Genomic DNA, 57,671 nt, shown 5'->3' on the forward strand with positions numbered 1-57,671 from the left:
CCATTACCGGTAATGCTATCTGAAGAAGCTACTCCATATGCCCATTTAGCATAATGATAGCCACGTTTGGCCAGTTGCTGATACACCGCGCCAACATCGGATAAATCTCCATTTTCAATCTGATTACGCCATGCTTGAATTTCACTTAGACTTACATTTTGTGCTTCTAACATAATTTTCACCCTTCAGTTTTAAATTAGATTGTAGACAACCTCTAAATAAAAATTATTTATATTTTGAGTAATATTTGATTTAAAAATATAATAAAAATTCATTAATATAGAATCAATATTCTATATTTAATTACAAGTTTATTGTTTAAATAAATTAATAAAAATTATATTCTCCTATAACTAATTATTAAAAATAAATTTGAAAATTTATTAATCTAAATACTTAATGCTAAGAAATAAGTTATCATCAAATTATTTTAGTAAACATATTTGGTAAGGAATAAATATAATAAAATCTAGTGTTTAAATACAATTTTTGTCTCCTTTTTGTAGCTGCAAAGGTATGTATAGTTAAATTAGCATAGAGTATATAATTATACAAGTTAAATATTTGATTAATTTAATGATATTTAACTTAAAAAAATGAAATTAATTTATTTTAAAATATAGAATGTAGAGATAAAATCGTTAGTTTTCTACATAAATTTTATAAACTACTTTTAAACCAGAACATAATTTTAAACAATATTTATATTTGTAAAATTTAATTTTATATAATATTTTATGAATTAGGTGGATTTTTGGTTTAAAAAAATTATTGAGAGTTATTCATTATGGTTTTATTTTAATTGCATTAATATTTATATTAAATATATTTTAATTGTGATTACTAATTTATTAATCTTAAATTTAATTAATTTAATTAAAAAGTAAGAAATATGTATTTTATTTATAAATTACCAGGATCAATGCTGGTTTTTAATTAATTGAAGAAAGGTATTTTTACTATTTCATCTAATCTGAACCTTGCTACAAAATGTAGGTGTTACTTTCGGATTTTCACAGAGAGAATCATAACCACTACCATCGTTAAGAATGTCGTTAAGATCTCCTACATGACAGAAATTCTTACCATTGTCACCAAAAGGATATGATTGCTATCCATTTCATAGGCTATAGCTCGGCTTAGCTAAGTTAAAGTTATATTGTGACAAACTGAAATAGTATCAGACAAATTATAAAAATATTTAATGTTATTAATAGTTTAATCTTACTGGAATACCAATAATGTATGAATAAATATTTTAATAAAAATTATTAAACTTAAATAATTATTCATTTTTAATTATAATTTTATTTTTTAATTAAGTATGTGTATTTATAAGTAATTTATTACTTTGTTATAATTAATTTTTGGGCTGAAATTATGAAATGATAATTAAAATTTAATTTATATATATCTGAGTTTAATTTTATATTTTTAGTATAAATTGATTTATTAGGTCAAATATATATTAATGCAAACAGAAATTTCTTTTACTTGATTTTTGGGCGGATGAGGTCATATTGTCTGATTATTTTGCCGAGATTGAAATGATGACAGAAAATAAGATGGTGCAAGCAGATCAGTTAACGAGGTTTATGTTTGATGACTGTCCTGTACGTGGTCTGCAAGTGAATTTGCAGCAGGTATGGCGGCATGTGGCAGAAAATAAAATCTATCCTAAGGCAATTCATCAGGCTCTGGGTGAGCTGACTGTGGCTGCGGTATTATTGGCTAGTAATCTGAAATTTGACGGTAATCTGATTGTGCAAGTGCAGGGTAAGGGCGTTTTGAAAATGCTGGTGGCGGAAGCTACATCGGCAGCAACCTGCCGAGCAACAGCACGCTGGGATGAATCTGCTGTCATTGATGACAATATGACACTGGTAGATTTGCTTGGTGAAGGAGGAATGTTTGTACTGACTTTGCAGCCCTCTCAGGGTGAATCCTGGCAGGGTATGGTGGAGCTTAATGGTAGCAGTATTGCTCAGATGCTGATGAATTATATGGCGCGTTCCGAACAGCTGGCTACGTATATTATGCTTGCTGCGGATGATGAACATGCCAGCGGTCTATTACTGCAAAAATTACCCGAACAGGATATAGATGAAGATAGCTGGACAGAGTTATCAGCTTTATCTGAGACGCTTACGGCAGATGAGTTGTTGCGGCTGGATGTGCAGACATTGTTATACAGGCTGTTTCATGAGCATGAGCTAAGGGTGTTTACACCTCAGAATGTTGAATTTTCCTGTACCTGCTCGCGCGCTAAGGTTGGTGATATGCTGCTATTGCTTGGCGGGCAGGAAGTAGGTGAGGCTGTAGCTGAGCAGGGCAGTATTGAGGTGAACTGTGATTTTTGTCATGCACGCTATGTATTTGATGAGGCAGATGTGAATTCTTTGTTTGGTACTGATATTGTGGCTACTGCGCAGGAGGAACTGGCTGCGCGTCAGCTTAATCATTAAAAGTGCATTTATAAAAAATAGCCGGATAAATGTTATCCGGCTATTTTAATGGCTAATACTGATTAAATTCTGATTTAATGCTGCATCAATGTTTCAATTTCTGCGGTAGTTTTAGGTACAGAAGCAGTGAGTACTTCATTACCGGTTTCTGTAATCAGAACGTTGTCTTCAATGCGGATGCCAATATTATGAAATGCCTGAGGTATATCATCTGCTGCGCTGATATATAAACCGGGCTCTATGGTCGTTACCATTCCCGCCTGAAGCAAAATAGGCTGTTCATTGCTGTCAAAACGGCCACCAACATCATGAACATCCAGTCCGAGCCAGTGTCCGAGCCCATGCATATAAAAACGCCGATAAGTCTGAGTTTCAATATTCTGCTCTAGGCTGCCACGGAGTATGCCCAGATCAATTAGCCCCTGGGTTAGCATGCTGATGGCTGTAGCACTGATATTCTGCCAGTTTGCCTGTTTTACAGTAGAGGTAATGCTCGCCTGGTTAACAGCCAGTACTATATCGTAGATATCTTTTTGTGCACTGCTGAAACGCCCGCTAACGGGAAAGGTGCGGCTAATATCACCAGCATACATCTGGTATTCGGCACCTGCATCAATCATGAGTAAATCATTTTGCTGCAACTGACAGTTATTGCTGACATAATGCAGACAACAGGCATTTTTGCCCCCGGCAACTATGCTGTTGTACGATGGATAGCGTGCTCCGCGTTGCATGAATTCATGCAGAATTTCTGCCTCTACCTGATATTCATACTGGCCGGTACGAGTAGTCTGCATGGCTCGAATATGAGCTTGTGCACTGATTTCTGCGGCAATGCGCATGATCGACTGTTCATGTTCATCTTTGATAAGACGCATCGGATCGAGGATGCTGGTCAGATTTACCAGACTGTCAGGTGCAATCGTACTGCCATTGGCACTGCGATAATTGGCTATACGGGCAACTTCATACCATAATTCAATGAGCTTAGGGTCATTTTCAGGATATAGTCCCCACAATGCGAAGAGTCGTCGGTGACCAGCCAGTGCACGTTTAAGCAAAACCGGCCACTGGTTGATATCATCGGCTGAGTCGAAAGCAAATTGCTCTCGTGCAGCTGTATAACCATAACGGAAACCGTTCCAGATTTCGTGTTCAGGGTCTTTATTGCGGCACAGAAGAGTGGAAGTGTGTTCACGTCCATTCAGTATCAATGCTGCTCCGGGCTCAGGAAAACCGGTCAGGTAATGAAAGTAGCTATCTTGTCTGAAAGGGTATTCTGTGTCATTACTGCGGCGTTGTTCCGGAGCGGCAAATATAATGGCAATGCCATCTTCGCCGATTTTATTCAGTACAGTCTGACGGCGTTGCTGATAAACAGTAATTTCCATTTTAATATTTCTCCCTGCTGATGTTGCGGCGAGCTGTTTGTATTTGACGAGCCAGCCAAAGTGCCAGTGCGGCACCGGTGAGATCGGCTATTGTATCCATTATATCGCCCTCACGTTTAGTGAACAGTGCCTGAATAATTTCGCTGGAAGCAGCCCAGATAATGGCAGTTATAATTAACAGGCGTAGCAGAATCGTGATGCCGGCACTGAAGCAGGCTTTGGACAGGAGCCAGAATTGGCCGAAAAATAGGCCAAAGTGACAGATTTTATCAAATTGCGGAATAGGTACCGGATTACCACTTGCTTTGAAGAATAAAAAATACAGGCTGGCCAGAAACCAGATGGCGGCAAGGAACAGCCATTTATTCATCCATGATGATTTCATAATGAGTCTGTTTCAATTAGCCATTGCTGACACAGGGTAGCCAGACGGTTAAATTTACTGCCGCGCTGTTGAAACAATTGTTGCCATAATTTTACTGTATGTACATCTGGTGCTTCATCAAGGCTGCATTCGTTGAGCCAGAAATCTAAAATTTCAGCGCATTCACCGGCAGAAGCTGTTTGAAAAAGTTCGGTTATAGCTTGCATGAATCAATGGTAATAATATGCTGTTAATGATAAAAACGGACTGAGTAACAGTCCGTTTTATGTTTATTCAGTTTCCAGTACGGCTGTAGTATAAACGTTCTGAACATCATCAAGATCTTCAAGTGCGTCTAATAAACGCTGCATTTTTTCAGCTTCTGCTCCTTGCAGAACGGTTTCATTAACTGCACGCATGGTTACTTCGCCATCGGCCGCGTGCAAACCCGCTGCTTCCAGTGCTTCTTTAATACTGCTGTACTGATAGGGTTCGGTGATGACTTCTTTAGAACCATCTTCCTGTACGATAACGTCTTCAGCACCTGCTTCGAGAGCAGCCTCCATCAGAGTATCTTCATCCACTTCCGGGCTGAAGAGTAAATAGCCCTGATGAACGAACTGAAAGGCTACTGAGCCGTCTGTACCAAGATTGCCGCCATGTTTGGTGAAGGCATGGCGTACATCGGCTACGGTACGGGTTTTATTGTCGGTCAGGCAGTCTACCATAACTGCCGCTCCGCCAATGCCATAACCTTCGTAACGCAGTTCTACATATTCAACACCTTCAAGATTACCTGTACCTTTATCTATTGCCCGCTGAATATTATCTTTGGGCATGTTGGCATCAGTAGCTTTATCCATTGCCAGACGCAGGCGGGGATTGGCATTCGGATCGCCACCGCCCAGACGGGCTGCAATGGTAATTTCTTTAATCAGGCGGGTGAAGATTTTGCCGCGTTTGGCATCCTGACGACCTTTACGATGCTGAATATTGGCCCACTTGCTATGTCCTGCCATTTTAAATTCCTTATTGCTGTGTTGATTTTACGTACCAAAACAATGCCAAAGCTGAGCGCTTTGGCAAGTTTTAATACCATCAAATAATTGAAATATGGTATTAATTTTACCATATTGCTCTTTTATTGAGTAGATTCTATCCGGATAGTATAAACGGCGGGTAATCTGGATTACTGTTTGCCTGCTGAGGTTTGCCAGTATTTGAGCCATGCCTCGCAGCCGGCATGGATAATGGTGCAGGTTTCTGTAAAATTACCGCTGAAATAAGGGTCTGGTACGTAGTCATATTCGCTGTCTGGTAATAAATCGGTAATTTTGTAGACTTTATCCGGACGGCTACACCCAAAAATACGGGATAAGTCTCGCAGGTTTTTATCATCCATAGCAATAATATGATCGTAAATGGCAATATCCTCCGGCTTTACTTCACTACTTTGAAAATCATTAGTACTGATTTGTTTTGCGTGCAGAATTTCTTTGGTTCCTGAGTGCATGTCTTCACCATTGTGCCAGCCGGAAGTACCGGCACTGGCAATTTCAATCTGTTCACTCAGACCTTTTTTTGTTACCAGGTCGCGCAGAATGTATTCTGCCATGGGAGAACGGCAGATATTACCCAGACAGACAAATAATACTTTAGTTGCAGCCATCAGTGACTCCGTGGAAAAAGTGGGTTATGCCCGACCATATTGATAGATTGGGCATAATTAGGCAATTGGGCCTGTACACTGATTGGTTCATGTAACAGGCGAATATTTTCAACATTGCACTCAGCCAGCAGATCAATGAAATTTTGTATTATGCTGTCAATGTTGTCTGCCTGTGTTAGCGGCCAGCGGAAAATTTGTGGCTGAAGTTCAAATACACTGTCGGTTGCGTTGAAACCAAATAATATATTCCCACCTTCCTGAGCAGCAATAACTACTCCAACCCGCGGACTTTGCAGGCGAATCGCCCGGATAGCATTAGTCGTAAAGACATCACAGGCCATTCGCAGACGCATGGCACTGCCAGAGCGTAAGGCGTTTAATGGTGATTGTGGCGCAAGCGGGTTGATAAACAGCGTAGCACCGGCTGTAGCCAGATGAGTTTGCCAGACTTGCATGAGCGGCAGGGCAGTATCTGCCAGATTGTAGTTAAGGGCAGACTGAATGTCTGGTCCGGAAAAACCAAGGGCATAAAAAACCTGTACTGATTGTCCGCTTTCAACTATCAGTGGTGTTTTAGGTAACTGACCGAGAAAATCTGCGGCCATTTGTTGATTTTGTTTAGCAGCATACCATTGACTGGCTTTGATATGGGTCAGGGTAGTATCACTCACAAGATGAGATGCCCATTGAATTTTATTCCATTCATCAGACCATGGACGGTTTTTGAAGATTTCAGCAATGGCATCTGCGGGCATGCTGTCTGGCAGAGAGATATTTTCTTTAGCACCACCTACTATTATCACGGGCAAGGCCAGCCATTGTACTTCTGTCTGATTACGTGCTTGTAATACAGTTTCCATACTGTTCCACAGTGCATTGTAAATATCACTATTGGCCGCCATAGCCAGTGCTACAGAAAGGTTGGTATAGTGATTTTGTGCCAGCATACGGCTGATTTCAGTTTGCAGGCTCTCACGGGCAAGGGTAGTTTGTGCTTTTGATGCAGGTGTTACCAGACTGGCTGCATGCAGCAGCAGTTCGTTTTTAACCTGATCGGTAGGAAATGCGCGGGTATCAGGCAAACAATGATGGGTGTTCATGATGTTTGATCGGTTTTATTTAGTAGGCTTAGTAAATATTCTATTGTAACAAATTAGTTTTGTCTGAAATGTATATACTGATATTTGTCTGATATTTTGTGCTTGCGGCAAAAGCTGTACAACAAGCAAACATATGACTATCCGGCTTGAAACTGAAATGTGCTGCCCATATTTTAAATTAACAACAATCATATATTTGGGCTTTTGAGAAAATTATGAAACAGACACACAGTTTTCAGACTGAAGTAAAACAGTTGTTACAGTTGATGATTCATTCTTTATACAGCAATAAAGAAATCTTTTTGCGGGAACTGATTTCCAATGCTGCCGATGCGTGCGATAAATTGCGCTTTGAGTCTCTGAATGATGCTTCTTTGCTGGGAGATGATACAGAATTCAGGATTAAAGTTACTGCTGATGCAGAAGCTAAAACCATTACAGTATCAGATAATGGTATCGGTATGACTGAAGCCGATATTATTGAACATCTGGGCACCATTGCTAAATCCGGTACCAAAGCATTTCTGGAAAAACTGACTGGCGACGATAAAAAAGATGCCAATCTTATTGGGCAGTTCGGTGTAGGTTTTTATTCTGCATTTATCGTGGCTGATAAGGTAACTGTTGAAAGCCGCAGGGCAGGTGCTGCTGAAAATCAAGCTGTACGCTGGGTGAGTGCTGGTGACGGCGAATTTACTGTTGAACCGATTAGTAAGTCTGCCCGTGGTACAGATGTAATTCTGCATCTTAAAGATGATGAAAAAGATTTGTTGTCTGACTGGACTTTGCGCCGGATTGTAACGACTTATAGTGATCATATTTCTGTGCCGATTTATATGAAGAAAGCGCCTGAATATGATGAAGAAGGTAATGTAAAAGTTTCAGATGAGCTGGAAGTGGTTAATCAGGCTCAGGCTTTATGGCAACGGCCGAAAAATGAAATTACCGATGAGCAGTACCAGACTTTCTATCGTCATGTATCACACGATTATGATGATGCTTTAGCGTGGACACATTTCCGTGTGGAAGGACGGCATGAATACACCGGATTGCTGTACATTCCGAAACATGCACCATTTGATTTATATGAGCGTGAACCTAAGCATGGTGTACAGTTATATGTAAAACGTGTATTCATTATGGATGATGCGAAAAAGCTGATGCCTTCTTATCTGCGTTTTATTCGCGGAGTGATCGACAGCAGCGATTTGCCTTTGAATGTATCCCGTGAAATTTTGCAGGAAAGCCGTGATCTGGATGCAATTCGCTCTGGCAGTGTTAAAAAAGTATTGTCTCTTTTAGAAGATCTGAAGAAAAATCAGCCGGAAAAATATGCTGAATTCTGGCAGGTGTTCGGTAATACACTGAAAGAAGGTATTGCTGAAGATTTCACTAATAAAGACAAAATAGCTGGTTTATGCCGGTTTGCCTCTACGCATAATGATAGTAGTGAGCAAAATGTTACTCTGGCTGATTATATTGGTCGGATGAAAGAGGGGCAGGAGAAAATTTACTATATTACTGCCGATAGTTATGCTGCTGCCAAAAATAGCCCGCATCTGGAAATTTTCCTGAAAAAAGGTGTTGAGGTACTGCTGCTGACTGACCGTGTGGATGAATGGGTGGTAAACAGCTTATCTGAATTTGACGGCAAGGGTTTGGTAAGTGTAGCCAAGGGTTCACTGGACTTAGGTAATCTGGCTGATGAGGAAGAAAAAGCAGCTCAGGCTAAAACAGAAGAAGACAATAAGGAACTGGTAGAGCAGATTAAAACTGCTCTGGGTGATAAAGTTGACGCTGTTCGTGCTACTGCCCGTTTGACAGAAAGTCCGGCATGTCTGGTTGTTGGTGAGCATGATATGAGCCAGCATCTGGCAAGAATGCTGGAAGCTTCCGGCGCAGCCGGTCAAATTCCGCAGACCAAACCAACACTGGAAATCAATCCGGATCATCCTTTGATTAAGAAAATTGCTTCTGAGCAGGACGAAGTACAGCGCAATGAACTGGCTGAGCTGGTATATGATCAGGCTTTGCTGGCTGAAGGCGGTAAACTGGAAAATCCGGCGGCATTTGTAAAACGCATGAATCATTTATTGCTGACACTAAATCAGTAATATTGTTTTTATCAGACCAAAAGAGCTGCTTTATCACAAGCAGCTCTTTTGTTTTACCTGTCGGTAATTTTTTGCTGAACAGATAAAAATGTAATTTATTAAATAAGAATAGTATTTCCGTAATTAAATAGTAGTATTACAGTTGAGAGAATATTAAATTTTCTGATTGTGATAGATGATAATCTATAGTTAATCACTGATATATCACAAAATATTGATAATTATAAATAATTAAATTATTAGATGAAAATTATCAGTAAATGAACTGTGATTATATTCAAATTAATCTCTAAAATTTAACGATAGTCAAACAATATTAAGGTAAATTCTGTAATATTATTTAAATAAAATTATTTATGTTAAACTTAATGAAGTTTTTTTGTATTTAATTAAAATTTTTAAATTAGTAATTAATATATCTATAGGTTATTTATGGACGAGAGTACTGAAAAAAAATGTGATTTTTCCGACATGGGGCTTAGTGATGCATGGCTGTTCAGATTCAAATTTTATGAAGAAAATGGTATACCAAAGGTTTTCAAACAAACAGATAAATATGTAAAAAATTTTAAAAGTTTACCATTTAAGTCACAAATGACGATGGCGATGAACTGGAAAGCATTCTTTTTTGGTCCTTTCTATTATTTTTATTTAGGTATGTGGCGTAAAGCGCTAACTATATTGTTATTTTTAACAGTACTAGATTTATTACTAATACTGCTTCTTTCTAAAGCGGCAGCAGGTTGTTGTTATGCAATCTTTTGGGCTGTTATGACTAATCCTATTTATTATGTACATAGAACTAAAAAATCCAAATCTTTTAATCCTTTTGAAGGAATGCAGATTTAATATAATAAATATATAATTTATATAAAAATTATATATTGAGTTTACTAAAATTCAATAAATATTATTTTATTTATTATTGATGAAAAATAGATATTTAATTTATTAATCCCATATTGTTTTCTATTAATTCAATAACAGCATCAATGCCAGTTGGCATTGATGCTGTTATGATATATACACTTTGTACATATTTATTTATTTATACTTTTTTTATGATATATCTGAATAATATATGCCAGAATTAAAAATGCCAGAAAAGGTAAACCAAATAATAAGGTAGCATGAAATATCGGGGTAAACCATGTGGTGATCATGATGCTGATGATTGCCAATAAACCGGCTATAGTGACAAATGGAAAACCGGGTACACGGAATTTTAGTTTTTGCTGTTGCCGCTGCATCCGGATGCGAAAACACAGATGTGTCAGAAATACTGCCCCCCAGCTGAATAATGCACCAAACATAGACAAAGCTATCATAACCGGAAAAGCCGTTTCCGGATTTAAAATATAAACCAGTGCGGCGACAGCGATACCGGCAGAGGATAAAGCCAGTGCATTCAGTGGTACGCCATTACTTTTTACTTTACCGAATATTTGTGGTGCTTCGTTAGCACGAGACAGGCTGAACATCATACGAGTGGCAATATAGAGCATACTGTTCATGGCTGAAAGTGCAGCAACAATGACAATAAAGTTCAGAATACTGTCGGCAAATGGTATACCTACATTTTTCATTACGCTGACAAACGGGCTGGTGCTTCCTTCTTTAATTAATTCCTGCCACGGTACCAGCATGACAATCAGACTGAGTGCAAGCAGATAAAATATCAATAGCCTTGCAAAAGTTCCTTTAAACGCGGTTTTAACTGCCTGTTCAGGATTGGTGGCTTCACCTGCGGCTATAGCGATCATTTCAATACCGAGATAGCTGAATATGGAAATAATCACACCGGTCCAGATACCGGAAAATCCATGCGGAGCAAACCCGCCGCTAAACATGTTTTGTTCAATTCTACTGATACTGCTTTGCGTTAGTAATACACTGATGGCCAGTACAATAAATACGATAATGGCAAAAATTTTAATGGTGGAAAACCAGTATTCAACTGAACCGAAAGCTTTGACACTATAGGCATTAACGCCGATCAGGCAGCATGAAAACAGTGCAATCCATATCCATGAATCAACCCGTGGAAACCAGAATTTCATGTATTCAGCAATGGCAGTGACTTCTGTACCCACAGCCAGAACAATACAGGCCCAGTAACTGTAACGAACCAGAAAACCAGCCAGAGGATGCAGATAAAATTCAGCATAAGCACCAAAAGAACCCGAAGTAGGGTGCTGCACAGTCATTTCTGCCAGACATCCCATTAAAGCCAGTGCAATCATGCCGCCCAGAGCATAACTGATGATAACAGCAGGGCCGGCAAAGCCAATGGCAAATTTGCTGCCCAGAAATAAGCCGGTTCCTATTGCTCCGCCAATGGCAATCATGCTCATCTGACCGGCGGATAGCTTTTTGTGTAATCCTGTTTCCCGAGACTGAATACGCTCGAAATTACCCATCGTTTTTCCTTAAGATGAGAAGCATAAGCCGAGCAGAATATTCATGCCCGGCCTGTACCTGTGTGGATTAAAGAAATGCAAATCAGGTTACCTGTCCGCGCGTGTGAAACTGTGGCTGAGCCCACTCCTCATTAATTAATACCTGTTTCAGATGCTGAACAGCATGCCAGATATCGGTATAGCTCAGATACAAAGGTGTAACTCCCAGGCGAATCACTTCCGGTTCGCGATAATCTCCGATTACACCGCGGGCAATCAGAGCCTGAACTATGGCATAACCATGAGGGTGACGCAGGCTGACATGGCTGCCACGGTGAGCATATTCACGCGGTGTAATCAGCGTTAAATTATGTCCGGCACATTCCTGCTCAGTAAGAGCAATCAGTAAATCAGTTAGTTGCAGAGATTTGTGCCGCAGTGACTGCATATCTGTTTGTAAAAAGATATCTACGCCGTTTTCTATTAAACTCATAGATACAATTGGCTGTGTACCGCATAAATAACGACGGATATTGTCTGCAGGTGTATAGCTTTCAGCCATATCAAACGGCCGCGCATGACCCCACCAGCCGGATAATGGCTGGCTGAATGCAGTCTGATAACGCTCATTTACCCACAGCATAGCAGGTGCTCCGGGACCGCCGTTCAAATATTTGTAAGTACAACCAATAGCAAAATCACTGTTACTGGCATTCAGATCAATAGGTACAGCACCGATTGAATGACACAAATCCCAGATAGTTAAAGCACCATGCGAATGTACCAGTGCATTGATTGCTGCCATGTCGTGCAGGTAGCCGGTACGATAGTTAACATGAGATAACACTACAACGGCAGTGTTTTCATTAATACAGGCGGGCAGATCTGCCGGTGTATCTATTAGATGAAGCTGATAACCCTGATTAATCAGAGCCATAAAACCTTCAATCATATAAATATCAGTAGGGAAAGAATCACGCTCAGCGATAATGATTTTACGATTATTGTCATTATTCTGCTGAATATGGATGGCTGCGGCCAATACTTTAAACAGATTCAGGCTGGTTGTATCGGTAACAACGGTTTCATTTTCCTGAGCACCAATCAGCTGACCGATTTTATTGCCTAGTCGTACCGGTAAATCCCACCAGCCAGCTTTATTCCAGCTATTAATCAGATCGGTACCCCATTGCTGATTAATCACTGCCTGAGCATTTTCTGCAGCTTTTCTGGGTTTCGCACCTAAAGAGTTACCATCCAGATATATAACCCCTTGTGGTAATTCAAACTGATTTTTTAGGGGAGCCAGAATATCGGCGGCATCCCATTGCTGACATTGTTCTAGTGTAATCATTTTGTGCCGGTTGAATTTCAAAATGAATAGTGTACTGAATTGTTGCCAGTTATGGCGAATAAAATTTAAATTAATTTATCCGAATATTTATCTTAATCAATCTGTGTCAAGATAGATAAATATTATTACTGCTCTAATCTGTATAAAACCAATATTAAATATTATTCTGTTTTATTCTGCTGGCTGCCGATTTTAAATATTTGTGCCACTATACCCATTATCAGGATGATGGCCGCCAGTATGCTGGTATATATTACTGCATATTTATAGGTTCCTTCGATAATCATAATAATAATCGAAGCAATAATCAGCCCGATAACCAGATAAGTCAGCCATGGAAAGCACCACATTTTAAATGTCAGTGTCTGCCCTTGTTTTTCCAGTTTTTTACGCAGAAATAATTGTGAGCAGCTGATAGCGAGATAAACATACAGGGCAATCGTACCGGTAGCAGTCATCAGTACATCGTAAACATCCATTTTGGCGGTAGCGGTGAGATACACTGCAAACAGGGTAAAGACACAGGAAATAAGCACGCCAATTTGCGGACTGCCATTTTTCGAGGTATAGGACATGATCCGATGAGCATCACCGCGTTTTGCCAATGAATATAACATGCGCGAACAGGTATACAGAGCTGAATTAAAACAGCTTAAAACTGAAGTAAGGACAACAAAGTTGACGATATGACGTGCCTGAGGAATTCCCAGTGAGGTTAATACTACACTGTATGTTCCCCATGTGGCATCATTCAGCCGCGGGTCGTTATACGGAATCAGACAAACGGTAATAAAAATCGAACCTACATAAAACAGGATGATGCGCCAGACGACAGATTTTGTGGCTTTACGAATTTCTGTAGCCGGATGGTTGGATTCTGCAGCAGCAACAGTAACGATTTCAGCACCAATATAGGCAAACATAACACCCAGCAATGCTGTTACCACAGATGATGATCCTTTAGGCATGAATCCCTGATCAGTTAAGTGTGTCCAGCCTTTTGCATCTGCCTGACCCCACGGCCATAAATAGATAATAGCCAGACTGCCTACAATCAGAAACAATACAATGGCGACTACTTTGATTAAAGCAAACCAGAATTCAAATTCTCCGTAATTTTTAACATCCATCAGATTGATAACAACCAGAGCTACGGTTACTGCCAGCATATAGCTCCAGATGGGAAATATTGGAAACCAGTTATTAAGAATTTTACCGGCTACATAGGCTTCCCAGCCCATGAGCAATGCCCAGAAAAACCAGTATAACCAGCCAATGCTGAAACCTGCCCAGCGGCCGATAGCAGTATCGGCATATGTGGAAAAAGAACCGCTATCCGGATGAGCTACAGCCATTTCTCCTAACATGCGCATAATCAGCATGACCAGAAGACCGCCGGCACCATAGGCAAGAATGGCTGCGGGTCCTGTATGGTAAATTACAGAGCCGGAGCCAATAAATAAAGCCCCTCCGATCACGCCGGCAATAGAAATCATAGTCAGATGGCGTGATTTAAGTCCGTTTTTCAGTGTGGATGATGTGCTCAAATTAATTCTCCTTTGGAAAGAGTAATATCAGACTGAAACACCTTTAGCTGGCTGAATTCAGTCAACAATGTCCCATCCTGATTTATGCAGTGCATTCAGGATTTTTATAATTGTGAAGAAAGCGGCAGCGAAGCAGATTATGGCTGCCGCGGATTCAGGAATTACTGGTCAATGCCGGCAAGAAGTACATATTTAATTTCAACGTAATCTTCTATACCGTATTTAGAACCTTCCCGACCAAGACCGGATTGCTTGACGCCGCCAAAAGGTGCTGCTTCGTTTGACAGCAGTCCTGTATTGATGGCTACCATGCCATAATCCAGATTTTCGCTGACGCGTACTATTCTGCCGATATCACGACTGTAGAAATAACTGGCCAGCCCGAATTCGGTGTCATTAGCCCAGCTGACAACTTCGTCTTCGCTTTCAAAACGAAATACCGGCGCCAGCGGACCGAAAGTTTCCTCACGGGCAACTTTCATGTCCTGAGTAACATTTTTCAGTAATGTAGGTTGGAAGAATAATTCACCGTGATTATCTGCGGTTCCGCCGGTAACGATTTCCGCCCCTTTGCCAATAGCATCAGTAATATGTTCCTGAACTTTGTTAACCGCACCTGCATCTATTAATGGTCCGACAGTTACGCCCTGATCCAGTCCGTTGCCTATTTTCAGTTTGGCAATGGCCTGAGCCAGTTTATCCACGAATTCATCATATACAGCACTCTGTACATACAACCGGTTGGCACATACGCAGGTCTGGCCGGCATTGCGGAATTTGGAAATCATCGCACCTTCTACGGCTGCATCGATATCAGCATCATTGAAGACGATAAATGGTGCATTACCACCTAGTTCCATAGATACTTTTTTTACTGTATCGGCGCACTGAGCAATCAGTTTACGACCTACTTCTGTAGAACCGGTAAAACTGAATTTTTTTACCCGATCGTCTTCAGTTAATACTTTGCCGATTTCACTGGAGCTGCCGGTAATGACATTGACTACTCCGGGCGGGATGCCGGCACGCTGTGCCAGCTCAGCAATGGCCAGTGCAGATAATGGTGTTTGCGAGGCCGGACGAATAACAAAAGTACAGCCGGCAGCCAGAGCCGGAGCAATCTTGCGGGTAATCATCGCATTCGGAAAGTTCCACGGCGTAATGGCTGCACATACGCCGATTGGCTGCTTAAGTACCATAATCCGTTTGTCGTTTGACGGCGCGGGTATGGTGTCACCATAAATACGCTTGGCTTCTTCTGAATACCATTCCAGATAAGATGCACCATAGGCAATTTCACCTTTAGCCTCAGCCAGCGGCTTCCCCTGTTCTGAAGTCAGGATAATGCCCAGATCTTCCTGATGCTGCATCATTAGCTCAAACCAGCGGCGCAGAAGATTACTGCGTTCTTTAGCTGATTTGGCTTGCCATGGTTTCAATGCTGCATGTGCTGCTGCCACAGCACGTTCAGCTTCTGCTGTACCCATGCGGGGCACGTCTGCCAGATTGTTTCCGGTAGCCGGATTGATAACTGAAATAACTGCGCCATTATCGGCGTTCAGCCATTGTCCATTTATATAACACTGGGTTTTTAATAATGCAGAATCATGCAATTGCATAGTTTTTTCCTAAAAAAACTGAAACAGACATGACAGGCTGCCGGCAAATATTCTACCGGAGCAGCCTGCAGACAATGAATATTATTGAGCCTGACGCAGGGCAGTTTCAAGTATATTCAATGCTTCATCAAATACATGATCTTCAATAGTAAGCGGATAGAGACAACGAATTACGTTGTAATACTGTCCGCAGGTCAGAATCATCAGACCGTTTTCCAGCGCCAGTTGCTGTACTTTTTTGGTTCGTTCAGCATCTGGTTCTGAGGTGCCGGGTTTAACTAATTCAATAGCGACCATAGAGCCCGGTCCGCGTACTTCTGCAATAGACGGAATAACTTCTTTTAAATTGTTAAAGCGTTCTTTCAATCTGTTACCCAGAATATTGGCGCGCTCGCACAGTTTTTCTTCTTCGATAACATCAATAACTGCATCAGCAGCAGCCAGTCCCAGCGGACTGCCGGCGTAAGTGCCGCCCAGGCCGCCTACTACAGGAGCATTCATGATGGCTTCTTTGCCTACTACACCGGAAAGCGGAAAACCGCCAGCCAGAGATTTGGCAATGGTCATTAAATCTGGCTGTACGCCGGTCAGTTCGGTAGCAAACATTTTTCCGCTACGGGCAAAGCCGGACTGAATTTCATCAAAAATCAGCACGATTCCGTGTTCATCCGCCAGCTGGCGTAAGGCACGCAGAAATTCATTTGGTGTAACATTAAAGCCGCCTTCACCCTGAACTACTTCGATAATGATAGCAGCAACATCGCTGGGCGCCAGATGGCATTTGAAAATATTATGAAGACCGTGCAATGCATCTTCAATGCTAACGCCATGCAGTGCATTCGGATAAGGTGCATGTACGATATCAGCAGGGAACGGCCCGAAATCTACTTTATAGGGTGCGATTTTGCCGGTTAAAGCCATAGTGAGATTGGTACGGCCATGAAAGGCACCGTTAAATGCAATCACACCACGTCTTTTGGTATAGGCACGGGCAATTTTAATGGCATTTTCAACAGCTTCAGCACCAGAAGTAACAAACATTGTGCGCTTGTCGCCGGCAATAGGTGCTCTGGCATTAATTTTTTCGGCAACCTTAGCATACAGCTCATATGGAACAGTATTAAAACAGGTATGCGAAAATTTCTGCAACTGATCAGCTACTGCTTTTTGTACTTTGGGATGCAGATGACCAGTATTCAGAACGCCGATACCTCCGGCAAAGTCAATATAACGTTTACCTTCAGGAGTCCAGAACTCAGCATTTTTAGCGTGATCAATATAAAAATCGCACATGAAACCGACGCCACGAGGGGCTGCGGCCAGTTGACGCTGACGAACATTGCTTGTTTGACTCATAATATTTTCTCCAAAAAAGTGCAGACCGGCCTAAGCAGGTTTTTACTAATATCAACGGTATGATATGTGTTCTGACAATATAATTAACTGACTGAATCTATCAGTCTTATAATTGATTGGTTTATTCGGTTAAATTACGGGATTAAATTTATACTGTCAATCTGGGTAAATATTCTTCTAACGTAGAATATTGAAAAAAATTCAATAAGAATGAAATTAAATGTTTTTATAATTGGTATTATTGGCAAATAATATTAATTATAAATATTATTTTAAGAATTAATTGCTTAATTTATGCGTATATTCTTAATTGCTGAGCGTCTGCAGGCAGGCAAATAAAGTGCAGCCTTATTTGATTATTGATTTCAATGATGTATAGATGTCAGTGTTAATTAAAAAGGCTAAACCGGTTGGGTTTAGCCTGATAGAAATTGGTGTTGTGTAGAGTTATTCAGTTAAAACTAATCAATACTGTTGTTAAGAAACAATTTTGGTATGGACTGGTTTAGTAATAATCAGACAGAAATAAATGAAACAGACACCATTGCAAGTGCAATGACATAAATAATGTGATGGCCGAAGCTGGCAGAAATTACGTCCTGTAACAAACCAGGCAGAATAGTACTGTATAAAGGCAATTGTTAAACAAATTAGAAATTAAATAGTTCAACTGGGAAGCTGATCCTGAAAATACAAGATGCAGACATTGGTACACTTGATTAATTTTAATTTTTATTGAACATGTCGAAGTAGGTTTGGTTAACGAAACAACTATTGTAATTCCCACTCATTTTTGATGTCTTCAATTGATGGATTAGATTTTACTTTACCATTTACAAATACCAGCGGAAAAGCCATTGTTTTGACATACTCAACTCTGTCAATCATCTGATTTATTTCTCTTTCTGACATATTGGCTAGATTATGATTGAAAGTGTAACCACTAATTCGGGTAGCAGGAATATTCTGTTTATTTAATTCTGTGGCCAGATAATCAGCAATCTTTGCCTGTCGTGACGGACAATTGATTGGAGCCATAATGACAATTCCCTTACTTCCGGGAAGATTAACTGATATATCCAGAAAACCATATTGATCAGTTCTGGATTTGATATCCTGATCAAAATCAAAATCAGTACTGGAGTTGATATCCTGAACAAATATTTTTTTTTCTTGTTTGCTTTTATGCCATTGATAACCCGCAAAACACAGAGCAAAGAATGCTACTATTGTTAGAATAAATCTGTTCATTAATCTTCCGCTTTTTGAGATTATCCGGTTATTTACAAATGTATATGCTTAATATCAAAGTAGAACCAAGCAAAAATAAAGTACGGGTTTATCAATTGGTTTTGCATCATGCGGATTGTAAACTTTCCTTGTTCTATTCGCAATATTTTGTATATTAATGTTAATTAAAAAAAACAATTTGTTAAATTCAAATAGGCTTTTTATCACTGAATGACGGAGAATTTATTTTTCTTTCTAAATTGTTTGAGTAATTCAGAGAAGCTCCTATTATTCTTTTGATAATAACTTTTGTTAATATATGATTTTTCCCAAACACCCACATTGCAACCAAACCTGTAACTATTTAGCGCCTTCAATGATGGCATCTTGAGTATGTTCAATAATTTTGCTACTGCCTGACTATCAATCAAAGGGCTTACGTTAACACCTGCATCCATACCGTGACTAATGTCAAATTGTTGATAGTTTCTTAGAATTTAGGCACAAACTGGTCGTTGACAGCGCTTCGCACATAAATATGATTGGCACAGACTTAGGTTTGTCCGTCATTGTGGAATTTGAAAATTATGGCGCTGGTTACTGCTGCATCAATATCTGTATCATTGAAAACAATAGATAAAGCTTTTCTCAAGTTCTATAGAAACTTTTTTACTGAAAATGCTTATTACGCAATAAGTTTTGTTCCAACTTCGTTTTTAAAGTAATCCGGGTGGTAGTTACCGCACATACAGCTTCTGTGGTAACCATTTTAGGATTATCAGCCAGTTTTTCACCGATTGTAGGATTGGATATGGGTATGATTTTTTATCATCAGCATTTAATCATTCACCATCAACTTAGCACTGGGTTTTGAATAATTTAGAATCATACAACTGCGTTTTATTTTCCCTGAAATATGACTATTTAAACGTTTACAACTGTTAAACGATAATATGATTGTGTCGGATAGTTTAGGAAAATATTTGTTTGTTAATGCGGATTTTTGGCGGTATGAATTTATTTATTACTACAGTGCTTTATTGATATTGATAATAGTTGTTTTAAGATAAGCCTATAGTCAGTTTTAGAACCTTATTAGAACGCTGATTACGGTGCTGATCAGTGATTAACCTTTGACTTTGAGGGCGATTTAATTGCTGAAGGCGGTGGCTGAATAATCAGGCACAAGATGAAAGATAATATTACCATGGCTAAAGAAATGGTATAGATACTCTGATGGCCGAAGTTGGCCGAAATTACGCCCTGCAACATACCGGCCAGAATAATACTGCAAGAAATACAGTTATTAAACAATGTAGAAGCAACACCCGTACGTTTAGGTAATAAATCCTGGAAATAAATCAGGCCGATACTGGCTATTATGCCGATAAATAAACCATTAAAGAATTGTAAACCAATCAGCATCCATTCGTTTTGGGTCGAAACCATACCGATATAAAATATGATGCCGCAAATGACTGCAAAACAAATCAGATTTTTATTACCAAAGCGCGGTACCAGCATGCTGGCAATCAGCATAGCGGGAATTTCAATGGCAGCAGCTATGCCCATCAAATGTCCGGGCAGTGAAGGTGAACCGGGCAAAATATCATCAATATATAAAGGCATATCAATCAAATACATCATATTTGCTGTACCCATACTGATTGAAGCGATAAACAGCAAAATGACATTAGGATTATTGAAAATCTTTTCTTTTGGCTCTTGTTTTTTAGTAACAGATGTTGGACGTTTTATGACAGGAAAGCACAGAAAAACGATCAGCATGGCTACAAAAAACATAGCTGCCGCACTCAGATACATAATGGTAAATCCGTAATTCACGGCTAATGCAAATGATAATGGCGGACCGATTACCCAGGCCAGTGACAATTGTGCCCGTAAAATGCCATTGAAAACGACAACGTTGCGGCCAGTTTTATCTGTATATTCACGTGCGGATGCAAAAATTTGCGGCATAGCAGCAGAGGTAAAAGCTGAAAAAAATATGCCTACGGTAACGAGGATAAAGTATTGGCGCGAAAATGCAAATGTAATGCAATTTCCTATGCCCATCAGACAACAAAATAGAATAATATTCCGTCGAACACCTTTATTATCAGAGTATTGTGCCAGCAGAAAGCTGACGACAATGCCGGCAACGGCATTGATTGAGTAAAATAAACCTACCTGATATGGATTAACCTTCACATCTTCGGCAAGATAACGGCTGAGTGTCGGTGCCTGCAATGCACCGGCAATACCAATAATAAATGCGGCAACCAGAAAAGAACCCAGAATAATATAAGCCTTTTGTTTTATCGCAAGGTTTTCTTCCATAACTGACTTTTCTATTCTGAAAAGAAAGAGTTATATCATAAATCATGGTTATAGGTACTTAAAACTCTTAATAAAAATATCATATTTTATTTAATAAAGCACATAAGTTATTGTTAATTTGTTAATTAAATTTCAAATTGTGGATATTTATTTAATTTGAATTTATTAATAATAAATATAAATGCAGTATATATGAAATCGTGTTTGATAAAAAATAGGCACATGACTATAAAACCCGATAAACTTTTATTTAAAAATAATTGGCAGAGACCAGCGTTTGTATAAAGATATTTGATTATTACAAACTGGTTTAAATGATTAATTTTAAATGAAATTTTTTGGAAAATTTGAACAGTTTTTCAACGAAAGTTTCTAGTAATTGAGGATACAAAAAGTTGTTAATAGCTTTTTATAGTATCGACGATACCGGACTAAGTTATCAGAAGCTGTTTATTAACAAAAATTTTGCAGGTTTAATCGGTTACAGGGTAAGCCGGATAATCCTGCAAAAGTAAATATTTAAATCAGCTTCTGTGTATGCAGCAGATTTTCAATTTGTTCTTTATTCCAGTTATTGCTTACAGCCAGTGTCAGGATAGCCACAGCAGTTTCCAGATTACATTTACCGCCGTTGATAACGCCGGCTGCACGCAATTCATGTCCTTGTGCGTAAACAGCAGAGGCACATCCCTGTAAAACCTGACTGATATTCAGAACAGGTATAGATTGCTCACTAATCTGTCTGATTGCAGCCAGAAAATTCCTATCATTAGGTGTATTGCCATTGCCATAGCTTTGTAAAATTACTCCGTCAGGCGGATTGTGAGTAAGACTGGTGGTAATCATTGCCAGATTAGCGCCCGGAGTCAGAGTAAAGCAGTGAATTCTGGCCGATGTACTGATGTCATATTGTGCAGATAGGTCTGAATTGCCGGCAACAGGCAGATTAGTATTAAACCATCCTTCGGATTCTGACCATTGTGCCAGTGAACCAAACTGCGGATTGGCAAATGCGTCTGCCTGTTCTGTACTGATTTTGCTGCTGCCGACAGCCGGCCAGAGCTGTCTGTTAAAGGCAATGGCAGTTTGGGTAAAACCCGGCAGGCTGAATGCAGCTAGTGCAGTACGCAGGTTTTGTGGTGCATCACTGTTATCAGCTTCCAGGGGTAGCATGGCTCCGGTAAGGATAATGGGGATATTCAGTTTCGGCCGTGCCAGCGCAATTATATTGGCACTGTAGGCCATGGTATCGGTACCGTGCAGAATGAGCAGACCATCATAATTTTCAGCTTTGCTGTCTATCCAGTTAAGCCATGTCTCCCAGTTTGAAAGGGTAATCGCTGAAGAATCAATCAGTGGTTCACAAATAAACCAGTCGCATTTGAGCTGATGACTGTATTCCTGAAAAATCGGCGCAGCCAGGCTGGCAAAATTGGCAGCCGGAGCCAGTCCGGCCGGTGTTTGCTGCATACCAATGGTTCCGCCAGTGTAGTAAACAGCCAGATGTTTCGGGGAGTTCATATATGCTGCCTTTCATACGGTTACTGGTATTAGTGCAAGCATATCACGAACGGGTTTTGTTTACTCTGGCTTACGCGTACAATAAGGTTTTTTCTGTGTCTGAAGAATGGTAATCATGATTCGTACTCGTTTTGCTCCCAGTCCTACCGGTTTTTTGCATATTGGTGGTGTGCGCACTGCTTTGTTCTCTTGGGCATTTGCACGTAAACATCATGGTAAGTTTATATTACGAATTGAAGACACGGATCTGGAACGTTCTACGGCTGAATCAGTGCAGGCGATTATGGATGGTATGCACTGGGTTGGTCTGGACTATGATGAAGGTCCGTTTTACCAGACAAAGCGCTTTGACCGTTATGCAGAAGTTTTACGTGAGTTAGTGGCTTCCGGTCATGCCTATTATGACTATACCAGCCGTGAAGAACTGGAAGCAATGCGGCAGGAAGCTGAGGCACGTGGTGAACACTTCTGGTATGACCGCCGCTGGCGGCCGGATGAAGGCAAAACACTGCCGCCTGTACCCGAAGGTGTTCAGCCGGTTGTACGTTTTAAAATGCCGCTAACTGGTGAAACGGCATGGGATGATTTGGTTAAAGGTCATATTGCCATTGCCAATCAGGATCTGGATGATCTGATTATTGCGCGTGCCGATGGTACGCCTACCTATAATTTCTGTGTAGTTGTAGATGATTATGATATGGGTATTACGCAGGTTATCCGTGGTGATGACCATGTCAACAATACACCTAAACAGATTAATATTCTTTTGGCTATGGGTGCAGCTTTACCTCAATATGCTCATTTGCCGATGATTTTGAATGAAAAAGGCGCAAAAATGAGTAAGCGCCGTGACGCTGTTAGTGTGGTTGATTATGACCGGCAAGGTATTTTACCGGAAGCTTTGCTGAATTATCTGGCACGACTCGGCTGGGGACATGGTGATGATGAATTCTTCACGATGGAACAGTTTGTTGAATGGTTTGATTTAAAAGATGTCAGCCCTTCAGCCAGCCGTTTTGATCATGAAAAGCTGTTGTGGCTGAATGCGCAGCATATTAAAGCCAGTGATAATTCCCGTCTGGCTGAGCTGGTGCGTCCGCGTCTGACACAGCAGGGCATTGAAGTGACTGAGCAGCCGGATTTGGCTGAAGTGATAGCACTGGTTAAGGAACGTGCTCAGGATTTAAATCAGCTGGCTGAAGAATGCAGATATTTTTATGCTAAAGCCACTCCCGGAGAAAAGGAAGTAGCTAAACACTGGGATGCTGATGCTCCGGCACGTATGCAGCGCTTTGCAGCCCTGCTTGAACAGTTATCACACTGGGATGCGGAAAGTATTCACGCTCTTTTTGCACCATTTTGTGAAACAGAAAATATTAAAATGGGTAAATTGGGTATGCCTTTACGTCTGGCTGTATGTGGTACAGAAAAAACCCCGTCGATTGATCAGGTGCTGGCTTTATTAGGGCGCGATGAGGTATTGCGCCGTCTGCGTCAGAACTGAGTTTGATTTGCATTTACACAGGCTGCCGGTCTTGTGATTATTTGTCTACAGACAGATATTACAGTACCGGCAGTCTGTGTTATTTAGGCTAATAGTATTGAGTAAAAATTTTTTTTGTGTAAATAAAAAGCTGATTATGGATGTAAATTGTGTATTTATGGCATTTTTTTGTAAGTTTGATACACAATTAATTATGCCGGCAGGTTGCTGCTGTGTTCTGCCTGTGGCACAATCTGCGCCGGTTTTGGATGAATGTAAATGAATACAAAAGCAAATTTATCACAACGTATTGTTGTTGGCATGTCCGGTGGAGTGGATTCATCGGTTACAGCCTGGCTGCTCAAGCAGGGCGGTTATGATGTGCGCGGTGTCTTCATGCAAAACTGGGAAGACGATAACGATGACGAATATTGTTCTATCAAGCAGGATTCACTGGATGCAGTAGCAGTGGCTGATCTGATTGATATGGATATTGATATTGTTAATTTTGCAGGTCAGTATAAAGATAATGTCTTTGCATATTTTCTTCAGGAGTATCAGGCTGGTCGCACACCCAATCCTGATGTATTGTGTAATGCAGAAATTAAATTCAAATGTTTTCTGGAACATGCGCTGAACGGTGGTGCAGATCTGATTGCAACAGGACATTATGCACGTAAGGATGTACGCGATGGCGTACATTATCTGCTCAAGGGGCTGGATCAGAATAAAGACCAAAGCTATTTTCTGTATCGACTGCAACCATACCAATTACAGCGTGCATTGTTTCCGCTGGGTGATCTGGAAAAATCTGAAGTACGCCGACTGGCGGAGCAGGCTCAGTTACCCACAGCCGGAAAAAAAGACAGTACCGGAATCTGCTTTATTGGTGAACGTCCGTTCAGACAATTTTTACAGCGTTATCTGCCTACTAATCCGGGTGCAATGGTGACGCCGGAAGGTAAAATTGTAGGTGAGCATGAAGGACTGATGTATTACACACTGGGGCAGCGCAAAGGTTTGGGTATTGGTGGCGACGGTGAGCCATGGTTTGTTGCCGGAAAAAATTTGTCGGATAATGAGCTTCTGGTTGTACAGGGACATGATCATCCACTGTTGTTCAGTCGCAGCCTGATTATGCATGATTTAAGTTTTACGACACCAGAACGTCCGGCAGAAGGGCGCTATGGCGTGAAAACACGTTATCGCATGCCTGATGCGGCGGCTCAATTGCGTTATCTGGCTGATGATTGCGCGGAACTGGTGTTTGATGAACCACAATGGGCAGTGACACCCGGTCAGTCTGCTGTACTGTATGCTGGCGCTGTGTGTCTGGGTGGTGGTATTATCAGAGATACCGACAGTCATAGTATTCAAAATAATTAATTTAATCACTTATATCAACAGACTGGCTGGCTACAGTCAGTCATCTTGCAGACAATGCTGATGTTCTGATTTGATGTTTTCTTTGCAGTCTGTTTTGACTGATATTTCCTTACTTCACTTTAAATTAGACGCATTGTTGCAGAGGAAAAAGATAATGGAAAAAATCTGGTTACAAAGTTATCAGGAAGGGGTGCGGGCAGAAGTAGATGTGCGTGCATATTCGTCAATTATTGACGTTCTTGACACCAGTGTGAAGAAATTCGGCCCGCAGCCAAGCTTTTCCAATATGGGTACTACACTCACGTATACTCAAACTGCTACTTTTGTAAATCAGTTCACGTCATATTTGCAGAATGTACTGAATCTGCAAAAAGGTGAGCGGGTAGCAATTATGATGCCTAATGTATTGCAGTATCCGATTGCGGTATTCGGGGTGTTACAGGCTGGCGGCGTAGTTGTTAACGTCAATCCTCTGTATACGCCGAGGGAATTAGCTCATCAGTTGATTGATTCCGGTGCAACTGCGATTATTGTACTGGAAAATTTTGCGCATACAGTGGCTCAGGTTCTGGAGCAGACTGCAATCAAGCAGGTGATAGTGGCCAGTATGGGCGATATGCTTGGCTGGCTGAAGGGTACTGTAGTGAACTTCATGCTGCGCAAAGTCAAAAAAATGGTGAAGCCTTTTCGGATTGAGGGGGCAGTTACTTTTCTGCATGCTCTGGAATTAGGGAAAAAACAACGTTTTACTCCGGTACCGCTTGAGCTGGAAGATTTGGCTTTGTTGCAATATACCGGCGGGACAACCGGTATGTCCAAGGGCGCAATGCTGACGCATGGTAATATTGTAGCTAATATGCAGCAGGCATCAGAATGGATTAAAGCAAATCTGGTCCCTGGAAAGGAAGTAGTAGTAACACCATTGCCGCTATATCATATTTTTTCACTTACTGTGAATATTATGATTTTTGCTAATGCTGGTTCCAAAAATATTCTGATTACCAACCCACGTGATATTAAAGCTTTGGTTAAAGTTCTGAAAAACAATCGGGTAACGGTAATGAGTGGCGTTAATACTCTGTTTAATGCACTGATTCATAATGAAGAATTTAAAACGATTGATTTTTCAACCTGGAAGCTGGTGCTGGGTGGCGGAATGGCAACTCAGAAAATGGTAGCGCAGGAATGGAAAGCCATTACGGGTGTGCCCATTATTGATGCTTATGGTTTAACTGAGGCCAGCCCCGGCGTGTGTGCTAATCCGCTGAATAATCCTGAATATACGGGTACTGCCGGTTTGCCGGTGTCGAATACAGATATTGAAATTCGTGATGATAACGGCAAGGTTCTCGGGGTTGGTGAAGTAGGCGAATTATGGGTTCAGGGGCCGCAAGTAATGAAAGGCTACTGGAACCGACCGGAAGAAACAGCTAAAGTTCTTGATAGCCGTGGTTTTGTGGCTACCGGTGATATGGCTGAAATTGATGCTAAAGGTTATGTAAAGCTGGTAGATCGCAAAAAAGATATGATTCTGGTATCGGGTTTTAATGTATATCCGAATGAGGTAGAAGAGGTTGTAGCCGCTATGCCTGAGGTGCTGGAAGTAGCTTGTATCGGTGTACCTAATGAAAAATCAGGCGAAGCAATCAAGTTATTTGTAGTAAAACGAGAACCGAATCTGACTCGTGAACAAATTATTGCCTATTGCCGCCAGAATCTGACCGGCTATAAAGTGCCTAAAGATATAGAGTTTTGCTCAGAACTGCCCAAATCTGCTGTAGGAAAAATTTTGCGTAAGGATTTGCGAACAGAAAAATAATATTTTGTTATAAAAAACGGATACTGCTAATATAAGAGCAGTATCCGTTTTTTATTCAGTAAATAAAATGTAATAATTTATTTATTATGGGTATCAAATATAATAAATGATATAAACATATTTATAGGTTTTATTTGTTTAATATCCAAATCCTGTCTGGTTGTAATAAATAAATGAATTTACTAATTTTTTAGCTTAATTTATTGTTAAACTGAATCTTAAATCAGTCCAATACTGATTGTAATTCAAATGGAATATTTAATTTAGAATGAATATTTTTAGTACTTGTTGTTGGCAATAATAAGAAAGCTGGAATTTTATTTTTAATTTTAAATTGTATTCTACTTTCAGTTATTTAGCAGAAATTCTTTAGATTAAGTTGATAACTAAAAAACTGATATTGCTTTCTGGAGCTAATTCTAATCATGTAAATATGCTCATGCTACTGAGGATAATAGTCAATTTTCTTTCTTATTTGAATACAATTAATATCAATAGCATAATGATATTATTCAGTATATTTATGCAGCAAATATGTCTGAATTAAGTAGTAATCAGGCTGAAATGCTGGGTAAATTCATATCCAGAACACTTTGTTTCTGGCTTTCACGAAATTCTGCCAGTTTTTGTGCCAGCTGCGGATTGTCATTGGCCAGCATGGAAATGGCAAATAAAGCAGCATTGGCTGCACCAGCTTCACCAATAGCAAAAGTGGCTACTGGTACGCCTTTAGGCATTTGGACAATAGACAGTAGTGAATCTTCACCGCGCAAATATTTACTTGGTACAGGTACGCCCAGAACAGGAACGGTGGTTTTGGCAGCAACCATGCCTGGCAGATGAGCAGCCCCTCCGGCGCCGGCTATAATCGCTTTCAAGCCTCGGGAACGGGCGGTTTCAGCGTATTCAAACATTAAATCCGGAGTACGGTGTGCGGATACAACCTGTATTTCATAAGGAATACTGAATTGCTGCAGAAACTGCTCTGCCTGCTGCATAATCGGATAGTCACTATTGCTACCCATAATAATGCCGATTTGCGGAGTGTTCATCGAGTTCCTTTTTTGATTGGTAACAGGTTTTTTAATTGATGCCTGGCTTTAACAGCGGCATTACTGTTGGGATAACTACTGATAATGTGCTGATAAGTAAGGCGGGAAATATCCTGCTGCTGTAAATGAGTCTGACATTGTGCCACCAGATAAAGAGCGTTGGCACTTTGACTGTTTTGCGGATAAAGGCTGTTAAAGCGCTTGCCGATATTAATTACTGATTCACAATTATTCAAACGAGAATGGTTTTGCAGCAGCAGCCACATGCGCTCTTGTGCCTGGGCGCTGCCATTGCCACCACTATCAGCGTTTTTCAGCAGACGAATGCTTTGGCTATAAAGACCGGCATTATATAGCCGGCGTGCTTCGCTGGTATTATCATTAGTAGCGGAGGCTTTGACCGGAGTAGTGTGGCTGACCGGAGTACGTACATTCAGGTAGCGCGATAATGTATCTTGTTGCTGACGAATATCATTCATCTGGTTTTGCAGACCATTGATCTGTATCTGTAAAGCATTCAGTTGCGTCTGAATCTGGTCAAGCTGTTCAGTGGATTGGTTACTATTTGTGTGTACTTCTTCCGCTGCAGAAGTGCTAGCTGCAACAGAGGAGGATGGTATGTTACTGCAAGCACTGATACAAAATGTAACTATCAGGATTAGGCTGAAATGGTATTGATTTAAACGTGAATTCATGTATTTTTCTCCTCCGGTTGTTTGTTATTATCTTTTCTGAATAAGTGTTAAACCATCACCAAGTGGTATAGTTAACGGAATTATCCGCGTATCATTTATCAAGCTGGCATTGAACTGACGCATAATATGAACACTTTCTGATTCATTAGCATTGGCTGTATGTGCAACACGACCGTGCAATAAGACATTATCAATGGCGATAATGCCGCCGGGACGAACCAATTGCAGACAGCGCTCAAAATATTGAGGGGTGGGTATCTTATCCGCGTCTATCAGAGCAATATCGTAATAATTGTTTTGATTATTGGTAATCAGTTTATCGAGGGTTATTATTGCCGGCTGCAGATACAGCTGGATTTTATGGCTGACATTAGCCTCTTGCCAGTAGCGGCGGGCAATATCGGTATAGGTTACGTTAATATCACAGACAGTGATATGTCCGTCTTCCGGCAGTGCCATTGCCATAGCTGTACTACTGTAACCGGTAAAAACACCAATTTCCAGATAGTTACGAGCCTGAATCATCCGTGCAAGCCATACCATTAATTGAGCCTGTTCCGGTGCGATACTCATATTACCCTTGCGATGTCGTGCCGTTTCAGCACGCAGCTGTGCTAGTAGTGGCGCTTCTGCAGGGTTTATTCCGGCAAGATATTGCCTCAGCTCCGGGGTAGTCAGACAACCGTTCTGGCTCATAACGGGTTAAATAGAGATTATTCAGTTAGATAGGTATAGCCTTTTTTCGGCAATTTGGCGGCGGCAAAGTTTGCTTCATCTTCCGGATTGAGCTGTACATCCCATAGCATGCCGCGATGTTCGATTTGTGCTTGTGCTTCTTCCGGGTGCTTAGTCAGAAATTCATTCAGAAACTGGGTAGTGTCAGACTGATAATTATACATATCGGTTTCTTCTTACATGATGAGTTCAGAAACGGGTGTATTATATACAAAGTAGGCAGTGGTAGTGAAGAAAATGCCGGCAGATTGCACTTGTCTGTGCGGTGAGGAATGATGAGATACGGATAGATAGGTTATACTATAGTACTTTATCGGTCGTGGTTGCTGCGGCACGCGAGTATTTTTTCATAAGCTTTTGTATTATTTATGCTAACAAAGTGGTTACACAAGGTTTTGCCGAGAAAGTCTGCCCGGCGTGGCAAAAGACGGGAAATCTCATTGGCACAACACCATATTCAGGCAGATGATCTGAGTTTTGCAGCGGAAAAGGTAATCACCCGCTTGCAGAAGGAAGGCTATCAGGCTTATGTGGTAGGTGGAGCTGTGCGTGATTTACTGCTTGGTGTGACACCTAAAGATTTTGATGTGGCAACAGATGCCACCCCCGAACAGATACATAAACTTTTCCGGCGCAGCCGCATTATCGGCAGGCGTTTTCCGATTGTGCATGTTATGGTTGGTCCGGAAACTATCGAGGTAACAACTTTTCGGGGCGGGGCAGTCAACAGCCATAATGAGCTAGGCAGGATTATGAAGGATGTCAGTTTCGGTACGCTTGAACAGGATGCAATGCGCCGGGACTTTACTGCCAACGCTCTATACTATGATCCGAAACAGCAGGTAGTTCTGGATTTTCATCATGGCGTTGAAGACATACTTAACCGGCGTCTGGTAATGATAGGTAATCCGGCTGAGCGCTATCAGGAGGATCCGGTGCGCATGCTACGGGCAGCCAGATTATCTGGCAAACTTGGCTTTACCGTAGATAAACATACATCTAAACCGATAGCTGAATGTGCGCAGTTGTTAAAGCGGGAACCGCCGGCTCGGCTGTTTGATGAAGTGCTGAAAATATTGTTCAGTGGTTATGCACAGGCATGTCTGCGCCAGATGAATAATCTTGGTCTGAAAGATATTCATCCGCTACTTGATGCATTAATGCCGGGCGGCGAAAGTAATGATAATATTGTCGCACTGGCTCTGCACAATACTGACGAACGCCTGCGGGCAGATAAATCTGTATCTATGGGCTTTGTACTGGCAGCTGTATTATGGCCGCATATAAGAACAGTATGGCAGCGGGAACTGAATAGTGGTATGCGCTCCAGTGCAGCGATGAATGCGGCGATTACTTCAGAACGTCAGCATGTAGATAAAAACTGGGGTGTGCCGCAGCGATATAGTGTAACCATGCGTGAAATCTGGAGTTTGCAACCGCAGTTTGAAATTATGCGCGGGGCGCGTCCTTACCGCTTACTCGGACAGCCGCGTTTTCGTGCTGCTTTTGATTTTATGTGTCTGCGTGCCAGTCTGGGCGAATTATCACAGGAGACAGTTCAGTGGTGGCAGGCTTTTCAGCATGGTTCAGATGTAGAGCGTGAGCAATTAATTCGTACTGCTTCGCAATCAGAAAAAAATTCAACAAGACAAAAAAGATACCGTAACAGACGCACTAACAAACCCAAGCAGGAGGAAGCATGAATTTAGTTACAGCGGTAATTGCTTTAGGGGCTAATCTTGATAATCCACGTAAACAGGTTGAAACAGCTCTGACAGATTTGAATCAGATTAAAGGGGTTCGGGTCAAGGCAATTTCACCACTTTATATTACTAAGCCGGTAGGAATGACTGACCAGCCGGATTTTGTCAATGCTGTTGTTCTGGTTCATACCACTTTAAGTGCTCATGAACTATTAAATTCTTTATTGGATCTGGAAAACCGACTGGGACGGGTACGTGAGGTTCCAAACGGACCGCGAGTGATTGATTTGGATATAATTGATTATGATCATCAGGATATTAATGATGCGGATCTGACACTGCCGCACCCGCGTGCGTGTGAACGTGCTTTTGTAATGGCACCGCTGGCTGCAATTGCGCCTTATTATGTAATTGGTACTCATGACAGTGCTTCTGTGGTGGCCGCGGCATTATTAAAGAAACAGCCGGATGCAGTAACTATAATTACTGAAATTACTGACGAACAGGAATAAAAACAGGGGAGCAGGGAGTATGGATTATCGCTACATTGTCGTAGAAGGATCTATTGGCAGTGGAAAATCAGCTTTAAGCCGCCGTCTGGCACAATATTTTGATGCTCTGCTGCTGTCGGAAATTCCGGAAAGCAATCCGTTTCTGGAAAAATTTTATCTGAATGCGACTAATCACGGGCTAGCCACAGAGATGCATTTTTTAATGCGTCGTTGCGAGGCAATAAATGTGATTTATGCAGAGGATGAGCGACGCTCGCGGGTTATTGCTGATTTTCTGCTTGAGAAGGATCAGATATATGTGCCGGTAATTTTGCGTGAAGAGGAACAGACTCTGTACTGGCAAATTAAGCAAAAAGTAATGCCGAAATTTCCGGTTCCGGATCTGGTGATTTATCTGGAAGCTGATGACGAGTTGCTTGATAAGCGTTTGCGTCAGCGGGATGACGGAATGGTTAATCTGTTTCCGGCTGGTTATTTACAGCAAATTCACGCTGAGTATCGCCGGTTTTTCCATTTATATCAGCATGCTCCGCTATTGATTGCTAATACTAATGAGCTGGATTTTCTTGGTAATGACGATCATTTTGAACTGTTGCTCAATACCATTGCTAATATGCAGGGCAGCCGTAATTATCTCAATTTAAGCGAATAGTTATTTAAAATTGTTTGGTGAAATAATTATTTCCGTTGTCTGCGTGGATATTTCAGTCAATCTGATTTGTCGTAAATTAGCTATATCGGCATTTTATGCTGTTTAATTTGAGTAAAAAAATATCAATGACATTATTCTGTTAATTTGGTATTTATTTTCTCTTTGCGATGGATTTCAGACTTATAAACTGTACTTTTTCTAGAAAAAAGTACAGTTTTTGTATATGGAATTGCAGAATTCAGATACGTATTTTTCCGGCATTACCAAAGATGAAATTACTGGTTTAGTACCAACATCTGGATATATCCATATTAGATAAATAATTTTAAAGATATTCCGGTCAGATGGGAATAAAGGATGGCAAAATATTTGTTAATCTGTTCTGGTTTGGCTGTAGTCTGTGGTATTTTGCCGGTCATTACAACTAGCCGGATATTTGTTGTAACAAATTTGGGTTTCTTTAGCCGGAATGCAGGTTAAAAATAAATAAGCTGTTATTACCGGCAGTATTTTCTGATAAAACATAAATAGCGGATTTATCTGTATATGCATACTATTCATACTTTAAGGAAAATGAAGGCAGCCGGTGAAAAAATTGCCATGCTGACTTGTTATGATGCCAGTTTTGCCCGTCTGATGAGCGATGCCGGTGTTGATATATTGCTGATTGGTGATTCGCTTGGTATGGCGGTACAAGGGCAAACATCTACTATACCGGTTAGTGTTGATGATATCTGTTATCACACGGCTGCTGTAGCACGTGGTAATCAACAGGCAATGATTCTGGCTGATCTGCCTTTCGGTGCCTATCAGCAAAGCAAAGAACAGGCTTTTGCTGCTGCAGTACGCCTGATGGTTGCCGGTGCACATATGGTGAAACTGGAAGGGGGTGCATGGATAGCAGAAACCACGCAGTTTTTACAGCAGCGAGGTATTCCGGTATGTGCACATATCGGTCTTACGCCGCAATCCGTTCATACACTCGGTGGCTATAAAGTACAAGGTCGTGGTGAAGCCGCGGCACAATTAATGGCCGATGCTCAGGCTCATGCACAGGCTGGTGCTGATATGGTATTAATGGAGTGTGTACCCGGCCAGCTGGCAGCAGAGGTGACAGCAGCACTTAGCTGCCCGACAATCGGTATTGGTGCAGGTGTCGACTGTGACGGACAAGTTTTGGTAATGCATGATATGCTGGGTATTTATCCGGGTAAAACAGCTAAATTTGTCAAAAATTTTATGCAGGATCAGGATAGTATTCAGGCAGCTGTCAGTGCCTATGTTCGCGAAGTAAAAGCAAAAACTTTTCCGGCAGCAGAACATATTTTTGCTGATTGAAAGTTTGAATTAAATTTCTGTTTTTAATTGAAAATATTATATTTTTATGTGGGTTTTTCTTTACAAATAGTCAATAGGCATATTTTGCGGATATTTATACGGGCTTGTTTTTTTTTCTGGAAGTATATATAAGTTAATTCGTTGACAAATAAAAATTTTCAGGGAGATGCTTATGGCGCTCGCCAAGCCTTACCCCCGTGCTTTGACTATTGCCGGATCTGATTCCAGTGGCGGAGCAGGTATTCAGGCGGACTTAAAAACTTTTGCTGCGCTGGGTGCATACGGTACCAGTGTGATTACAGCCATTACTGCACAGAATACTTTTGGTGTACAGCAGGTTATGGTAGTAACGCCGGATATGATAGAGGCGCAGTGTGCGGCAGTAATGTCTGATATTCGTATCGATGCGGTCAAAATCGGTATGCTGGCTGATATTGATAGCATCCGTACGGTTGCTCAATCACTGCAACAATATCATCTGCCTTTTACTGTACTGGATCCGGTTATGGTGGCTACTTCCGGTTCAGCTTTGTCGATAGAAAATACTGTGCAGACAATGAAGCAATTGCTGATGCCGCTGGCTGATATTCTGACACCTAATCTTTTTGAACTTTCTATCATGACACATAAGCCGATAGCCACTACGGATCAAGAAATGCTCGAACAGGGACAGATTTTACTGGATGAAGGCTGTCATGCAGTACTGGTAAAAGGCGGGCACCGTAATAATTCTGAAGATGCTGCAGACTGGCTGATGGAACGGGATAATGAACCGGTATGTTTTAAAAGTCTCCGGATTCATACTTCACATACTCATGGTACTGGTTGTACTCTTTCAGCTGCGATAGCCGCTTTGCGACCACAGCATGAAAATCTGGCCAATACAGTCGCGGCTGCCAAAAGTTATGTACATGGTGCGATTGAGGCAGGGCAACACTGGCATCTGGGACATGGGTATGGCCCGTTAGCGCATTTCTGGCGTATAAGGCATGATTAGTAGTTTTGCCGCTATGCTAAAATAGCAGCTTGACCGGTATAAGGCCGACTGCAAGGCATAAATTGCCTTTTTATCAGATAGGGGAAGTTTTAATGCAGACATGGCATCAGGCAATTGGTGCAGAAAAACAGCAACCATATTTTCAGCATATTCTGGAAACAGTACGTGCTGAAAGGCTGGCCGGTAAGGTGATTTATCCGCCGGCGCAAGATGTGTTCAATGCGTTTAAGGCAACTGAATTTGCTCAGGTAAAAGTGGTTATTCTTGGTCAGGATCCTTATCATGGTCCGCAGCAGGCGCATGGTTTGTCTTTTTCTGTACGGCAAGGTGTAGCCATTCCTCCTTCACTAGTCAATATATATAAAGAACTGGCTGAAGATATACCCGGCTTTCGTATTCCGCAGCATGGCTATTTGCAGCACTGGGCAGAGCAAGGTGTATTGTTGCTTAATACCGTTTTAACCGTGCGCGCCGGTCAGGCACATTCACATGCAGAGCTGGGCTGGGAAACTTTTACCGACCATGTGATTGCTGTCTTGAATGCTGAACGTGAACATATTGTATTTATGCTTTGGGGCAGCCATGCACAAAAAAAAGGTGCTATGATTGACCGGAAAAAACATCTGGTATTAACTGCACCTCATCCGTCTCCTTTATCTGCATACCGTGGTTTTTTCGGATGCAGGCATTTTTCACGGGCTAATGCATATCTGCAGGAGCACGGAATAAGCCCGATAGACTGGCAATTGTAAGATATCCGGCTGACCAGAAGCCGGCCTGATAAACAGTACGGTTGTGTTTTTGCCGGAAACATCAATAAAACCATGTTAAATCTGAATCCGCAACAACACGAAGCTATTCACTATCTTGATGGACCATTACTGGTGCTGGCTGGTGCCGGCAGTGGTAAAACGCGTGTTATTACTGAAAAAATTGCTTACCTGATTACACAAGCACACTATCCTGCCCAGCAGATAGCTGCAATTACTTTTACTAATAAAGCGGCACGGGAAATGCAGGAGCGTGTTGGCCATTTATTAAGTAAATCGCAAACCCGCGGTTTAACTATATGTACTTTTCATTCGCTGGGTATGCGTTTTTTACGTGAGGAAGCAGCAGCTGCGGGATATAAAAAACAATTTTCTATTCTCGACAGTGCCGATGCGGGCAAAATCATCAGTGAATTACTGGGCAGTACCGGCAGGGAAATGGTGTTTAAAGCCCAGCATCAGATTTCACTGTGGAAAAATAGTCTGCTTTCTCCGGAAACTGTTATTCGGCAGGCTGATGATACATGGACACATCAGATGGGGCAGTTATATGCCTCTTATCAGGATACTCTGACCAGCTATCAGGCAGTAGATTTTGATGATCTAATCCGGATACCGGTTGAGCTGCTCCAGTCACAGGCAGATATTCGCTATAAGTGGCAGCTTCGTTTGCGTTATCTGCTGGTAGATGAGTGTCAGGATACCAATACCTGTCAGTATGCGCTGATGCGTCTGCTTACCGGTGCAGAAGGTAAGTTTACTGCCGTAGGTGATGATGATCAGAGTATTTATGCCTGGCGTGGTGCCAATATGGAAAATCTGCGTCTGCTGCAACAAGATTATCCGGATTTAAAGATTATTAAACTGGAGCAAAATTATCGTTCTACTGCACGTATTCTGCGTGTAGCCAATCAGGTGATTGCCCATAATCCCAAACTTTTTGCTAAAACATTATGGAGTGAATACGGGTTGGGTGACATGATTGATGTTATTGCCTGTAAAAATGAGGCTCACGAAGCTGATGTAGTCGTCAGCAGAATTGCTCATCAGAAACTGATTGGTGGTGATGCCGTACATTACCGGGATTTTGCGATTTTATATCGGGGTAATCATCAGGCGAGAGTTTTTGAAGAGGCATTGCGTAGCCGGAGAATTCCATACAGACTTTCAGGCGGACAAAGTTTTTTTGATAAGGCCGAAATCAAAGATGTACTGGCTTATGTTCGTTTACTTGCTAATCCGGACGATGATCCGGCATTTCTGCGCGCAGTAACGACACCACGGCGAGGAGTAGGTGAAACCACACTGGCTAAGCTGAATAATTATGCCAAAGTAGCACAATGCAGTTTATTTGAAGCTGCACGCAGTATGGATGCGCTGGCAGAGTTGTCAGCAAAAAGCCGTGAACCGTTACAGCAGTTTATGGCTTTGCTGGCTGATTATCAGGCACGTGCTACTGTGGAAGATGCCGGACAATTGTTGCACAGTTTGCTTGCCGATATAGCTTATGAAACACATTTGCTCAATACAGAGGAAGGACGGGCCGGAGAAATTAAATGGCGCAATGTGCAGGATTTGCTCAGCTGGATAGGCAAAAAAGGTGAAGAAGATGGCCGGAATATTCTGGAAATAGCCCAGACTATAGCACTAATGACATTGCTTGATGGTAAAGAAGATGAAGATGCAGATATGGTGAGTATGTCCACTCTGCATGCGTCTAAAGGTCTGGAGTATCCGCATGTGTTTCTGGTAGGCTGTGAAGAAGGAGTATTTCCGCATGCTGACAGTATCGAAGAAGGCAATATTGATGAGGAACGCCGGCTGATGTATGTGGGTATCACCCGTGCGCGGCAAACTCTTACTCTTACACATTGTCATAAACGCAAACGTGCCGGTTCCTGGGAATTTCATGAACCCAGCCGTTTTATTGATGAAATGCCGGGCGAAGATATTCGTTTGCTGGGACGTAAGGGCAGTGAACCCATTGTTAGTCAGTCGGAAGGTAAAAGTATTCTTGCAGGAATGATGGCACGGCTGGATAGTCTGCAATAGCAGTCTGTAACGTCATGTGGTTTGCACCATTACATGTTAAAATACAAATTGTTTGCTGCCTGTGCAGCTTGATTATGGAAAAAAATTATGAAAATCGCCAAAAATTCTGTTGTGACACTGGACTATGAAATGTTCAATGCTGATAACCAGCTGATCGATAAAACTGAAGAACCGATTAGCTATTTGCATGGTGGCTATGACGGTATTTTTCCGTTGGTTGAAGAACAGTTACATGATAAGACGGTTGGCGATGTAGTAGATGTAAAACTGGCACCAGATGATGCATTTGGCGAACAGGATGAAGATCTGATTCGTATTGAACCATTGGATGTGTTTCCGGTTGAAGTTGAAGTGGGCATGATGTTTGAAGCAGATGACCCGGAAACTGGTGATGTAATGGTTTATCGTATTACCGATGTAGCAGATGGTAAAGCGGTAGTCGATGGTAATCATCCGTTGGCTGGACAGTGTATTCGTTTTAAAGCAACAGTAAAAGACATTCGCCCTGCTACGGCTGAGGAGCTGGAACATGGTCATGTACATGGAGCGCATGATCACCATCATCACTAATTAGTTACATCATTGGATAATTAAATCTGAAAAAAGGAAGTTTCGCCGAAAGCGCAAACTTCTTTTTTTATTTCCGGCAATATTCAGCTTCTCACTGAAATACTGCATGTTATTGTCTCTGATTTACTGATTCACAGTATTAGTTTCAGACGGTATGATAAACCATGCATTCATATTCTTATTAATGCCATTATGACTCCCGAACAAATTCTTGCAGCAGCACGTCCGTATTCATTGTTTCTAAGCCGTTTACTGGATAATCAGTTACTTAATACAGACAAACTTTATCCTTGGCTGGAGCGGCAACTGACCATTGATGATTTCCGGAATTTCGCTGACTGGGCGCAATTACAGAGCAGTGAAAATGAAGATGAACTGGCACGCCAGTTACGCCTGCTGCGCCGTTATGTAATGGCACATATTATGGCTCGTGATTTGGCGCGGGTAAGCGATTTAAATGAAGTCACTGTAACTATTACCCATCTGGCGGATTTCGCTATAAATATTGCTGAGCAGTATGCACATGCCTACTATGCTGGTTTGTACGGACAGCCAGTCGGCCAGTACAGCGGGGATAAGCAACGCCTTAGTATTGTAGGTATGGGGAAAATGGGTGGCTATGAGCTGAATGTATCTTCTGATATTGATTTAATTTTTGTGTTTCCGGAAGCCGGAAATACTGATGGTAAACGACAGAAGAGCAATCAGGAATTTTTTACAAAAGTCGGACAGAAAATCATTGCTCTGTTAAATGATATTACCGGAGATGGTCAGGTCTTTCGGGTTGATATGCGTTTGCGTCCAGATGGTGATTCCGGAGCTCTGGTAATCAATGAAACCGCACTGGAGCATTATCTGATTCAGCAGGGACGGGAGTGGGAGCGTTATGCATGGACAAAGGCGCGTCTGGTCACAGACTATCCGAATAATATTGCTGCACTGGTACGACCTTTTGTATATCGCAAATATCTGGATTTTAATGCTTATGACGGCATGCGCAACCTGCATAGGCAGATACAGCGTGAAGTTACCCGTAAAGGTATGGCTGATAATATCAAACTTGGTGCCGGTGGTATCCGTGAGGTGGAATTTGTTGCCCAGATATTCCAGTTAATACGGGGCGGACAGGTACGCAGCCTGCAATTAAAAGGTACACAGGAAACGCTGCATGCTTTGCTTCAGCACGGTATGCTGTCGGAGGATAGTGTCGATACATTACTGAAAGCCTATTATTTTTTGCGGGATACCGAACACCGGCTGCAATACTGGGATGACCAGCAAACCCAGATGTTACCAACTGGTGAAAAGCAACAGCAAATGCTGGCACAAAGTATGGGATACAGCGACTATAAGGATTATCTGGCTGCCCTGAATCAGCACAGACAGGCTGTGCACCAGATTTTCGAAGCAATATTTACTGAACCGGAAGACAAAGCCAAAGTAAACGATCCGGATATGCTGCGTGTATGGCAGGATGAAAGTGACAACAAAGAAAAAATCGCTTTGCTGACTGCGCACGGGTTTGATGCCAAAAATGTATTGCAGCGGCTGCAACAATTGCATCATGGCAGTCAGTACCGGCAGCTATCGTCCACTGCGCAACAGCGCTTTGACGAAATCATACCGTCAGTGCTTAGTATTGCTGCGAAATGTCCGCAAGCAGATGTTACTTTAGCCCGTTTACTGGATTTTCTTGAGGCCATTGGCCGGCGCAGCTCTTATCTGGCATTTATGCATGAGCATCCTGAGGCTCTGGAAAAACTGGCTGGTTTAATGAGCCAGAGTAGCTGGGTAGCTACTTATCTACAGCAGCATCCGGTATTGCTGGATGAGCTGCTTAGCAACGAATTAATGCGTATAGATACTGATTGGGCAGCTCACTCGATTGAACTGGAGTATCAGCTTGATGAGTGTCACGGTGATGTTGAAGCCCAGATGGATGTTTTACGCCGGTTTCAGCATGCATGGACTTTCCGTCTGGCTGTGCAGGATCTGGCTGGCTTGTGGACAGTTGAGTCTTTATCCGACCAGCTTTCCGCTTTGGCTGATTTGATTATTCAAGCAGCACTTACAAGAGTATGGACTGAATTACCACGCAGGCATACTGATACTGCGCACTTTGCTGTGATTGGTTATGGCAAATTAGGCGGCAAAGAGCTGGGCTATACTTCTGATCTGGATTTGGTTTATGTATTTGATGATAATCATCCGGATGCTGTCGATACTTATACTCGACTGGCACGCCGCTTGACCAGCTGGCTCACTGTTCCGACTGGCGCCGGTATGCTCTATGATATTGATTTACGTCTGCGTCCGAACGGAGATTCCGGTTTTACCGTCACACATATACAGGCTTATGAGCGCTATGAACGTGAAAGTGCATGGACATGGGAACATCAGGCTTTAACACGTGCCCGCTTTATTGCCGGAGACAGTGTAGTTGGCAGACGCTTTGATGCTGTACGGAATGAGATACTGTGTCGTCAGCGTGATGCGGAACAGCTTCGGAAAGAAATTATTGCCATGCGCGAAAAAATGTTCCCTACACATCCGCCAGTTGACAGTAACGTGAAATATGCCCGCGGCGGTGTCGTTGATGTGGAATTCATTGTGCAGTATCTGATTCTTTCTTTTGCACATCAGTATCCGCAATTATTACAAAATTATGGCAATATTGCTTTGCTCAGTATTGCGGCTGAGCTGGGGCTGATTGACAGTAAACTGGCGGAAGGCAGCCGTACTGCGTATCGTTATTATCGACAGCTACAGCATAACACCCGTCTTCGTGACGCAGTCACTACGCCCATAGATGCTTCCTTACTTGAATATTATCAGATAGTGAAGAAACTATGGAAACAGGTATTTGCCGCCGAACCGTCGGAGTAAATATTTTATCTGTTGGTTTTCACTTCCGCTAAATATAAAATCCTTATTCATCAGTTAAATTCCATCGTTATGCTGCTTGATATGAACTAAGCAGACAGCTACAATCAAAGGTCGCACTAGCTTTCAAACTGGTCTACTGTAGTGAACCAACTGATATTTGACTTTGACGATCGTAGCTATCCCGGATTTGATAAATTTCTTGGCCATACCAATGCGGAACTGATTTATGTGTTACAGCATCAGGCTGACCCGTTTATCTTTGTCTGGGGGGAAGCAGGCAGTGGTAAAAGCCACTTGCTCAAAGCATGGGTGGCACAAGCACAGTCACGCGGGCTGAAAGCTGAATATGTTGATGCAGCCAGAGAAGGCCTGGGACACTGGCTGTTCGATCTGGATTGTGTTGCCGTAGACCAGATTGAATTACTCAGTGCCACTGAACAGCAGCAACTATTTTCTCTCTTCAACCATTTTCGCAACAGCCGGCACGGTAATCTGCTTTTAAGTTCAGCAATCCCCCCTCAGCAGCTAATGATCCGTGAAGATTTACGTACACGCATGGCCTATTGTCTTGTCTACGAAATCAAACCATTAAGTGATGAAGAAAAATTCAATGCTCTGGTAGGCATGGCTCACGCACGGCAAATACCGGTTGACGCAGAAGTAATCCGCTATTTGCTGGCTCACTGGCGCAGAGATCTGGATAGCTTGCTGCTGATGCTTAATACCCTGAATGATTATTCACTGGCGCAGGGTAGACGCATCACTCTTACATTATTGCGCCAGTTACTTAAACAACAGGAAAATGCATGAATCTGGCTATTTTTGACCTTGACCACACACTGATTAACTGTGATTCAGATAATGAATGGCCGAAGTATCTGATGCAAAAAGGGCTGGTAGATAAATCGTTTGTTGACATGAAAAACGACAAATTTTACCAGGATTACCTGAATGGCTGTCTGGATATTGATGAATTTCTGAAATTCCAGCTTGCACCACTGGCGCGCTTTAGCCGCGCAGAGCTGGATGAAATGCATAATGAGTATATGCGTGATTTTATCGTGCCGCATATTTCTACTATGGCTAAAATGCTGGTTCAAGGACACCGCGATGCCGGTGATGAAATGCTGCTTTTGTCTGCTACTAATGAATTTATTATCGCACCCATTGCAAAAGCGTTTGGTATTCAGAATATTATCGGCGTGCAGTTAGTAACAGATGCAGACGGTAACTATACCGGACACTATACAGGTACGCCCAGTTTTAAAGAAGGCAAAGTTACCCGCTTGCAGCAGTGGCTAGCACAGCGAGGACAGCAGCTGGAAGATTTTACTAAAGTGTATTTTTACAGTGATTCGCATAATGATTTGCCCTTGCTCAATTTGGTAACTGATCCGGTTGCCGTTAATCCTGATGAGAAACTGGTGCAGTATGCTCATCGCCATGGCTGGCCGATACTGAATTTTATGTAATGACGTATCATAATTTTGGCAGACAGCGTACAGATTTCAGTCTAAGTGATCGCTATCAGCCCGCTTTACGTGATTTGCAGCATGGCTGGCTAATTGAAATGGAAGGTGGCGATTATCAGATACAGGATAATCCGAAGCTGGCTGTTCTTAAAAGGGCGGACACACATTGATAAAAAGCTTATTGAGGTTATCTAGCTAAAGCCAGAATGCTGGGTGTAAAAAAACTATATGTTGAAATTCATACCAGTCTGAAGCCGGCAGTATACCTTTATCTACAAACCGGTTTTAAGGAAATCACTGGTCAGGCAAATACTTTTAACTTATTAAATATGCAGATGGAACTTACTTTATAATCTTTAAATATAATATATTGAATTCGATATTTAAAAGAAAAGCCGGCGTTTCAGATATCAGATGCGCCGGCTTATTGATATATCAGTTAAAATTTGCTGAAATCATTGTCTGATTAATAGCATAGGTTTCATTTAAATAAATTATATTCTGAATAATATGGTCAGATTATAAAACTATAATTTCTCTTTTTAATTAGTTTAACTGAACTGTATTTCCTGAATCTATATAAATTAATCAGTAGGCTGTATTGCATGGAATATGATGATTCAGAATGAATTTAAATTAACCGGTAAAAATAATTTTAATAAATACCGACTGATGTTTTATAAAAATAAGAAAACGTATTTTCCGGTTTAAAGAATAGTTGTTTTAAATCCAGCAGAATCGCAAGAAGCGGATGTTTACAATGAATGGCAATTGATTATACTGATAATAAAGCGGTGTATGATTTTGTTAATTAACGCTATAATGTGAATAACTTTTATCTTGGCCATATTTAGTAAATTGCTCGGGTAAAAGTGACTTTTTAGCGTGCTCTTTCAAGAACAGCTTACTGGTGTTGAAAACCTAAGACTGAGAAAAGATATGGATGAATTAATCAAAGAAGCAGCATTACATTTTCACGAAGAACCCCGTCCCGGTAAAATTCAAATTACGCCTACCAAACCATTGGCTACTCAATATGATTTGTCACTGGCTTATTCACCGGGTGTGGCTGCACCGTGTATGGAAATTCACCGTGATCCCCTGAATGCATACAGATATACTGCACGCGGTAATCTGGTTGCAGTTATTTCCAATGGTACAGCGGTACTGGGTTTGGGTAATATCGGTGCTCTGGCCGGAAAACCAGTGATGGAAGGTAAGGGAGTACTGTTCAAAAAATTCGGTGGTATTGATGTATTCGATATCGAAATTAATGAAACTGATCCGGACAAACTGGTAGATATTATTGCTTCACTGGAACCGACATTCGGCGGTATTAACCTTGAAGATATTAAAGCGCCGGAATGTTTTTATATTGAGAAAAAACTGCGTGAGCGTTGCAATATTCCGGTATTCCATGATGATCAGCATGGTACAGCAATTATTACTGCAGCAGCGATTAAAAATGGTCTTGAAGTTGTTGGTAAAGATATCAGTCAGGTTAAACTAGTATGTTCCGGAGCCGGTGCAGCAGCGATTGCCTGTCTGGAGCTGCTGGTTGCGCTGGGTATGAAGCGTGAAAATATCACTGTGTGCGATTCAAAAGGTGTGATTTACCAGAATCGTGAAGAAAACATGGTGGAATCGAAAAAATTATTCGCTATACCGGATAATGGTCAGCGTAAGCTTGCTGATGCTGTTCATGACAAAGATATTTTCCTCGGATTATCTGGTCCGAATGTGTTGAGCGTGGATATGCTCAAAACTATGGCCAAAGATCCGATTATTCTGGCTATGGCTAATCCGACTCCGGAAATCTGGCCGCCTGAAGCTAAAGCTGCACGACCGGATGCGGTAATTGGTACCGGACGTTCTGATTTTCCGAATCAGGTAAATAATGTTCTATGCTTCCCGTTTATTTTCCGTGGTGCACTGGATGTAGGTGCAACTACCATTAATGAGCAGATGAAGCTGGCCTGTGTGCATGCTATTGCTGAACTGGCCAAAGCTGAGCTGAGTGATGAAGTCTCTGCTGCTTATGGCAATACCGAGCTTTCTTTTGGACGTGAATATCTGATTCCGAAGCCATTTGACCCTCGTTTGATTGCTGTAGTGGCACCTGCTGTAGCCAAAGCCGCTATGGATTCCGGTGTGGCAACTCGTCCGATTGATGACATGGAAGCCTATGTAGAGAAACTGAGTCAGTTTGTCTATAAATCCAGCCTGTTTATGAAACCGGTATTCTCTCAGGCGAAAAAAGAACTGAAACGTGTAGTATTGTGTGAAGGTGAGGATGAACGTGTTCTGCATGCAACGCAGCACATTGTTAATCACAAGCTGGCCTTCCCGATTCTGATTGGCCGGCCGGCAGTAATTGAAGCACGTTCGAAAAAACTGGGTCTGACTATACAGCCAGGCAAGGATTTTGAGATTGTTAATAATCAGGATGATCCTCGTTACCGTGAATACTGGCAGGCATATTACGAGCTGCGTAAACGTCACGGTGTCACCGAGGAAATGGCCCGGCGCCGGATGATTAGCAGTTCTACTCTGATTGGTGCAATGCTGGTGCGGATGGGCAGTGCAGATGCATTATTGTGTGGCACGGTAGGTCGCTTCCATGATCATTTCAATATTCTGGAAGAAGTAATCGGCTATAACAATCCTGAACAGAATGCCTGTGCTATGAACGCACTGATTATGACTTCAGGTAATATGTTTATTGCTGATACCTATGTTAATCCGGAACCGACTGCAGAGCAGATTGCTGCTAATACACTGATGTGTGTTGATGAAATGAAACGTTTTGGTATAGAACCAAAAGTGGCTTTGTTGTCCAATTCAAACTTCGGTTCACTCGATCAGCCAAGCAGCACCAAAATGCAGGAAGCGCTTGCTTTAATTAAAGAGGCGGCTCCGGAACTGAATGTGGATGGTGAAATGCAGGGTGATCTGGCACTGGATGAAAAACTGCGTCAGAAACTGATGCCGGACTGCAAACTCAAAGGTGCTGCAAACTTGCTGGTAATGCCGAATGTTGAAGCAGCGAATATCAGTTACAATCTATTACGTACTTCATCTCATGGCGTAACAATTGGCCCGATTCTGATGGGTATGAATGAATCTGTACATATTGTTACTCCTATGGCTTCTGTACGCCGTATAGTAAATATGGTGGCTTTGGCTGCTGTAGATGCCCAGCGTAAATAATCGCTGAATTCTGGAAGAATCATGCAGGCTGTCTGTGTTTTCAGACAGCCTTTTTGTGTCAATTATGGAGACAGTTTATGAGTAATGTGTCAGCACCCCAGACTGCACCTAATTATATTACCCCTTCGGGCCATCAGGCTTTACAGGATGAGCTTTATCAGCTTGTTCATAAAGAACGCCCTGAAATTGTTAATGTGGTGAACTGGGCGGCGGGTAATGGTGACCGAAGTGAAAATGGTGATTATCTGTATGGGAAACGCAGGTTGCGTGAAATTGACCGACGTATCCGCTTTCTAACTAAAAGACTGGAAGCTGCACAGGTTATTGACCCGGAAGCACGTGAACCCAGTGATCAGATTTTTTTTAGTGCTACTGTAACTATTTTACGCGGCAATGGTCAGGAGCAGACTGTACGTATTGTTGGTACAGATGAAATCGATACCAGTAGAAATAAAATTTCCTGGGTTTCACCGCTTGCGCGTACTTTATTAAAAGCACATGTAGGTGATGAAGTGCGTTTGCATGGCCCTGACGGAGTGGAAAATATTGAAATATTAACGGTGGAATATATTCGCATTGAGTAATGTACACATACTCATTAATAGTGTTAATATTAGTTATAAAATTTAATTTTAACAATTTATATACGTATGTATTGCTACAAAAATATATGTACAAAATAAATTTTGTATAAATAATACAGAATTATGTCCAGTAGTTACATTCTGCGATAACAAACCCGATATCACTGCCGGATTTTTTATTATTACTGTATCCAAATATGAACCCAAAACTCGAACCGATTTTCAAACAACTCAATGCCCTTATTCTGGGCAAACAACAATTGCTGATACAAATTGTTACCTGTGTACTGGCACGCGGACATATTCTGCTTGAAGATGTACCAGGAGTTGGTAAAACCACACTGGCGCATGCACTGGCAGCGGTACTAGGATTAAATTACCAGCGCGTACAATTTACTAACGATATGTTACCGGCTGATTTGCTGGGAGTCAGTATATTCCAGCCAAATTCCAACGAGTTTATTTTTCATCCGGGACCGGTTTTCAATTCTTTTTTACTGGCTGATGAAATTAACCGTGCTTCTCCCAAACTGCAATCGGCTTTGCTTGAAGCTATGGAAGAGGGGCAGGTATCTGTGGATGGTAAAACCTATGCGCTGCCGAAACCATTTCTTGTAGTTGCTACCCAGAATCCGACAGAACAGCTGGGTACTTACCCTTTACCTGAATCGCAGCTGGACCGGTTTATGATGTGTCTGAGTATTGGCTATCCGGCAGAAAAAGAAGAAAAACAGCTCTACATCTCTGGCGGGCGTCGCCAGTTTGTGCCGCGCATTAAAGCAGTATGCAATGCGGAAATATTACAGCAATGGCAGGCAGAAGTATCCAAAATAAATTTATCTACAGCTGCGGCGGATTATATTTATCGGCTAGTTGCAGCTACGCGTACTCCGGGTACATTCGCAGTCGGGTTGAGTCCGCGTGCCGGATTGGCGGTAGTTCAGGCTGCAAAAGCATATGCATGGGTACAGGGAAGGGCACATGTTGTTCCGGAAGATGTGAAAGCTGTCTGGGTAGCAGTAGCGGCGCACCGCCTGCAACCCTTACAAAGTCAGTCCCGAAGCAGTACTTTACTTACAGGAATGCTGGACCATGTGGCTGTGGTCTGAGGCACCTGCACCTACACTTATTGACGGGCACACAGCTTTGCGTGCACGTAATATACGTGTCAACCTGACACGTATGGGCTGGGGTGTGGCTATTGCCAGTTTTCTGTTATGGGTTATGGCAGTTAATTATCAGGTAAACGTAGCCCATGCACTGGTGTTCTGGTTAGTGGGCATTTTATTATTTGGTGCACTTGCCGGTGTCCGCCAGCTTACTGGGATAGTATTGGCGATTAAACCCCAACAGGAATATTTTGCTGGTAAAGAGTGTGTTTTGACTTTGCAAGCCTGTGACAGTTGCAAACGTACACGCTGGTTATGGCTGCAAACAGCACAGGAAATAACCGGCACAGCCAGTGACTGGGAATTGTGGACAATTACACCAGAAAATACTGAATTTCTCTGGAAATTACCTCCGCAGCGCCGCGGTATTCTGCCACCGTTAATACTTGCCGGAGCCAGTATGGCGCCATTTGGGTTGCTGATGATTAAAACTCAATGGGAATTTACTGAAGAACTTGTGATTTTTCCAGAACCTTTAGAACATACTATTTCAGCACAGCGTAGCAGTGATGACGAACCCAGCACCCAAATCAGTCTGAGCGGTCAGGATCCGGCTTATCTGCTGCCTCATCAGAGTTCAGCTTCAATGCGGCAGATAGCATGGAAACATTATGCCAAAACAGGTGATTTATTGGATAAATATTTTGAACAGGGAGGTAAGCGGGTAGAGCCGCTACTGATTTCCTATCGGGATTATCCTCAGGGAACCAGCCTGGAAAAGATGGCGAGTATGATGTGCTATCGGGTACTGGCAGCAGATGCTATCGGGGAAAAATATATACTGGAGTTACCAAGACAGCGCTATGAGGCAACGACAGGTCAACGGACAAAATGTCTGAATGCTTTGGGTAGATGGTAATGTGGCTTGCTGATCCGGTTTTTTTACGTAAATCCCCATCTGTACGCACCCAGCTTATTCTGTTACTGATGCTGGCATGGGTATCGTTACCCTTATTATTTGAATTACCTCTGAGTGTGTGCGCTGCATTCGCTCTGTTGTGGATTGCGCGCGTTGCTTTGCTATTTACCAGTATTAAAAAATTGCCGTTATGGGCATTAATAATATTGCTGGTGGCAACTTCTGTATGGGTATATTTTCGTGTGGGAACGATTATTGGCCGGGATGCCAGTGTTTCTTTGCTCATGTTAATGATAATACTCAAGGCATTTGAAGGTGAAACCTTACGCGACTGGCAAATATTATTGTTAGCTCAGCTAGTACTGATGGGCGGCGGTCTGCTGTTTAATCAAAGTATATTAATGGCTCCCTGGCTGATTGTAGCGTTGTTCTGCCTGATTTCATCTCTGGGATTACTGGCGGGCATCAAACCGATGACGGCAATACGGCAGGGTGCAGTAATTTTAATTCTGTCTTTTCCACTGGCCGTTATTTTATTTATAGCAATGCCGCGCAGAAATACGCCATTATGGGGTGTGCCGCAGCCGCAGCAATCATCTGTTACAGGATTGTCGGATACCCTTGAATCAGGGAGTGTCAGCAATCTGATTCTGAGTAATGAACTGGCTTTCAATGTTATCTTTGATAATGATGCTATTCCACGCAATGCTGATATGTACTGGCGTGTAATGGTAATGGGTAATAACACGGACGGAAAATGGCATGCGGTAAAAGAACAATATACGGATGAAGATACTTTACAGCTGCCAAGCAGAGCTTTGCTGGAACAGCGTACCGATAGCAAAATGGTAGGATATCAGCTGATTATTCAGGATGATCACGGACGATTACCGGCTCTGGATCAGCCTTTGCCTAATGAACAGTTTGGCTTCAGCCGGCGAGTAGGTAACGTTGTCAGGGTCAATAATAGTCGCGAAGGTCTGCGCAGGGTACATTTATATTCTCAGATGACACCATACCTGCGTCAGCAAATGGATCAGGCTTTACTGAATTATTATACGCAGTTGCCGGATGGACTGAATCCTGAAACTCGCAGGCTGGCAAAACAGCTGGCGGACAAATCTGGTGGCAGCGAAGAGTTTATCAATCATATACTAGCTTATTTCAAAAGCAGTCATTTTCAATATACTCTAACCCCAAAACGGAACCATGAAACACAGAATAAAATAGATTATTTTTTATTCGAGGGACATGAAGGTTTTTGTGAAGATTATGCAGATGCTATGGTGTGGCTGGCTCGTTCAATCGGTGTACCGGCACGAATCGTAATTGGTTATCAGGGAGGAGAATATCACCCTGACAATAAGTTCTGGCAAATTCGTAGTAAGGATGCACATGCATGGACTGAAATCTGGATTGCTGAAAAGGGTTTATGGAAACGGGTAGATCCGACCACGGCAGTTTCATCAGTACGTGTAGACAAAGGGGTGGAAAGTGCTTTACCGGCAGAACAGCGTGCCGGATTATCTTCAGCTTTTCCGTTATTACAGAAATATCTGGATAATGGTCAGTTTTACTGGCAGCAATGGGTGGTTAATTATGATAGGGGCAGTCAGAAGTCAATACTTAGCTGGCTGAATTTAAAAAATATACCTGTATATGTACTGATAATAGTCATTATAATCGCAATTGTCATTACGTCCCTTCCTCTGATTTTCTGGTTACGCCGTCAGGGTAATGTGCAGACTCAGCCATTAACCGATGGTATTAATCTGCTTAAGCAGACTATTGTAGAAGGTGAAGAGTCAGAATTATCTGCAATCGGTCCGCTTGAGTTACAAAATATTCTGGTAGAGCATAATTTGCTTAATGAAGATTTGGCTGCTTTATTGACACAGTATATAGACTGGCAGTATGGAGCAGCAGGAATGCCAGACATGCGCAGCCAGCGCAAATGGTTGCGTAAAATGAAGAAAGCTGTACGCAATCTGTGATTATGCCGATTATCCTGATACATCATATTGAAGTTGTCTGGATAAATTATTAAGTACAGAAACGAAAACTACCCAGCAATCAATGTTATCAAGAGCCGGGTAGTTTATTATTACATTTAATGACCATATTAATTTTTAGATCAGTCGTGTTTCCGTGTGGTCTGGAATGCTTGACTTTCCGAAATCACTACTGACAGATAACTTTTACTCGGTTCGAATAAAAGTTAAGAAATAACAATACTTTAAATTCTTTGGAATGAAAAGGAGTAATTAATGTTAATAATTAACTATTTGATTTTAAAAAATATAAAAATAGAATAGATTGTTGTTAAAAATATAATATTTTTTAATTTTGAAGTTGCTTTTAGATTGTTGATGCTGCCGGATATTTGTATTTTGTATCACTAAAATTTTATTTCATATTAATTAGCTATCTTTATGAATTAGAAAAATATTTTATGTTAAATGTATAAAAAATTTTGATGTCTATTTTAAAAATGTCAGAAGATAAAAAAGAAATAAAGAATATTAACTAGCCACAGCGCCAGACTTTTTTTCCTAAAATTATAAAATTATTTAGATGATTAGAAGAAATTTTAATAGTTTCATAATCACTATTTGAGCTTATGAGATTTATACCATCAACAGTTTGACGGATTTGTCTTATAAAAAAATGTTTATTGTAAATAATAGCATATGTTTCATCATCAACAGGCTCAACATCATTAGTGTTTATTATAACAATGTCGTTATTTTCCAAGTTAGGAGCCATGCTGTTACCTTTTACACGCATGGCACGCAAATCATCAGGGATTAAATTTTTAGATCTGAACCAATTATTATTTATGAGCAGGGGTTCTTCAAATTCTGATAAAATCCATTTGATATTTTCATGATTTTTTGATAAATCAATAGTGTATATCATAACTTTTTTATATCCCTCGCTAGGACTGGGGTTTTCAGTTGGTTTTGGATTTTCATCTGTTTGTATAAAATTTTCCCCTGTATATAGCCATGTAATCGTTACTCCTAAAATTTTTGCTACTTCCTCTAACCGTTTTCTTTTTGGAGCTGTGGCTTTAGTTTCATCTTTATTTTCCCATAGTTGGATAGCTGTAATTGATATATTTAACTTCTCTGCTAATTCAGCTTGGGTTAAACCTTTATTAGTTCTAGCTTGTCTAATACGGCTATGAATAGTGTGCATAAATTTTGACTTATTTTTTATTTCAAATAATAAGAGATTCAAGAATAAAATTAAATTATTAATTTAAATAATTATTTTTGATTAATGTGTAAAAAAGCGCCCGCTGTATCAATCAGCGGGCCTGTTAAAAGGTTTAGATGTTATTTTTGATCATATCGATAACTTCTTTGCCTTTACCTTCGAGGATAGCTTTAGAACCATACCAGACCATGTTTTTCACATTTTCATAGCTGATTGCTGGTGGCATTATCAGTTCTTTGTCACTGATTACGACATCCAGTAATGCCGGGCCTTCGTGTGCAAGGAATGTTTTTACAGCGGCTTCTAGCTCAGAAGATTTGCTTACGCTTTGAGCACTGAAACCACAGCCTTCTGCAATGGTTTTGAAGTCACCGTTTTTCAGGTCAACATAGACTTCTACCAAACCTTCGCCTTTTTGTTCCTGCTCTACGAAGTTCAGGGAACTGTTGTTGAAAACAACTATTTTAATCGGCAGATTTTCCTGTTTGGCAGTAAGCAAATCACCCATCAGCATGGCTAAACCGCCATCTCCGGATAAAGAAATGACTTGTCTGCCCGGAAAGGCTTTCTGGAAACCATAAGCCTGTGGCATACCGTTTGACATGGTGCCATGTTTAAGGCTGGTCAGGAAGCGCCGTTTGCCATTCATGGTTAAATAGCGGGCTCCCCACAGCATTGGAGTTCCTACATCTGCGGTAATCAATGCATCATCACTGGCATACTTATCTATCAATTCGATTAGTTGCTGGGGGTGAATTGGGTGTTTGTCATCTGGAGTGGCATACGTTTCAAATTTATCCATAATTTTGGCAAATAAAGCGGTATGGTGCTCCAGAAAACTGCTGTCGTTACGAGTTTGTATTTTCGGCAAAATTGTTTGCAGAGTGGTTTTAACATCACCAACCAGCCCCAGATTAATCGGATGACGCAAGCCTAACTGAGTAGCTTCATGATCAATCTGGATGATATTGGCCTTTTCTGGATAATATTCAGACCATGCAAAGCTGCAACCGAGTAATAATAAGGTATCGCAGTTTTTGATGGCATCATAACCAGCCTTAGTACCAAACATCCCGGTCATGCCCACCTGATAAGGATTATCCCAGGCAATGCTGTCTTTAGCACGGGAAGTGTGTACAACTGGTGCCTTTAGTTTTTCTGCCAGTGCAATTACTTCATCATGTGCATCTTTAGCGCCAAAACCAGCGTAAATGGTGATTTTATTTCCCTGATTAATCGCTTTGACCAGTTCTTCGATTTCGTTATCATTCGGACGGGTAACTGGTTGTGGGTGCCATATTTTTACTGGTTTCTCAGCTACTTCCATTTTGCTGATGTCGCTGGGCAGAATAACAACGGCTACACCGCGTTTATTAATGGCAGCTTGTGCGGCCTGAGTGAATATACGCTGAGCTTCTTCCGGCTGGTTTACCATCTGGCAGAAAACGCTTGTATCCTGATAGACCTTGAGGAAATCCACTTCCTGCGGGAATCCGGTGCCCATAGAAGTGGCGGCCAGCTGACTGGCAATAACAATTACTGGTGCATTATTGCGGTTGGATTCGTATAAGCCGTTAATCAGATGCAAGCTGCCGGGACCGCAGGAACCGGCACATGCAGTAAGTTTGTTTGTAATCAGAGCTTCAGCGCCGGCAGCAAAGGCAGCTGCTTCTTCATGACGTGTATGCACCCAGTTAATGCTACTTTTTTCTATCGCTTTGCCAACAAAGTTCAGGGTATCACCGATAATGCCGTAACAGTTGCTGACACCTGCTTCAGTAAGAACATCAACCAATATTTCTGATACAGTTTTCGTTTTAGACATGCTGTATTTCCTCTTAAAATTGATTATTTATTTCAAAAATAATAAAGTAAATATTTTCTTACTATTTATTTATATAACTATATGTTATAAATAAATAAAATATTTATATTAATTCTTTATCAATATTGTTTTTATTGTAATATTGTGTAACCAACAAAACAAGATTATTGTTGAAAATCATTTAAAATCGATATTTTCGAATAAATTTTTATAAAAATGGCAGCCTTTATGTTTTGCCGGCTGCCAAAAAACTGCTTAATAATCAGATTGCGCGGTCATCAAACAATGGAATGCGGGTAATCCGGCTAATGCTGTGCATATAATCCAGCACCGGCGCAGTCCATTCTATTCCTTTGACCATAGTCATATTGCGCAATAAAGGAAATAAAAGAATATCTTCCATTCCGAAAGTACCATTACTACCATGATCATTCACAATTAGCGGCGATAGTGCAATCAGATCGGCATTGAACCGGTTAATATAGGTTTGACTGTTTTGTAAATGGTGCTGAAAATCACCAAAAATAGCTGTTTTTTTGTTGATGAAATAGTTGATGGCATTCTGAGTCGCAAACTCAGGCAGGTTAATACTGATGCAGCGCGGTAAAGTCAGGAAATTACGGTAAGTATCAACAATTTTTATCCAGCCCTCAATTTCAGGCCGTACTGTATTGTTTATAAGAGTAGTACCAGAAAGCTGGTCAATGTAGTGAACGATATCTAGACTTTCTCCCATGGCAGTACCATCATCTTTTACCAGAATCGGTACCATTTTTTTTCCGATTAATTTATTCGGAGTGTCTTCGTCATCATTCAGCAGAAAGATATTTTCTACCGGTACTATTTTTTTACCGAATATCATTCTGGCTCGTACACAGTAGGGACAATGGTCATAAATATAAAGTTGCATTCAGATTTCCTTTTCGGATTTAGTGTGTTGATTAAATGTACAATATACAAAAAATATCATGTTTTAATATTTATACTGATAGTTTCGTATTGTTAAATAAGCGATAAATACTGTCAGGTAACAATAATACTGATTAAAATAATCTGTTATTGTAGATTGTGTATTACAAATATTAATTAATATTATACATATATTAATTAAACTTAGTTTGCGGTTTTTTATGAGTTGCGATGTCTTTAATCAAAATCTGGATTTTTTTCAAAACTTACAATTACATTTGGCTGATGCCCTGGCAAAAGAAGATGGTACTGCGGGGTTTGTAACAGATGAATGGTCTGGCAAATTGGGAAACGGGCGCAGTATGGTGCTCAAACAAGGTGCTGTGTTTGAACAGGCTGGCGTTAATTTTTCTCATGTTAAGGGTACCGCTATGCCGGCTTCAGCTGTGCGTAAACGCCAGTATCTGGCAGGAGCTCCTTATGAAGCAATGGGGGTGTCAATGGTGGTACATCCGTGTAATCCATATATACCTACCAGTCATGCGAATGTACGTTTATTCATTGCATATCCGGAACGCAGTAATCCGGTCTGGTGGTTTGGCGGCGGTTTTGATTTGACCCCCTTTTATCCATTTATTGAAGATGTAGTGCATTGGCATAAGGTTGCTTATGATGCGTGTCTGCCTTTTGGTGAAACGGTATATTCTGAATTTAAAGAGTGGTGTGACCGTTATTTCTATCTGCCTCACCGGCAGGAACAGCGAGGGGTAGGCGGTTTATTTTTTGATGATTTAAACCGCTGGGATTTTGCTCGTTGTTTTGCTTTTGTACGTGCAATAAGTGCTGCTTATTTACAAGCTTATCTGCCTATTGTGGCGCGGCGCAAAAATATGGATTTTGGCGAGCGTGAACGTCAGTTTCAATTATACAGGCGCGGACGTTATATTGAATTTAATTTATTGTGGGACAGAGGCACTCAGTTTGGTTTACATGCCGGCGGGCGAACAGAATCTATTCTGATGTCTATGCCGCCTTTAGCCCGCTTTGAATATCAGTATGAACCGGTACCTGGTTCTGCAGAAGCCGGTCTGGCCGGATATTTACAGGCTCGAGACTGGCTGGCAGAAGCAGAAAACTGTCTGGTCTGAGTAGTAAAATTATTATATATACTGTTTAACTTTGTTTTTTGCTCAATCCTTGCTGGCAGGATAGTGCTGTAAGCAGACACAGGCAAATTGGCATTATCATGTCGGGCGTAATATTGGTTATTTCCAATACAAATAATATGGCGGTAAGAGGCATTTTTTGCTGTACTGCCAGAAAAACGGTAGCTCCGGTTACAACTGCGGCGACTATGGGAACAGGTGGCAGCATGCTGTTCCATGCAGTGGCTGCCAGTAATGCAATCAGACCGCCAAGCATCATCGAAGGAGTAATAAATCCCCCGTATGCTCCGGCACGGGTGGCCAGTAGAAGCGCCAGCCATTTACCGATTAATAGTGCCAGAGCATAATGCCAGCTTATCTGGTCATTAAATAACAGTTCATTACCGGCTTTTCCGTTACCAAGTATCTCCGGCAGTTGCATGGACAAAACCCCGATAAGTATAAAGGCACCGATACTGATAAAGATCAGCTTGGGGCTGGTACGTACAGCCGGTTTGCAATAGGCGAGCTGGTATTGTAACAGCCATGAGAATGCAACAATCAGTGGTCCCAGCAACAACGACCAGATTAACAGTGGACTGTTCAGGGTAATTGCCGGTAGCTGATAGGCTGGCTGGCTACCCAGTCCGATCCGGCCTACCCATGCTGCGGTTGTACAGCAGATTAAAGCCGCAATAACGGTATTGCGCTGAAAACTGAATAATAAAGTTTCCAGGGCAAACAGAGCACCGGCCAGAGGTACATCAAAAACCGCGGACAGACCGGCGGCTGCACTACAGGCAAGCAGGACTTTTCTCTCTTCTGTACTGATGTTAAATCGCCGGCCGATAAAATCTGCAATGGCTGAACTGATTTCACGTGGTGCTGTCTCACGTCCGAGAGGTGAACCCATGCCTACTGTGAATATCTGTAACATACCATGAAAGAAAGTAGAAACTAACGGTATAGGTGTGGCACTGTTGCCAATTGCTTCCCTGATATCAACCAGTTTGGGAGCAAAACGGTGCAGCAGATACCAGCCGGCGCCCGCTATTACGCCACATGCACTTAATGCAAGTAAACGATGTATGGCTGTGGTTTGTTCGACAATATTACGAAATGTGATGCCGTCTGTACGGACTATTCCGTACACTAACTGCTGAATGAAATGCAATAATCCGATAAGTGACATGCCTGCCACGCCGGCAATGGCACCACAAAATAGTAATAAGGCAATCAGTTTCGGATTTAATCTGAACATGGCATGATAAATTTGCGATAAATCAAAGGTACTTTTGCATTTTAAATAACGATATTGTAAACGACAGCACAGACTTTGCCGAATTTTGGCACGTGTCTGTGTTAAAATCAGAATATTTTGTCAGGAATTTAAAGGAAGTATTGCAGTGATCAGTACCAATAATATTACGATGCAGTTTGGCGCGAAGCCATTGTTTGAGAATGTATCGGTTAAGTTCGGTGGAGGCCATCGTTATGGGTTGATTGGTGCTAATGGCTCGGGTAAATCAACTTTTATGAAGATTCTCGGCGGTGATCTCGAACCCACTAGTGGTGAGGTGGCCATTGATCAAGGCCTGCGTCTGGGTAAGCTGAGACAGGATCAGTTTGCGTATGAGGATATGCGCGTACTGGACGTGGTACTGATGGGGCACACAGAAATGTGGGCAGCCATGACAGAACGCGACGCCATTTATGCTAATCCGGATGCCACTGAAGATGATTATATGCGTGCAGCCGATCTGGAAACAAAATTTGCCGAGTATGACGGCTATACAGCTGAGGCACGGGCGGGAGAATTACTTGCCGGTGTCGGTATCGATGAGCATCTGCATAATGCCAGCATGAGTGAAGTTGCACCGGGTTTTAAACTGCGCGTATTACTGGCACAGGCACTGTTTTCCAAACCGGATGTGCTGTTGCTGGATGAACCGACCAATAATCTGGATATTAATACTATTCGCTGGCTGGAAGGTGTGTTGAACAGCTATGAATCCACCATGATTATTATTTCGCACGATCGCCATTTTCTGAATGAAGTATGTACTTATATGGCCGATGTAGACTATGGTGGCATTACATTGTATCCGGGCAACTACGATGATTATATGCTTGCCTCTGCACAGGCACGTGAACGTA

48 protein-coding genes (2 of these 48 running past the window's edge) are annotated in these 57,671 nt (G+C 41.6%); 25 read left to right on the top strand and 23 right to left on the bottom strand.

From position 1 onward, the window contains the following. Positions 1 to 173, bottom strand: partial view of a hypothetical protein gene (locus GYX91_RS03315; RefSeq protein WP_174829943.1) — the 5' end (the start) only. 6,826 nt of this gene lie to the left of the window's left edge; 173 of the gene's 6,999 nt are visible here — the first part of the coding sequence; it begins with the start codon at positions 171 to 173; its stop codon lies off the left edge, out of view. Positions 174 to 1,550: 1,377 nt separating this feature from the next. On the opposite strand from GYX91_RS03315, the gene hslO reads away from it, so the two are divergent. Continuing rightward, entirely contained in the window at positions 1,551 to 2,465 is a 915-nt protein-coding gene (gene hslO, locus GYX91_RS03320) for an Hsp33 family molecular chaperone HslO (protein ID WP_174829974.1), read from the top strand. 74 nt (positions 2,466 to 2,539) lie between these two features. Here the strand turns inward: hslO and GYX91_RS03325 are convergent, their stop codons facing one another. From GYX91_RS03325 to GYX91_RS03350, 6 genes are all read right to left on the bottom strand, one after another. Continuing rightward, a complete protein-coding gene (locus GYX91_RS03325) occupies positions 2,540 to 3,856 on the bottom strand; it encodes an aminopeptidase P N-terminal domain-containing protein (RefSeq protein WP_174829944.1) in 1,317 nt (438 codons plus the stop codon). A 1-nt stretch (position 3,857) separates the two neighbouring features. Beyond that, positions 3,858 to 4,241, bottom strand: coding sequence for a VanZ family protein (locus tag GYX91_RS03330; protein ID WP_174829945.1), 384 nt, complete (start codon positions 4,239 to 4,241; stop codon positions 3,858 to 3,860). Beyond that, a complete protein-coding gene (locus tag GYX91_RS03335) occupies positions 4,238 to 4,447 on the bottom strand; it encodes a hypothetical protein (RefSeq protein ID WP_025330322.1) in 210 nt (69 codons plus the stop codon). The genes GYX91_RS03330 and GYX91_RS03335 overlap by 4 nt, the downstream gene beginning before the upstream one ends. A 63-nt stretch (positions 4,448 to 4,510) precedes the next feature. Further along, positions 4,511 to 5,239 carry a YebC/PmpR family DNA-binding transcriptional regulator gene (locus GYX91_RS03340; RefSeq protein ID WP_174829946.1) on the bottom strand — a complete coding sequence of 243 codons (729 nt, stop codon included), beginning with the start codon at positions 5,237 to 5,239 and terminating at the stop codon, positions 4,511 to 4,513. Positions 5,240 to 5,409: 170 nt separating this feature from the next. After that, positions 5,410 to 5,889: a low molecular weight protein-tyrosine-phosphatase gene (locus GYX91_RS03345; RefSeq protein ID WP_174829947.1), complete on the bottom strand. Its 480-nt coding sequence runs from the start codon at positions 5,887 to 5,889 to the stop codon at positions 5,410 to 5,412. Next, complete coding sequence (locus GYX91_RS03350) at positions 5,889 to 6,989, bottom strand: conjugal transfer protein (protein ID WP_174829948.1); 1,101 nt, start codon at positions 6,987 to 6,989, stop codon at positions 5,889 to 5,891. The genes GYX91_RS03345 and GYX91_RS03350 overlap by 1 nt, the downstream gene beginning before the upstream one ends. Before the next feature lie 215 nt (positions 6,990 to 7,204). On the opposite strand from GYX91_RS03350, the gene htpG reads away from it, so the two are divergent. Continuing rightward, entirely contained in the window at positions 7,205 to 9,103 is a 1,899-nt protein-coding gene (gene htpG / locus GYX91_RS03355; protein WP_025330326.1) for a molecular chaperone HtpG, read from the top strand. A 432-nt stretch (positions 9,104 to 9,535) separates the two neighbouring features. Continuing rightward, positions 9,536 to 9,952 (top strand): DUF2628 domain-containing protein, encoded by a 417-nt coding sequence (locus GYX91_RS03360; RefSeq protein WP_037392114.1) that lies wholly within the window; start codon positions 9,536 to 9,538, stop codon positions 9,950 to 9,952. Between the two features lie 191 nt (positions 9,953 to 10,143). Here the strand turns inward: GYX91_RS03360 and GYX91_RS03365 are convergent, their stop codons facing one another. From GYX91_RS03365 to GYX91_RS03400, 8 genes are all read right to left on the bottom strand, one after another. After that, positions 10,144 to 11,523 carry an amino acid permease gene (locus GYX91_RS03365; protein WP_174829949.1) on the bottom strand — a complete coding sequence of 460 codons (1,380 nt, stop codon included), beginning with the start codon at positions 11,521 to 11,523 and terminating at the stop codon, positions 10,144 to 10,146. An 82-nt stretch (positions 11,524 to 11,605) separates the two neighbouring features. Then, complete coding sequence (kynU, locus tag GYX91_RS03370) at positions 11,606 to 12,856, bottom strand: kynureninase (protein ID WP_174829950.1); 1,251 nt, start codon at positions 12,854 to 12,856, stop codon at positions 11,606 to 11,608. A 161-nt stretch (positions 12,857 to 13,017) separates the two neighbouring features. Next, entirely contained in the window at positions 13,018 to 14,403 is a 1,386-nt protein-coding gene (locus GYX91_RS03375; protein WP_238791313.1) for an amino acid permease, read from the bottom strand. A gap of 161 nt (positions 14,404 to 14,564) precedes the next feature. Then, positions 14,565 to 16,022, bottom strand: coding sequence for an NAD-dependent succinate-semialdehyde dehydrogenase (locus tag GYX91_RS03380; protein WP_174829951.1), 1,458 nt, complete (start codon positions 16,020 to 16,022; stop codon positions 14,565 to 14,567). Positions 16,023 to 16,103: 81 nt separating this feature from the next. Further along, positions 16,104 to 17,378 (bottom strand): 4-aminobutyrate--2-oxoglutarate transaminase, encoded by a 1,275-nt coding sequence (gene gabT / locus GYX91_RS03385; RefSeq protein WP_078474312.1) that lies wholly within the window; start codon positions 17,376 to 17,378, stop codon positions 16,104 to 16,106. 771 nt (positions 17,379 to 18,149) lie between these two features. Continuing rightward, positions 18,150 to 18,629, bottom strand: coding sequence for a hypothetical protein (locus GYX91_RS03390; protein ID WP_078474313.1), 480 nt, complete (start codon positions 18,627 to 18,629; stop codon positions 18,150 to 18,152). Positions 18,630 to 19,727: 1,098 nt separating this feature from the next. Next, on the bottom strand, positions 19,728 to 20,948 hold the full coding sequence (locus GYX91_RS03395; RefSeq protein WP_174829952.1) for a sugar efflux transporter: 1,221 nt from the start codon (positions 20,946 to 20,948) through the stop codon (positions 19,728 to 19,730). 519 nt (positions 20,949 to 21,467) lie between these two features. Next, the gene (locus GYX91_RS03400) at positions 21,468 to 22,469 is read right to left on the bottom strand and encodes an asparaginase (RefSeq protein ID WP_174829953.1); all 1,002 of its coding nucleotides are present in this window, start codon (positions 22,467 to 22,469) and stop codon (positions 21,468 to 21,470) included. Between the two features lie 112 nt (positions 22,470 to 22,581). Between GYX91_RS03400 and gltX the strand changes: the two genes are divergently transcribed. From gltX to GYX91_RS03415, 3 genes are all read left to right on the top strand, one after another. Then, positions 22,582 to 23,973 (top strand): glutamate--tRNA ligase, encoded by a 1,392-nt coding sequence (gene gltX, locus GYX91_RS03405; protein ID WP_174829976.1) that lies wholly within the window; start codon positions 22,582 to 22,584, stop codon positions 23,971 to 23,973. A 258-nt stretch (positions 23,974 to 24,231) separates the two neighbouring features. Next, positions 24,232 to 25,338, top strand: coding sequence for a tRNA 2-thiouridine(34) synthase MnmA (mnmA, locus tag GYX91_RS03410; RefSeq protein WP_025330338.1), 1,107 nt, complete (start codon positions 24,232 to 24,234; stop codon positions 25,336 to 25,338). Between the two features lie 154 nt (positions 25,339 to 25,492). Next, positions 25,493 to 27,157, top strand: coding sequence for an AMP-binding protein (locus GYX91_RS03415; RefSeq protein WP_174829954.1), 1,665 nt, complete (start codon positions 25,493 to 25,495; stop codon positions 27,155 to 27,157). Between the two features lie 554 nt (positions 27,158 to 27,711). Here GYX91_RS03415 and purE read toward each other — a convergent pair. From purE to GYX91_RS03435, 4 genes are read right to left on the bottom strand one after another with little or no spacing between them, the layout of a single operon-like run. Beyond that, on the bottom strand, positions 27,712 to 28,209 hold the full coding sequence (gene purE, locus GYX91_RS03420; RefSeq protein ID WP_025330340.1) for a 5-(carboxyamino)imidazole ribonucleotide mutase: 498 nt from the start codon (positions 28,207 to 28,209) through the stop codon (positions 27,712 to 27,714). Beyond that, positions 28,206 to 28,904: a hypothetical protein gene (locus GYX91_RS03425; protein WP_174829955.1), complete on the bottom strand. Its 699-nt coding sequence runs from the start codon at positions 28,902 to 28,904 to the stop codon at positions 28,206 to 28,208. Before GYX91_RS03425 ends, purE begins: the two co-directional genes overlap by 4 nt. Before the next feature lie 27 nt (positions 28,905 to 28,931). Further along, positions 28,932 to 29,600 carry an O-methyltransferase gene (locus GYX91_RS03430; RefSeq protein WP_174829956.1) on the bottom strand — a complete coding sequence of 223 codons (669 nt, stop codon included), beginning with the start codon at positions 29,598 to 29,600 and terminating at the stop codon, positions 28,932 to 28,934. Between the two features lie 17 nt (positions 29,601 to 29,617). Continuing rightward, positions 29,618 to 29,803 carry a DUF3460 family protein gene (locus GYX91_RS03435; RefSeq protein WP_025330343.1) on the bottom strand — a complete coding sequence of 62 codons (186 nt, stop codon included), beginning with the start codon at positions 29,801 to 29,803 and terminating at the stop codon, positions 29,618 to 29,620. Positions 29,804 to 30,007: 204 nt separating this feature from the next. Here GYX91_RS03435 and pcnB point away from each other — a divergent pair, with 204 nt between their 5' ends. The 17 genes from pcnB to GYX91_RS03520 all read left to right on the top strand — a co-directional run bounded on the left by pcnB (position 30,008) and on the right by GYX91_RS03520 (position 50,407). Next, positions 30,008 to 31,342 (top strand): polynucleotide adenylyltransferase PcnB, encoded by a 1,335-nt coding sequence (pcnB, locus tag GYX91_RS03440; RefSeq protein WP_084554071.1) that lies wholly within the window; start codon positions 30,008 to 30,010, stop codon positions 31,340 to 31,342. Next, positions 31,339 to 31,854, top strand: a complete 516-nt coding sequence (gene folK / locus GYX91_RS03445) for a 2-amino-4-hydroxy-6-hydroxymethyldihydropteridine diphosphokinase (protein WP_084550483.1) — start codon at positions 31,339 to 31,341, stop codon at positions 31,852 to 31,854. Before pcnB ends, folK begins: the two co-directional genes overlap by 4 nt. 19 nt (positions 31,855 to 31,873) lie before the next feature. Then, on the top strand, positions 31,874 to 32,506 hold the full coding sequence (locus GYX91_RS03450; protein ID WP_025330346.1) for a deoxynucleoside kinase: 633 nt from the start codon (positions 31,874 to 31,876) through the stop codon (positions 32,504 to 32,506). A 546-nt stretch (positions 32,507 to 33,052) separates the two neighbouring features. Then, a complete protein-coding gene (panB, locus tag GYX91_RS03455; RefSeq protein ID WP_078474438.1) occupies positions 33,053 to 33,844 on the top strand; it encodes a 3-methyl-2-oxobutanoate hydroxymethyltransferase in 792 nt (263 codons plus the stop codon). 172 nt (positions 33,845 to 34,016) lie between these two features. Beyond that, complete coding sequence (gene thiD, locus GYX91_RS03460) at positions 34,017 to 34,841, top strand: bifunctional hydroxymethylpyrimidine kinase/phosphomethylpyrimidine kinase (protein ID WP_037392786.1); 825 nt, start codon at positions 34,017 to 34,019, stop codon at positions 34,839 to 34,841. Between the two features lie 77 nt (positions 34,842 to 34,918). Beyond that, complete coding sequence (gene ung / locus GYX91_RS03465; RefSeq protein ID WP_370520369.1) at positions 34,919 to 35,593, top strand: uracil-DNA glycosylase; 675 nt, start codon at positions 34,919 to 34,921, stop codon at positions 35,591 to 35,593. A 72-nt stretch (positions 35,594 to 35,665) separates the two neighbouring features. Beyond that, the gene (gene rep, locus GYX91_RS03470) at positions 35,666 to 37,663 is read left to right on the top strand and encodes a DNA helicase Rep (protein ID WP_174829957.1); all 1,998 of its coding nucleotides are present in this window, start codon (positions 35,666 to 35,668) and stop codon (positions 37,661 to 37,663) included. An 87-nt stretch (positions 37,664 to 37,750) separates the two neighbouring features. Further along, the gene (locus GYX91_RS03475; RefSeq protein ID WP_025330351.1) at positions 37,751 to 38,233 is read left to right on the top strand and encodes a peptidylprolyl isomerase; all 483 of its coding nucleotides are present in this window, start codon (positions 37,751 to 37,753) and stop codon (positions 38,231 to 38,233) included. 192 nt (positions 38,234 to 38,425) lie between these two features. Continuing rightward, positions 38,426 to 41,119 carry a bifunctional [glutamate--ammonia ligase]-adenylyl-L-tyrosine phosphorylase/[glutamate--ammonia-ligase] adenylyltransferase gene (gene glnE, locus GYX91_RS03480; protein WP_174829958.1) on the top strand — a complete coding sequence of 898 codons (2,694 nt, stop codon included), beginning with the start codon at positions 38,426 to 38,428 and terminating at the stop codon, positions 41,117 to 41,119. Positions 41,120 to 41,260: 141 nt separating this feature from the next. Next, positions 41,261 to 41,929 carry a DnaA regulatory inactivator Hda gene (gene hda / locus GYX91_RS03485; RefSeq protein WP_025330353.1) on the top strand — a complete coding sequence of 223 codons (669 nt, stop codon included), beginning with the start codon at positions 41,261 to 41,263 and terminating at the stop codon, positions 41,927 to 41,929. Further along, positions 41,926 to 42,591, top strand: a complete 666-nt coding sequence (locus GYX91_RS03490; protein WP_174829959.1) for an HAD family phosphatase — start codon at positions 41,926 to 41,928, stop codon at positions 42,589 to 42,591. Before hda ends, GYX91_RS03490 begins: the two co-directional genes overlap by 4 nt. Next, a complete protein-coding gene (locus GYX91_RS03495) occupies positions 42,591 to 42,761 on the top strand; it encodes a hypothetical protein (protein WP_174829960.1) in 171 nt (56 codons plus the stop codon). The genes GYX91_RS03490 and GYX91_RS03495 overlap by 1 nt, the downstream gene beginning before the upstream one ends. Before the next feature lie 769 nt (positions 42,762 to 43,530). After that, positions 43,531 to 45,801: an NADP-dependent malic enzyme gene (locus GYX91_RS03500; protein WP_025330355.1), complete on the top strand. Its 2,271-nt coding sequence runs from the start codon at positions 43,531 to 43,533 to the stop codon at positions 45,799 to 45,801. Positions 45,802 to 45,878: 77 nt separating this feature from the next. Continuing rightward, positions 45,879 to 46,385 carry a transcription elongation factor GreB gene (gene greB, locus GYX91_RS03505; protein ID WP_174829961.1) on the top strand — a complete coding sequence of 169 codons (507 nt, stop codon included), beginning with the start codon at positions 45,879 to 45,881 and terminating at the stop codon, positions 46,383 to 46,385. 197 nt (positions 46,386 to 46,582) lie between these two features. Continuing rightward, entirely contained in the window at positions 46,583 to 47,494 is a 912-nt protein-coding gene (locus tag GYX91_RS03510) for a MoxR family ATPase (protein ID WP_174829962.1), read from the top strand. Beyond that, positions 47,478 to 48,413 carry a hypothetical protein gene (locus GYX91_RS03515; protein ID WP_174829963.1) on the top strand — a complete coding sequence of 312 codons (936 nt, stop codon included), beginning with the start codon at positions 47,478 to 47,480 and terminating at the stop codon, positions 48,411 to 48,413. Before GYX91_RS03510 ends, GYX91_RS03515 begins: the two co-directional genes overlap by 17 nt. After that, positions 48,407 to 50,407: a DUF3488 and transglutaminase-like domain-containing protein gene (locus GYX91_RS03520; RefSeq protein ID WP_174829964.1), complete on the top strand. Its 2,001-nt coding sequence runs from the start codon at positions 48,407 to 48,409 to the stop codon at positions 50,405 to 50,407. Before GYX91_RS03515 ends, GYX91_RS03520 begins: the two co-directional genes overlap by 7 nt. A 532-nt stretch (positions 50,408 to 50,939) precedes the next feature. On the opposite strand, the gene GYX91_RS03525 is transcribed toward GYX91_RS03520, so the two are convergent. From GYX91_RS03525 to grxB, 3 genes are all read right to left on the bottom strand, one after another. After that, complete coding sequence (locus tag GYX91_RS03525) at positions 50,940 to 51,614, bottom strand: LexA family transcriptional regulator (RefSeq protein ID WP_174829965.1); 675 nt, start codon at positions 51,612 to 51,614, stop codon at positions 50,940 to 50,942. A gap of 133 nt (positions 51,615 to 51,747) precedes the next feature. Continuing rightward, a complete protein-coding gene (locus tag GYX91_RS03530) occupies positions 51,748 to 53,460 on the bottom strand; it encodes a thiamine pyrophosphate-dependent enzyme (protein ID WP_110414071.1) in 1,713 nt (570 codons plus the stop codon). Between the two features lie 262 nt (positions 53,461 to 53,722). Then, entirely contained in the window at positions 53,723 to 54,370 is a 648-nt protein-coding gene (gene grxB / locus GYX91_RS03535) for a glutaredoxin 2 (protein WP_174829966.1), read from the bottom strand. 220 nt (positions 54,371 to 54,590) lie between these two features. On the opposite strand from grxB, the gene hemF reads away from it, so the two are divergent. After that, positions 54,591 to 55,517 carry an oxygen-dependent coproporphyrinogen oxidase gene (hemF, locus tag GYX91_RS03540; RefSeq protein ID WP_084550518.1) on the top strand — a complete coding sequence of 309 codons (927 nt, stop codon included), beginning with the start codon at positions 54,591 to 54,593 and terminating at the stop codon, positions 55,515 to 55,517. Positions 55,518 to 55,542: 25 nt separating this feature from the next. Here hemF and GYX91_RS03545 read toward each other — a convergent pair whose 3' ends face one another. Beyond that, positions 55,543 to 56,775 carry a chloride channel protein gene (locus GYX91_RS03545; RefSeq protein WP_078474450.1) on the bottom strand — a complete coding sequence of 411 codons (1,233 nt, stop codon included), beginning with the start codon at positions 56,773 to 56,775 and terminating at the stop codon, positions 55,543 to 55,545. Positions 56,776 to 56,920: 145 nt separating this feature from the next. Between GYX91_RS03545 and GYX91_RS03550 the strand changes: the two genes are divergently transcribed. Next, positions 56,921 to 57,671, top strand: the start of a protein-coding gene (locus tag GYX91_RS03550) for an ABC-F family ATPase (RefSeq protein WP_174829967.1). Its footprint extends 878 nt past the window's final position; only the first 751 of its 1,629 coding nucleotides appear in the window; the start codon lies at positions 56,921 to 56,923; its stop codon lies beyond the right edge, outside the window.

It is taken from the genome of Snodgrassella sp. ESL0304, assembly GCF_013344995.1.
In the GTDB taxonomy this organism is placed as follows: domain Bacteria; phylum Pseudomonadota; class Gammaproteobacteria; order Burkholderiales; family Neisseriaceae; genus Snodgrassella; species Snodgrassella alvi.

Coding starts and splice junctions, on each gene's coding strand:
- rep (WP_174829957.1), top strand. CDS start 35,666: ATGTTAAATCTGAATCCGCAACAACACGAAGCTATTCACTATCTTGAT.
- GYX91_RS03530 (WP_110414071.1), bottom strand. CDS start 53,460: ATGTCTAAAACGAAAACTGTATCAGAAATATTGGTTGATGTTCTTACT.
- htpG (WP_025330326.1), top strand. CDS start 7,205: ATGAAACAGACACACAGTTTTCAGACTGAAGTAAAACAGTTGTTACAG.
- GYX91_RS03545 (WP_078474450.1), bottom strand. CDS start 56,775: ATGTTCAGATTAAATCCGAAACTGATTGCCTTATTACTATTTTGTGGT.
- GYX91_RS03345 (WP_174829947.1), bottom strand. CDS start 5,889: ATGGCTGCAACTAAAGTATTATTTGTCTGTCTGGGTAATATCTGCCGT.
- GYX91_RS03395 (WP_174829952.1), bottom strand. CDS start 20,948: ATGGAAGAAAACCTTGCGATAAAACAAAAGGCTTATATTATTCTGGGT.
- GYX91_RS03510 (WP_174829962.1), top strand. CDS start 46,583: ATGAACCCAAAACTCGAACCGATTTTCAAACAACTCAATGCCCTTATT.
- hemF (WP_084550518.1), top strand. CDS start 54,591: ATGAGTTGCGATGTCTTTAATCAAAATCTGGATTTTTTTCAAAACTTA.
- GYX91_RS03400 (WP_174829953.1), bottom strand. CDS start 22,469: ATGAACTCCCCGAAACATCTGGCTGTTTACTACACTGGCGGAACCATT.
- GYX91_RS03435 (WP_025330343.1), bottom strand. CDS start 29,803: ATGTATAATTATCAGTCTGACACTACCCAGTTTCTGAATGAATTTCTG.
- GYX91_RS03520 (WP_174829964.1), top strand. CDS start 48,407: ATGGTAATGTGGCTTGCTGATCCGGTTTTTTTACGTAAATCCCCATCT.
- GYX91_RS03495 (WP_174829960.1), top strand. CDS start 42,591: ATGACGTATCATAATTTTGGCAGACAGCGTACAGATTTCAGTCTAAGT.
- GYX91_RS03335 (WP_025330322.1), bottom strand. CDS start 4,447: ATGCAAGCTATAACCGAACTTTTTCAAACAGCTTCTGCCGGTGAATGC.
- folK (WP_084550483.1), top strand. CDS start 31,339: ATGAATTTAGTTACAGCGGTAATTGCTTTAGGGGCTAATCTTGATAAT.
- GYX91_RS03380 (WP_174829951.1), bottom strand. CDS start 16,022: ATGCAATTGCATGATTCTGCATTATTAAAAACCCAGTGTTATATAAAT.
- GYX91_RS03490 (WP_174829959.1), top strand. CDS start 41,926: ATGAATCTGGCTATTTTTGACCTTGACCACACACTGATTAACTGTGAT.
- GYX91_RS03360 (WP_037392114.1), top strand. CDS start 9,536: ATGGACGAGAGTACTGAAAAAAAATGTGATTTTTCCGACATGGGGCTT.
- GYX91_RS03330 (WP_174829945.1), bottom strand. CDS start 4,241: ATGAAATCATCATGGATGAATAAATGGCTGTTCCTTGCCGCCATCTGG.
- gabT (WP_078474312.1), bottom strand. CDS start 17,378: ATGAGTCAAACAAGCAATGTTCGTCAGCGTCAACTGGCCGCAGCCCCT.
- GYX91_RS03500 (WP_025330355.1), top strand. CDS start 43,531: ATGGATGAATTAATCAAAGAAGCAGCATTACATTTTCACGAAGAACCC.
- GYX91_RS03425 (WP_174829955.1), bottom strand. CDS start 28,904: ATGAATTCACGTTTAAATCAATACCATTTCAGCCTAATCCTGATAGTT.
- GYX91_RS03450 (WP_025330346.1), top strand. CDS start 31,874: ATGGATTATCGCTACATTGTCGTAGAAGGATCTATTGGCAGTGGAAAA.
- mnmA (WP_025330338.1), top strand. CDS start 24,232: ATGAATACAAAAGCAAATTTATCACAACGTATTGTTGTTGGCATGTCC.
- GYX91_RS03430 (WP_174829956.1), bottom strand. CDS start 29,600: ATGAGCCAGAACGGTTGTCTGACTACCCCGGAGCTGAGGCAATATCTT.
- GYX91_RS03415 (WP_174829954.1), top strand. CDS start 25,493: ATGGAAAAAATCTGGTTACAAAGTTATCAGGAAGGGGTGCGGGCAGAA.
- thiD (WP_037392786.1), top strand. CDS start 34,017: ATGGCGCTCGCCAAGCCTTACCCCCGTGCTTTGACTATTGCCGGATCT.
- hslO (WP_174829974.1), top strand. CDS start 1,551: ATGACAGAAAATAAGATGGTGCAAGCAGATCAGTTAACGAGGTTTATG.
- GYX91_RS03525 (WP_174829965.1), bottom strand. CDS start 51,614: ATGCACACTATTCATAGCCGTATTAGACAAGCTAGAACTAATAAAGGT.
- GYX91_RS03325 (WP_174829944.1), bottom strand. CDS start 3,856: ATGGAAATTACTGTTTATCAGCAACGCCGTCAGACTGTACTGAATAAA.
- GYX91_RS03340 (WP_174829946.1), bottom strand. CDS start 5,239: ATGGCAGGACATAGCAAGTGGGCCAATATTCAGCATCGTAAAGGTCGT.
- purE (WP_025330340.1), bottom strand. CDS start 28,209: ATGAACACTCCGCAAATCGGCATTATTATGGGTAGCAATAGTGACTAT.
- GYX91_RS03475 (WP_025330351.1), top strand. CDS start 37,751: ATGAAAATCGCCAAAAATTCTGTTGTGACACTGGACTATGAAATGTTC.
- GYX91_RS03350 (WP_174829948.1), bottom strand. CDS start 6,989: ATGAACACCCATCATTGTTTGCCTGATACCCGCGCATTTCCTACCGAT.
- greB (WP_174829961.1), top strand. CDS start 45,879: ATGAGTAATGTGTCAGCACCCCAGACTGCACCTAATTATATTACCCCT.
- GYX91_RS03390 (WP_078474313.1), bottom strand. CDS start 18,629: ATGAACAGATTTATTCTAACAATAGTAGCATTCTTTGCTCTGTGTTTT.
- kynU (WP_174829950.1), bottom strand. CDS start 12,856: ATGATTACACTAGAACAATGTCAGCAATGGGATGCCGCCGATATTCTG.
- glnE (WP_174829958.1), top strand. CDS start 38,426: ATGACTCCCGAACAAATTCTTGCAGCAGCACGTCCGTATTCATTGTTT.
- GYX91_RS03365 (WP_174829949.1), bottom strand. CDS start 11,523: ATGGGTAATTTCGAGCGTATTCAGTCTCGGGAAACAGGATTACACAAA.
- grxB (WP_174829966.1), bottom strand. CDS start 54,370: ATGCAACTTTATATTTATGACCATTGTCCCTACTGTGTACGAGCCAGA.
- GYX91_RS03515 (WP_174829963.1), top strand. CDS start 47,478: ATGTGGCTGTGGTCTGAGGCACCTGCACCTACACTTATTGACGGGCAC.
- panB (WP_078474438.1), top strand. CDS start 33,053: ATGCATACTATTCATACTTTAAGGAAAATGAAGGCAGCCGGTGAAAAA.
- pcnB (WP_084554071.1), top strand. CDS start 30,008: ATGCTAACAAAGTGGTTACACAAGGTTTTGCCGAGAAAGTCTGCCCGG.